Source organism: Helicobacteraceae bacterium (assembly GCA_031258155.1).
Lineage (GTDB): Bacteria > Campylobacterota > Campylobacteria > Campylobacterales > SZUA-545 > JAIRNH01.
In genome coordinates this window covers 1-44,068 of the sequence record JAIRNH010000005.1, presented here as the reverse complement: position 1 = coordinate 44,068, position 44,068 = coordinate 1, and the positions used below count along the sequence as shown (strand labels likewise).

Genomic DNA, 44,068 nt, shown 5'->3' with positions numbered 1-44,068 from the left:
TTGCAAATTTGCGGCTACGCTTTGCGGTTATCGCGCAAAAGTAGCGCATCGCTTCGCGCGTAAATAGCCGCGATCGCCGCGCCAGCCTACGCGAAACAACGCGCCAACTTCTCTTTTCGGCGTCCGCTAGAGCGGCGTTTAGGACTTTTTCAGTAATTTAAGCGCTTCTTTAACGAGGCTTAAGACGTCGGAGGACGCGCACTTCGCCAGCGCTTGCGCGATCTCGCGCGGATTAAATCCCAACGTTTCTAACGCCTGCGCCGCTTTGCCAGCCGCGCTTTCGCCGTCGCCGCACGCAACTAGCCTATCGCAAAAAATAGCATTTTATGCGACGCGAAAGCCGCTTTTTCGCGGCGGTTTATAGCAATCAGCCGTTTTCGTTTCAACGCCGAAAGTTGTTGATAAAGTAGCTTTCGATCCCAAGCGCGATCCCTTCGGCGAGCAGACGTTGATAGCTTGGATCTAAAAGCCGTTTTACCTCGTCTTTATGCGTGATATAGCCGATTTCCACAAGCGCGGCGGGCATTTGCGCCCCCGTTAGCACCCAAAACGGACCCTCCCTAATACCGCCGTCGATCGTTTTTGCGTATTTTTGTCGGGCGTAAAATAGCAATGATCGCTGAATGTCGATCGCAAGTTTATTGGAGCTTACCACCATTTCGCGGTTTAGGAAGTTCAAGAACGCCTCTTTCGAGTATTTTTCCATATTATCGACGACGACCGAGTTTTCCAAAGCCGCCACCTCTTTGGCGCGATCGCTTTTAGCGGGCGAGAGAAAATAGGTTTCTATGCCGGATAGTTTATACGGCGGCGGGCAAGCGTTGGCGTGTATTGAAACGAAAATATCGGCTTTGATCTTATTTGCCAACGAGGTGCGGCTCTGCAACGCGACATATTTGTCGTTTTCGCGCGTCATCTCCACTTCAAAGCCGCGATCGCGAAGGATCTTAGCCGTTAATACCGCTACTTTTAACGCTATATCCTTCTCTTTGGTTTTGTTGACGCCAAGCGCGCCCGTATCGCGCCCTCCGTGTCCCGCGTCGATCGCCACGATCGGTTTATATCCGTCGAGCAAAGCTATTCGCTTCGTTTCAAATTCGATTGTTAGGGTGTTTGCGAGTATTGAGATCGCGACGTCGAACTTATCCTCGCGCGATAATACGATACGCGCTATTTCAGCGTTAAACTGCGCGATCTTAACGCCCGCGTCGGCGGTTTTCGTATCGATAAGAGGTTTGTGCGGATACGAAGCCTTAACGTCTATCACGCGCCTAAAAGGCTCGTCTTGCGTAGGCTTGATGATAAAGTCGTTAATATCGTTAGGGCTAAGCGGGCTTTCAAATTCGACGATTAGGCGATTGCGTTCGAGTTGATAGCGCGTAATTTTTTGCGCGTCAAGCGAAACGGCGAAAAACGCCAGTAAGACGACGACGAATTTAGCTATCTTCTCCATAAACCAGCTTTTTTATCAGATCGCTTACGCTTATAAAACGATCGATCCGATAGCCGTTGCTTCCCGTAAAAAACAACCCCGTTTCCAAATTGCCCTCCGCCGCGTCGCTAAGCCTGTCGGCGATGCAGTATCCGACCGCTTTTGCCTCGATTCCTCTTTTGCACGGAACAACGCAGTTGCTCACGCATTGAATGGGAGGACCAAGCCGCTTATCCACTAGCTCGATAAGATTAGTGCGAATGCCGCGCGCGGGATAACCTACGGGCGAATGCAAAAGCTCTATGTCCTCTTGCTTACACCTAATAAGCAGCTCCTTAAACGCCTGCGGCGCGTCGCATTCGTAGGTTCCTATAAAGCGCGTTCCTATCTGCGCGCCGTCAGCCCCAAGTTCCATAAATTTGACTATATCGTCATGCGTCCATATCCCGCCGGCGGCGAAAACGGGAATGTTACTCGCGATAGATTTAGCCTCCGCCACAACGGGTTTTATAAGATTTTCAAGTTGATAATTCGGATCGAGGCACTGCTCGTAGGTAAAACCCTGATGCCCGCCGCTAAGCGGTCCTTCCAGCACGATCGCGTCGGGGACTCTTTTATAGCGCTGCTCCCAGCGTTTGGCGATCAGCCTCAAGGCTTTGGCGCTTGAAACTATCGGAACAAGCGCCACGTTTGGAAAGTCGGCGGCGTATTCGGGCATATTCATCGGCAATCCCGCGCCGGTGATTATTATATCCGCGCCGGCTTCGCATACGTCGCGAATTACGCGCGGGTAGTCGTTGATAGCGTGAAGCACGTTTGCGCCAAGCGGCTTGTCGCCGCATATTTTGCGCGCGTCCTCGAAAATCTGAAAGGTCGCCTTGCGGTTGTAAAACTGCTCGGTATTGGCGGGACGACCTAGCTGTTGTTTGGTTACAAACGCGCGGTTGTGGTAGTAGCCCGTGCCGATCGCGCTGATAACGCCAAGCGCGCCCGCTAAACTTACCGCGCCGGCTAATTGCGACCAACTGATTCCGACTCCCATGCCGCCTTGAATAATTGGATATTTGATCGTATGGCGACCGATTTTAATCTCTTTAAATTGCAACTTAATTTACCTTTATTTTCGCAAACTTTCTTTTGCCGACCTGCGCGATATACTCTCCCGCGCTCAATTCGATTTTGAAATCGGCGATAATCTCGGCGTTTATTTTAACCGATTTTGATTGTATCATACGGTTTAGCTCGCTAGTAGAAGCGACCAGTTTCGCATCCATAAACGCCTTGCCTATCCATATCGGCGCTTTGAAGCTAAAACTTTGCGCGTCGCTTGGGACGTCGCCTTGTTTGTGAACGCGATCAAACTCCTCTTTAGCTTTACGCGCCGCCGCTTCGCCGCAATAGCGCGAAACAAGCTCGAGCGCCAAAGCCTCCTTGATCTTTTTTGGATGCTCGCCGCCGCGCTTTAACGCTTCGATCTCCTTTACGGTTTTGAAACTCAAAAGTTCATACCACCGCCACATAAGCTCGTCGGAGACGCTCATAATTTTTGCGTGTTGCTCGTTGGCGCTTTCGTCTATGCCGATATAGTTGCCAAGACTTTTACTCATCTTTTGCGCGCCGTCTAAACCCTCTAAAAGCGGCATGGTCATCACCGCCTGTTCGCTTTTGCCGTATGCTTTTTGCAGTTGGCGACCCATAAGCAGATTGAACTTCTGATCGCTACCGCCAAGCTCCAGATCGCTGTTAAGATAGACGCTGTCGTATCCCTGTAGCAACGGATACAAAAATTCGCTGATCGCGATCGGCGTTTGCGCTCTGTAACGCTTTTCAAAATCGTCGCGCTCTAACATGCGCGCCACGCTCGACTCTCTAGCAAGCGCCACGATCCCCGCCGCGCCTAGTTCGTTAAGCCATTCGCCGTTAAAAACGATTTTGGTCTTGTTTGGATCAAGAATTTTAAAAACCTGCCTTTCGTAGGTTTTGGCGTTGTTCATAACCTCGCCGCGCGTCAAAACCTTTCGCGTTTGGTTTTTACCCGTAGGATCGCCGATCGTAGCCGTGAAATCGCCGATTAGAAATTGGACGATCGCGCCGTATTTTTGCATCGCGGCGAGTTTGCTTAACAACGCCGTATGCCCGTAATGTAGATCGGGCGCGGTTGGATCAAAGCCCGCTTTAACGCGCCAATTTTCGCCTTTTTCAAACCACGCCGTCAAACATTTGGTTATTTTTGTCTCGTCGATCAACTCCAAACAGCCGCGTTTGATCTCCGTTAGCGCCTCTTGAACCATTATTATCGCTCCGCGTTTTTATATGAATCGTTTGCCGCCTCGAAAGAAACGACCATAAACCGCTTCTCGATCGCGCCTTTTATCTTGCTTAGCGTCGCAATCGGAAACTCCGCCGTTACGCCGCACCACGTCAGCGAGCTTTCCGCACCGTTTCCCAACGAAAGCGTGGTTATATTTACCTCGCGTTTGAACAGATACTCCAAGAATGCGAGTAGTTCGCCCTTTTTGTTTTGTAAATTGACGACTAGCTTAAACAAGCCCACCTTGCCGCCCACCCAATTTGCCTTGATCGCGTCCGCGCCCTCTTTGAGACGCTTATAGGCGTATTCGCACAGCTTGTGATGAATTACGGCGCGTCCCTTTTTGCCGTAAAACATAAGTATAGAATCGCCGTATCTTGGTTGGCAGCAATGCTCGAAGTCGATCGCGCTTACCGCTTTGGGAGAGCAAATCTCTATGTTTTCTATGCGATACCGTTTAGGCGCGGCGGCGCTTAACCCAAAAAGCGATTTCTTGCGTTTGTCTTTATAGTAGCGCCCTACGATCTCGTCTAGCAGTTTATTATCGCGCGAAACCTTGCGGATCGCCTCCTCGTAACCGCGCAATTTCAGCCAGCTTTCCAACGCAAGCGCATCCTCGTCCAGACAGAAGCGGACTATAGATAGCGCGTTAAGGCGATCGATCTCGCGGCTTCTTTGGTTGCACGCGTGGCGCAGGATATTTTTCGCCCGCGAGGTTTTTAGCGCCTCGATCCAACTGCAACGCGGCATAACCTCTTCTCCGGCGTCGATCTGAACGAGATCGCCCGTTTTTAACTCGGTTAACAGCGGCTGTTTTATACGGTTGATATGCGCCGAAATTGCCCTAAGCCCCAGATCGCTATGGACGATAAAGGCAAAATCCAGCGCCGTCGCGCCGCGAGGCAGGGTGAAGGTATCGCCGCGCGGCGAATAGACGACAATCTCGTCGCTAAAGAGATCGTTTTTGGCAAGCTCGTAAAAATCGAGCGGATTTTCGCCGCTGTATTGCATAGATTCCAGCCAGCCCAGCTTTGGCGAGAGCGCGCCGGCTTTATATTTCCAGTGCGCGGCGATCCCGTATTCGGCGGTTTTGTGCATATCGTAGGTGCGAATCTGAACCTCGTATATGCCGCTAGTGTGAAAGAGCGTCGTGTGGAGCGTCTGGTATCCGTTTTCTTTAGGCAGCGCGATATACTCCTTAAAGCGGGCGATCAGCGGGCGGTATCGCGTATGCAAAAGACCAAGAACCTTGTAGCACTCTTCGGGCGTTCGCACCAGTATTCTAGCCGCCATCAGGTCTAGCACCTCGTCGATCTTAATGCCTTTGCGTTGCATTTTGGTATAGGTGGAGTAGTAGTGTTTAATTCTTGAAACGACTTCAAATCCGTCTTCGACAAAGCCGTTTTGAAGCATAAGGTTTTTAACTTCCGAAATAAACGCGTTCAAGCCAAGCCTTAGCGAATGTCCGCGAGAGAGTATAAAAGCGTCGATCTCCTTATACTCCTTTGGGAAGATGTAATAAAAGCTCCTATCTTCCAGCAGAGTTTTGACAAGCCCGATCCCTAACCTATGCGCGATTGGCGCATATACCACCAGCGTCTCTTCGGCTATGCGGCGGCGCTTGTCTTCGGTTAGCGCTTCTAGCGTGAGCATATTATGCATGCGATCGCATAGCTTAACGACAAGCACGCGCACGTCTTTAATCGACGCTAAAAGCATCTTTCTAAACGTGAGCGCCGATTCGATTAGCTTTTCGTCCTTCCGATCAGAAGGGAGTAGATTCTCTTCGCGAATACGATCGATTTTGGTCAGCCCGTCCACCAGATTCGCCGCGTCCGTTCCAAAATCGGCTTCGATCGCCTCGTAGTCGTAGTCGGTATCCTCGATCGTATCGTGCAAAACGCCCGCCGCCACCATCGCTTCATCGCCGCCAAAAAACGCGACGCTCGCCGCGACTAGCAACGGATGGACGATATACGGTTCGCCCCTCTTGCGCGTTTGCCCCTCGTGCGCTTTGGCGGCTTTTTCGCGCGCTTTTCTAATCGCGGGCGTGTCGATTAGACTAAAAAGCAGCTCTTCCGCTTCGCTCTGATCGCGGATTGTCGCGAAGCAGGAGGGCAGGTCCTCGATCATTAGGGCTTTATTTCAATTAAGCCCGCCGCAATTTCGCGAAGCGCTATATCGACGGGCTTCTCGAATTTCGCGATCTCCACTAGCGGCTTTGCTCCGCTTTGCAACTGCGCGACTCTTTTCGCCACGCCCACAGATAAAAGATAACGATTGTCGTTTGCGTATTTTAACGCTTCCGAAACGACTTTCTCTAAACGCATTTTGATTTCTCCTCGTTTTATTTAATAATGCTACAAGCGGCGTAATCGCCTTTTGCCACTTTTAAAAGAGCGCCTTTATCCATCATGTTGCATACGGCGATCGGCAACGAATTATCTTTAGCAAGCGCAATCGCGGTATCGTCCATTACCTTTATATCGTCGCCCATCGCCTCATCGTAACTAAGCTCGGCGAGCTTTTTGGCTTCCTTGAATTTTTTCGGATCGCGCATATACACGCCGTCCACCTTCGTAGCTTTGATCAACAGCGACGCGCCCACCTCGATCGCCCTAAGCGTCGCGGCGGTGTCCGTCGTGAAAAACGGGTTGCCGGTGCCGGCGGCGAAAATGGCGAGCCGCCCTTTTTCCAGATGGCGACAGGCGCGGCGAACGATATACGGCTCGCACACCTGCTCCATTTTGATCGCGCTTAGCACGCGCGCGCTATGCCCTAACGCCTCTAACGCCTCTTGCAGAGCCACCGCGTTGATCACGGTGGCAAGCATGCCCATATAATCGCCGCTGCTTCGCTTAATAAGCCCGTCGGCGGCGGCGCTAACGCCGCGTATAAAGTTGCCGCCCCCGACGACCACGCCCACTTCGACGTCGTTGTCGCGAAGCTCTTTAAGTTCGAGCGCGATAAATTTCAAAACGCTCGTGTCGATCCCAAAACCGTTTCCAGCCGCTAAAGCCTCGCCTGAAAATTTCACTAAAACGCGCTTTGACATAGTTTGCCTCTATAGTAAGGCGCGGATTTTAACCAATAATACCTTGAACGGCTTTTGTAGCGCGCGGCGGCAAAAAAAAGAAGAGTAACGGACGCTTATTAAATTCAACGCGAAACGTTCTATGGTGGAGCCAAGCGGGATCGAACCGCCGACCTCTTGCATGCCATGCAAGCGCTCTCCCAGCTGAGCTATAGCCCCAAAAAGAAAGACGCATTATAATGGGAGCGTCTTAAAAGGAGGACGCATGAAAAAGTTTTTGATATTTAGCGCGTTTTTGTGCGCGAGCGCGTTTGGCGATCTGCTAGGCTTTGGCGCGGGCGGCGGCGTTTGGCAAGCCGATCCAAGCGGCAAGGCGGAGTATAAGAAAAGCGGCTTAGGCGATCGCTTTGACGTTAAGAAAGTCGGGCTAGACAAGACGACAAACGGCTATCTGTGGGCATACGTCGAGCATGAGGTTCCGATTCTGCCCAATTTCAGAATCGACGGCGCGGCGTTTAGCGCGGACGGAACCAAAAGCGTCAATCTCGATTTCGGCGGGGCGCATTTTAGCGGCGAGACCAAAACCGAATTGACTATGAATCAGGTCGATATTATCGGATACTACATGCTGCCGATACCCGCGATCGATATTCGGCTAGGACTCGGCGCGGAGACGATCGACGGCTCGCTAAAACTTTCGGGGGGCGGGCGTAGCGCAAAAGCGGACCTCTCGTTCGCGCTTCCGATCGCCTACGGCGGCGTTCGCTTTGAACTGCCGTCGATTCCGGTTGGAATCGAAGCGGATTTGAAATATATCGCTTATGATAAATCGCGCGTTAGCGACGCGCGCGCCAAGATCGACTGGGCGTTTATCGACTCGATAGTAAGCGCGGCGATCGAGATCGGCTACCGATCGCGCTCGATCGCGATAGAGGACCTAAGCGGAACCGACGGCGAAGTTGACGTAACGATAGACGGCGTATTCGCGGGCGCGTCCGTTAGGTTTTAAAAATCGCTAAAAGCGTCTAAAGACGATCATTTCGCCGTTTCGCAAACGCACGATCGCCTTTAGCGCCTCTTTCATACGCGCCGTCTCGCGTTCGGCGCGTAGCAGACGCGCCTCTTTTTCGCAAAAGATCGCCGCCAGCCGCCTTATGGCGTTTAACGTCTCCTCTCTGTTTAGCGGTTTAATCCTATCTTCGCTTTGCAAGGGGCGAAGCGCGTTTATATCGCCGTTTATTAGCGCGTTATAGAGATCGCGATGGCTTGAAAAAAGCGCCGCGTCAAGATAGTCGATCAGGCTTGCGTGCAGTTCGCCGTCCAAAGAGAGCGTCTTTATCAGCGCCAGCTCGCCTAAATCCTGCTTGCCGCTTAACAGCGTGGGCGCGATCGCGTTTTTGGCGCGAATCTTAAAACGCCTGAAATCTATCGCCAGCTTTGCCGCCGCGTATCGCGCCGTCTCTTCCGCCGAAAATCTGGAGAGCGAATCTATAAAGCTCTGCGCCTCGTCAAACGCCGCGTCGAAATCGCGCGATCGATCGATAATTTTTTCAACCGCGTATTTTGCGAAAGGTTTCGCGTTTTCATAAGCGCGGGCAAGCGTTTCCGCGCCGCCGCCGGCGATTAGGTCGGCGGGGTCCTTACCGCCCTCGATTGTCGCCGCGCCGCCCTTGAAATTATGCGCCGCCAATAGAACCGAAGCCTTAAAAGCCGCCTCCTGCCCCGCCGCGTCGCTATCGTAGGAGAGAATGATTTTCGGATCGTCAAGCCGTTTTAGCAAAGGTAGATGGTCGTTGGTTAGCGCCGTGCCGAGCGTCGCGATCGCGTTTGAAAAACCCGCTTGGTGTAGCATAACCGCGTCCATATAGCCTTCGCACAAAATCGCGGTTTTTTGCTTTAGTATCGCCTCGCGCGCGATATTAAATCCGTATAAAAGCCGCGACTTGTTAAAAAACTCGCTCTGCGGCGAGTTGATATATTTCGCGGGGTGATTGACAAGCGTTCTGCCGCCAAAGCCCGCGATCGCGCCGTTTGGGGTGTAAATGGGAAAAATTACGCGCTTGGTAAAACGCGCGTAAAACCTGCCTCCTTCGTCCTCGACAAGCGCGCCCGCCTCTTTTGCCGCCTCGAAGGGTATCTTTTCGCGCCGCAAAAAATCCAGTTGCGCGTAACTATCGGGCGCGTAGCCAATCTCGAAACGCTCTATTGTCGCTTCGCTAAGCCCGCGCGATCTTAGATACCCCGTAGCTTCGTCGTTCTTGCTAAGCTCTTCGACAAAAAAAGTTTTCAGCGCCTCTAGCGGGCGGTAATCGCGTTTTTTCACCCGCGCGCCCGTTTCGTATTCAAGCGCGATGTTATATTGATCGGCGATTTTTTGCGCCGCCTCCTCGAAGGTTAGCCGTTCAATCTGCTGAACAAAAGTGATAACGTCGCCCTTTGCTTGGCAGCCAAAGCAGTAGTAAAAACCCTTTGGACTAACGTTAAAGCTGGCGGTGCGCTCCTCGTGAAAGGGGCAGCGCGCCTTATATGTCGCGCCCGATCGCTTCAGCTCGATGTGCGATCCAATCAGATCGACTATATCCACGCGGGATTTCAACAGTTCGATCGACTCTTTTTTTATCATCTAACGCCAAAAAAGAGAGACGGCGCGCCTGTTAATTCGCCTAATTTGATCGAGCATTGCGCGGCTTGCGATTGCGGCGGGCGGCGGCAAACTTCTATTTTTCAAGATTTTTTCATCTCGATAATCAGCGCGTGCGCCTCGCCTTGCGCTTTTATAGAGACGCCCTCGTTAGCGATCTCCGCCGCGTCGCGCTCGTTTAGCGTCGCCTTTTCGCCGCTTGTTTTGGCGGTTACTAGCGCCGCGCCCTCGATCAAAACCAGATACGCCTGCCTACCAGTTTTGATCTCAAAATCTATCGTTTTGCCCGCGCTTAGCGCCGTCGCGTAAAGATTGACGTCTTGATGAATCCTAATCGGCGCGTCGGTTTTCGCGTTATCGACGCAAGAGGCGATCGCCAGCCAGCGATCGCGGCGATCTTCGAACTCGAACTGATAATCGCCGTAATTTGGCGCGTAGCCGCTCTGATCGGGAATAATCCATATTTGCAAAAACCTAAGCGGCGTTTTACCAAGATTCATCTCGCTATGCAAAACGCCCTTGCCCGCGCTCATATACTGCGCCTCGCCGCGTTTAAGCGTCCGTCTGTTGCCCATCGTGTCGCCGTGCGTTAATTCGCCTTCGATTACGTAGGAGATAATCTCCATATTTTTGTGCGGGTGCGGTCCGAAGCCCCCGCCCGCCTTAACCGTGTCGTCGTTTAGGACGCGCAACGCGCCAAATTGCACGTTATCGGGGTTGCGGTAATCCGCGAACGAGAAGTGAAAATGGCTCTCTAGCCAATCTTTTTTGCCGCGCCCCATCAATTTGTGATCTATATATCGAAGCATACGGTTCTCCTTTGCGGATAATTTTATCCTTTGTCGATAAAAACGACGTTTTGAAAACGCGGAGTTTGGTTAGTTTCAGTCCGAATTGTTACAATCAGCGCAATGAATATAGAAATATCGGAAATCGCCAATTTGCCTACCAAGCACGGCGTCTTTAAAGCGCAGGCGTTCAGAGAGGGGGGCAAGGATCATATGGTTATTCGCACGGAGCGGCTCGACTGCCCCGCGCCGCTTGTGCGCGTGCATAGCGAATGTCTTACGGGCGACGCTCTCTTTAGCCGCAAGTGCGATTGCGGCGAACAGCTCGACATGGCGATGAAACTGATCGCCGCCGAGCGGTGCGGGGCAATCTTATATCTGCGCCAAGAGGGCAGAAATATCGGGCTTTTTAACAAAATAAACGCATACGCGTTGCAAGATCGGGGGCTGGATACCTTCGAGGCGAATCATCAATTAGGCTTTGCCGACGACGAGCGCAGTTACGAAATCGCCGAATATATATTAAAGTATTTGGGGTTAAAACGCATACGATTGTTAACTAATAACCCCAGCAAAATAGAGAGTCTTAAAGGCGTAGAGATTCTCAAGCGCGAGCCGCTGATTATTAAGCCGAACCCGCACAACGAAGTTTATCTGCGCGTCAAAAAAGAAAAAAGCGGACACCTGTTGTAATGAGAGAACTTAAAAACAGGCTGTTGGCAAATCGACTTATTATGATCGAGGAGTTCTATCAAAAAAGCGATCAGTTTTCGCGTATTTTGCTTAATTGGAACAAGGCGCACAACCTTAGCGGCGCTAGAACCGAGCGCGACGTGCAAAAACATATATTCGACAGCGTATATCCGCTGACTTTTTTAGACGATTTTAAAAGCTGTCTGGATATTGGCAGCGGCGCTGGTTTTCCAGGACTAATTTTGGCGATGGCAAAGCCGCGATCGTATTTTACGCTCGTAGAACCGCTTAATAAACGCGCCGCTTTTTTGCAATTTGCCGCAGCTATTTTGCATATCGACAACGCGGAAATTATCGATAAGCGAGCCGAGCAAGTCCCGATAAAAAACTATGATCTGATCGTCTCGCGCGCGGTAAGCGATGGCAAAACTATTTACGGGCTTGCCAAACCGTTTATGGGAGCCAATTCGATCTTGTTGCTCTACAAAGGCAAAAATACGGCGCGCGAAGCGACGGCGATCGGAGCTAAAACTGTCGCCGCGCCGCACGCGACATATCTTTTGGTTGGGAGGCGGGCGTTTGTGGCTTAGAATCGCGCTTCTCGCGCTACTGTTAGGCGCGATATATTTTTTCTTTTTTCGCAGTCGCTTAAAACCGTCTAAAAACGACGCGATTGATATGATCAAATGCGCCAAATGCGACGCTTATATAGCGGCTGACGAAGCTATAATAAAAAACGGCAAAACGTTTTGCTCAAAAAAATGCGCGGAGGCTAAACGATGATTTTAATCGGCGTTAATAAAGCGATCGACGCGGAAAAGGCGGTTGTTTTTGTCAAATCGATAGCCGATATTAACAAAACTCCGTCGGGTTCGCTGGTAGCGCTGGATTTTAAGGAGTCGGATTTGGAGTTTTACGCAAGCGTCGATATAGCGATCGCCGTTAAAGTGAATAATATACGCGATTTTATCCTCTTGGCAAGCGCCAAAGCCAAATACGCGCTCGCCGATTTGCCTCTTGCCGCAAAACTTCAAAAATTAGCCGATCGTTACCTGTTTGATATTAAAGTTTTGGCGATCGCTCCGTCCTCGAAGATAGAGAAAATAGCGAAGCTCGGCATAGACGGCATTTTTGCCTTAAGCGCGTAACGCATCGCGTTTTATCCATAATTTATCATTTGCTTACGCGATTTTTGCTATTAGGTTGATACTAATCCTCGTCGTTTAGTAGCCGTTTGATTAACTCCGGACGTTTATTAAGCTCTTTGGCGAGCCGTCCAAAACCGGACGAGCGATTTTCCGTAATCTGTCGTCGCCCGTCAAAGTGGGTAACTAGCGTTGTATAGATTTTTTTTGCGGCGCCAAGCGCAAACAGATCGGTTAGCGCGGCGAGATTGGTTTGATAGCGATCTAGGTCGGGGTTATTATGTAAAGTTTTGCCGCCGGTATCCGGAACCGCGTTTATGCAGACTATGCGATCGCCAAAACGCTCTTTGGCGTAGCGCTGAACTTCGTAGCTATCCGTGCAAAGCGCTATTTTCTCGCAAGAGGAGTTTTGAGCGACGCTCTCTAAAAACGGCTTATAATCGGTTTTGTAGTCGCTGTGGCGAATATGGACGGCGTCGTATTCGCCTAGTTGTTCCACTATCTCTTTAATATGCGATCGAACCTTCGGCGCAAGCCCAAAGAAAGAGAACGCTCCTATCGCCTCGTTGCCTATAATGTCGCCAAAATACATTAAAACTCTATCTTCGTATGATTTGTTCAGATCAAAACTGATCGCCGAGCGGTTTAACCAGCGATCAATTAACTTTTTGAGATATTTAGGATAACTATCAAATACCTCCAGCGAGGAATCTATCCTGTCGAATTTAATCTTCTCTCTCTGGGCGGCGGCGGCGAAGTAGCGTCCAAGATCGTCCAAAAATCCCTCCGCGCTTCCGTCGATATAGATAGTTCGATTATTATCTAAAGCGTAATTTATACATCTGTTTATTATGCAAAGCATATCGTTAAGTCCGCCCTTAGGACAGCATAAAAGATATTTTTGCGAGTTTTTATCTATTGTTGCGTTAAAAAACTTCAAAAGTCGGTCGGAAACCAGCAGATGCGAACGTTTAATTTTTAGGCGATCGACAATCTCTTTGCGCCGCTCTCTTTTTATTAAATAACATCGTTTAATAATGGAGCATAATATTTGTAGCCGTTGGCGCGTTAGATAAAACAGCGTCAAAGCGACGACGAATAGGATTTTTTCGCGCATATTGTAAGCATTCCGCCTAATTTAATTCTAGGCAAAATTATAGCGGCGCGCGGCTAATTTTACGCTTTACCGTCGTTTTCAATCCAAGTTTAGCTAATTAAAATCGGCTTGATCGGCTCCATAATCAAAGTCGCGATCGCGCCCCGACTGTCCGCGCGGTTTTGTATAGTTAGCGTCGCGCCCAGCGCCATCGCGGCGTTTTTCGCCAGATAGAGTCCAAGCCCCGCGCCTTTATGCGCGCCCTTTCCAGAAAACGGCGCGAAGAGATCAAAACCTTCCGCTATGCCCTCGCCCTCGTCGATCGTCTCGATCGTAAGGCGCTCGCCCTCGAAGCGGCTTTGAAAAAATATCCGCTTGCCTTCGGGGGTAAATTTCAGCGCGTTGCTAAAGAGGTTTTGAATAATGTGGCTAATAAGCGTCGGGCGCGTCTCGATTACCAGCGATTTTGGTTCTATATTGACTATCAGCTCGCATTTGCGATCGGCGGCTAACAGCGCGAAATCTTTGGCTTTGGCGGCGAGAAATCTGCATACATCTATGGTTTCGGGCGGATCAAACTGCGCGTATTCGGCGCGTCCTATCTCTAAGACGGTATGCGTCATCTTGCCCATCTCGTCAATCGAGCGGTTGGTGTCGCGCAGGGTTTCCTGATACCTTTCCGGCGTTCGGGTTCTAAGAAGCGTAACGTCGTTTCTTGTGCGGATCACCGCTAAAGGCGTTTTTAACTCGTGAGCGATCCCCACAAACAGCTCGCGTTGATAGGCGATATGCCCCTTTATGCGCTCTAGCAGCATATTAAGCGCGTTGGTTAGCGGTCGTAATTCGACGGGAACGTTTTGGGTGGCGGCGATCGGCGAAAGCGAGCGCTCGTCCATTTTGGCAAGCTCTTCCGTAAGCGTCCTGATCGGTCGCGCGAGAAAGCAAGAGTAAAGCCACGCGATAAACGGGATCAGCACAAAGGAGATGATATTCGCCGCGAGAACGACGTTGCGTATCTTTGTTAGGAGTTTGCAATCTTCCGTAATATCCCGCTCTACGTTTATCCTGTTTTCACCGTTTCTGTATTCTAGGCGATAGAATATCCGAGCCTCTCTCTCCGTCTCGCTAAAACTGATCGCCGCTTGCGTCCGCTCGTCGCCCTCAGCGATCGATTGGGCGATCATATCGCGCTCGATTTCATTATAGATACCGCGCTCGATCATCGAATAGACAAGGTAAGAAAAGCCGAAAACTAGCGCCGCGAAGATCGGCAGAAGTTTGAAGGCGAACTCCGCTCTTAGGCTTTTTTGGGATAACAAAATCTGTATCCGCGCCGCCTTACCGTCTCGATCGTGTCGATTTTAAGCGGTTTGTCGATCTTTTGGCGAATCTGGTTGATCGCCACTTCGATCACGTTGGGAGTAACTAGCTCCGGCTCCTCCCAGATCGCGTCAAGCAACTGCTCTTTGGATACGATCTGATCGCGGTGGCGCGCCAAGTGGGCTAACACTTCGAACGGCTTGCCCTTTAACTCTATCTCTTTGGCTCTGAAAGTTATCTTCTCGTCGTCGGGATCGATAATCAGATCGCCGATCTCAATCAAATTCGTGCCGCCGAAACGAAGCCTCGCCTCGATACGCGAAACAAGCACGTCGAACTCGAACGGCTTGCAGATATAGTCGTCCGCGCCGCTTTTTAGCGCCTCGATTTCGCTTTCGCGATCGTCTCTAGCGCTGATCATTACGCACGCGGCGCGCTGGTTTTTTCGTTTAACTTCTGGAATCACCTCTAACCCGTTGCCGTCTGGCAACATCCAATCGGTAAGCACAAGATCATAATTGCGAATGCCTATATAGTATTGCGCGTCTTTAAGGCTTTCCGCTTCGTCCGTTTGAAAGCCTAGCTCGCGTAGCCCTTCGGAAAGCGTTTTATTGAGCGTGCTTTCATCTTCAACAATTAAGATACGCATAAGCGCCCTTTTCTTAAAAATTGCTGATAATTATAGCATATCGCGCCTAAGCGAAACCGCCGCGCGAAAGCCGAGCGAAATATCCGGTTTTTCAAGCGTAAGTTTGACTCTCTCGATCGATTTATTTAATTGTAAAATCTCCGCAACAATCGCCTCCAGCGCATCCTCGAGCAGTCCAAAACGTCCGTCGATCAGCCGCGCCGTTATTAGATCGGCTACGGCGGCGTAATCGACAAAGTCCCCCGCGGTTTTATAGCCGTAATCTATCTTCGCGCTCGCCAAAATTCGTTGCGGCTTTTCGCGTTCGCTTGGCAAAACGCCGATAATCGCGTCGATCGTCAGGTCTTCAACCGATACTCTCACGCTACGCGCGCCTCTTCTCTCTTAAACAGCCTGATAATGTTCGGAATATGTTTATACAGGATAATAAACCCGCAGATTACGATCGGCGCGTGAGTTTTGACGACGGGCAGTTCGGGGTGAATGACGAAACTAAGCGCGACGGCGCTTAACATACCCGCAAGCGAGGCTAGCGACGATATTTTAAGCAATTTGCCCACGATATACCACGCGACCAAGCCTAGCGTCGCCTCGATCGGCAACAAAACCATCACCGCGCCGACGCCCGTCGCCACGCCTTTGCCGCCCTCGAACAGCAGATAGGGGCTAAAGCAATGCCCGATCACGGCTAACACGGCGATCGTCCATAACACGTTTTCGTCCAATCCGACTATCATAGCTACGATCATCACAAGCGGCGCTTTGAGCGCGTCGCAAGCGAAAGTGGCGACGGCTAATTTTTTCGCCAAAGAGGGATCGCGCTCTTTTACGACGCGAAGCACGTTTGTCGCGCCAATGCTCCCGCTGCCGCTTTGGCGAATATCCGCGCCGCCGAAAAACTTCGCGAGCAACACGCCGAAAGGAATCGCCCCGATCAGATAGGCGGCGAGATAAAACTGAATATTGATATTAAAGAAAATATCCACGCATACTCTCCAAAGTAAGACTGGTATAATCGGAAAGCGTAAGTATAGTAAAGGGATTATTTTGGACGTTGCGCAAACGATACGGCGGCTTAAAGCCGAGCAGAAAATTACGGTGGCGGCGCACTACTATCAGCGCGACGAGGTGATCGCCGTCGCGGATTTCGTGGGCGATAGTTTGGAGCTATCCAAAAAATCCGCCGCCGATTCCAATCCGTATTTGATCTTTTGCGGCGTGGGGTTTATGGCGCAGAGCGTCAAAACCTTAGCGCCAAACAAGCGCGTTTTTATGCCGCGGATCGCCTGTTGCTCGATGGCTAGAATGATTGACGGCGCGAGTTTTGAGCGATCAATCGCGGCTATGAACGAAGCGGGGATCGACAGCGGCGATATTATGCCCGTTACCTATATCAACTCTCAAGCGGAGATCAAAGCGCGCGTGGCGAAAATGGGCGGTATGGTATGCACCAGCGCGAACGCGGAGACTATTATCCGCAAGGCGCTCGAAAGCGGCAAGAAAATATTTTTCACGCCCGATCGCTGTTTGGGACTGAATCTGGCAAAGAGGATCAACATAAGCGCGGCGGTGTTGGGAAGGGATAAGGATTTTGCCGATAAAGAGCTGATCGCCTACGACGGTTTTTGCTCCGTTCATCAGCTTTTCGCGCCCTCCGACGTCGAGTTTTACCGCCAAAAATATCCCGATATTCTGATCGCCGTTCATCCCGAATGCGATCCTAGCGTGGTCGATCTCGCCGATTTCGTCGGCTCGACAAGCCAGATAATCAAATGGGTTCGCTCACAGCCGATCGAACAGCCGATCGCGGTCGGCACGGAGTTTAACCTCGTCAATCGCCTACGCGAAAAGAACACCTTCGTCCTTAGTTCCACCAAGCCCGAATGCCCCACGATGAACGAAACGACGTTGCGCGATCTGTTGGGCGTTATGCAAAGCGTGGAAAATAGAACTTTTATGAACGAGATCGAGGTTGAAGAGGAGGAGCGCAAATGGGCTAAGATCGCGCTCGATCGTATGCTCGCGTTATGAAGGGCAAGCTCTTTTCGTTTGCAACGCTTTGAGCTCCATTGCCGCCCAGATAGCGATTATGTCCGCGCGGCGCTTATTTGTTGGGCGCTATATGGCGCGTTTGCGGCGTAAAATGCTCGTAACTTAACCGCAAGGACAAAAATGCTTGCCGCGCCAAAAGAGCTATTTATAGAAAGCGCCTGCGAACATAACGCGACAAAAAAAAGCGCCTGCAACCGCCCTACGCCGGGCGCTACTAGCGGCGGGTGCGCTTTCGAAGGCGCGCAAATATCGCTGTTTCCGTTCGCGGAGGCGGCGCATATCGTTCATGGTCCCGCTACCTGTCTTGGCGCGTCATGGGAGACCCGCCAAACGCTTACGACGCATAGCGGGCGCGATATGACGCAAACGGGGCTTTGCACGCAGATTGGCGAAAACGAGGTGATATTCGGCGGCGAAAAGAGACTCGCGGCGGCGATCGACGAAGCGATAAAAACCTTCGCGCCAAAGGCGGTTTTCGTCTATTCCACATGCGTTACCGCGCTAATTGGCGACGATATAGACGCGGTATGCAAGGCAAAGGGCGACGAATACGACGTTCCCATAGTTCCCGTCCATGCCCCGGGCTTTGTGGGAAGCAAAAATTTCGGCTCTCGCCTAGCGGGAGAAGCGCTTTTTGGTCGCCTAATCGGCACGTTAGAGCCAACAGAAACAAAGCCGTTCGAGATTAACCTGCTGGGCGAGTACAACGTAACTGGCGATATGCTCCGCTATACGCCCATATTAAACGAGATCGGAATTAACGTTCGCGCGACGCTCAGCGGCGACGGGCGAATCGACGCGATCCGCTCCGCCCACCGCGCCAAACTCAACGCGCTGGTTTGCGCCCAATCGCTCGTAACTCTGGCGCGAAAGATGCAAGAGCGATACGGCATACCATACGTAAGCGTCAGCTTTTACGGCAAGCGCGACACATCAAACGCGATCCGCGCTATCGCGGGGGCGTTTGGCGACGAGGCGTTAATCGCAAAGGCAAACGAGGTTATCGCAAAATACGAGGCGCGATGCGAAGCCAAACTCGCGCCCTACAAAGCGAAACTAATAGGCAAAAAAGCGGTGTTAAACACGGGCGGCAACAAATCGTGGGCGTTTATCTCGGCGCTGCAAGATATAGGCGTAGAGGTTACGGCGACGGCGATCAACAAAGCTACGCTAGAAGATCAGGCGAAGGCTCGGGCGTATCTGGGCGCAAAGGGCGTATTGATGAAAAAACCCGCCGACGAACAAGCAAAAGCGATCAAAGAGAGCGGCGCGGATATTCTATTTGCCGGAGGGCGGAGTCTATATACGGCGCTGAAAAATAACGTCGCGTTCGTAGATGTAAATCAGGAGAAAAAGGTAAGCTACGGCGGTTACGACGGGCTGATCGATTTTGCCGCCGACGTTTTAGCCGCGCTGGAAAATCCCGCGTTTAAGATCGCAAACTCTAAAGCGCCTTGGGAGAAAGCGGTTTAAGTAGCGGTCATCCGCTTTTTAAAGCAATAGCGCGGACATAGTCTGGTCGGCAGCCGTTAGCGCCGCTTTCGCAACGCGGCGGCTTTGTAGCCTGAAGCGACGGACTAAAAATCCGCGCGCGTCGGTTCAATTCCGCGCCGCCGTCTCTTAAACTTTCGGCTAATCTTTTAATATAACCGGAGCGTAGATGTAACTAACGTCGCCTTCGGTCAGGGTAATCGAGCATCTGCGATCGCAATTAACGGCGGAAAATAGTATCGGCGGTTGCGCGTCGCCAAATGTTTTTGGCAAAAACGACCTTCCGTCTCCCTCTTTGCAACTCTTTGCGACGGCGTCGCCGCGCCGCTGGCTAACCTCGCGCAGATCGTCTTGATTGATTTCGGACGAGCAACCGCCCGCAAAGACGGCGGTTATAATAGCGCCAGCGCCGATAAGAACTTTTCGCGTATTTGATCCTTATTTTGATTTAGCAAGCCGCGTTTGGTATAACGCAAAAACCATTTTTGCTTTATTTTTAACCAATTTAGCGATTTTTTTGTCGGCATTTTGTCATAAAATAACGGTAATAAACCGCGAGGAGCAGGCAGTTTGAGCGCATTAACGATCAATCCTATTCGCCTTAGCGCCCCGATGGGCGCGATGTTGGCGTTTTTAGGCGTGAAGGGCTGTATGCCGCTTATGCACGGCGCGCAGGGATGCGCTTCGTTTAGCAAAGTTTTTTTTACCCGCCATTTTCACGATCCGATCCCCGTCCAAACGACCGCCGTTAGCGATATTACGGCGATTATGGACGGCGGCGACAAAATTGTGGCGGAGTCGATCGACAATATACTTAAAAAAATATCGCCCGATCTGATCGGGCTTATCAGCGTCGGGCTTACCGAAACCAAAGGCGACGATCTGCGGGCGATCGCGAGCCGCTTAAAACAAAGAACGGTTTGGGTATCCGCGCCAGACTATCACGGCGGGTTGGAGAGCGGCTTTGCTATGGCGGCGACGGCGATAATCGAGCAGATCGTTAAGCCGCTTGAAATCGACCAAAAGCTAATCGCGCTGTTGCCGCACGCCTCTATGACTCCGCTAGACGTCGAAAGCCTTAAAGAGACGATCGAGAGCTTTGGCTTCGAGTGCGTAGCGGTTCCCGATCTTAGCGATAGCTTAGACGGGCATTTAGGCGAAAAACAGGGGCAGATGACGCAAGGCGGAGCGCCTTTGGAGGCAATCGAGCGCGTAGGCGGCGCATACGCGGCGATCGCGATCGGCGCGTCGATGAAAACGCCGCTAGACGCGCTTTGTCGGATAAACCCGCGCGTAAAATCGTTTCACTTTGATTCAATCGGCGGGTTGCAAGCGAGCGATAAGCTGATCGCCGCGCTGACGGCTCTTTCGGGAAAAGAGCCTTGCGCCAAAATCAAGCGGTGGCGATCGCGCTTAGCCGATATGCTACTTGATACGCACTTTGTCTTAGGCAAGCAAAAAGTGGCGATCGCGCTGGAAGCCGATCACGCGATTAGCGTCGCGAATACGCTTAGCGAGGCGGGCGCGAAAATCCTGATCGTCGCGCCGACTCCCGAATGCGCGCTGGATCGAAGCGGCTACGAATATGAATGCGAGGGGCTGTTTTGGTTGGAGCAAAACGCCGATCGCTGGGATATGCTCGTTTGCGGAACGCACGGCGAGGCGATGTGCCGCAGATTACGCAAACCGCATTTACAGGCGGGTTTTCCGCAGTGGGAGAGGGTCGGATCACAGCTTGACGTATCGATCGGATACGAGGGAAGCGCGAGAGCGCTTATGGGGGCGAACAATGGCGCAAGCGAACATTAAGATCAGCGTTCTAAGGAACGAAACTAAACCTAAAGGAGGAGTTATGAAAGTCGCGTTTGCCACAAAAGACGGCGAAAACATCAACGATCATTTCGGCTGGGCAAAGCGGTTTGCCATCTACGACGTGAGCAAGGAGGGCTACGCGCTAAGCGCGATCGTCCAAGCCGAAGAGGACGCGAACGAGGAGGACGGCAAAATCGCCGCTAAGATCGCCGCGATCGGCGAGGCGAGCATACTCTACTGCGAGGCGATCGGTCCGACCGCCGCCGCTAAGGTAGTCAAAGCGCGCATTCACCCGATCAAAATCGCCGAGCCGACGACGATCAAAGAGGCGTGCGAGCGGCTTTCGGCTATGCTCGGCAAAAATCCGCCGCCGTGGATTAAACGCATTATCGCGCGCGAAAACGGCGAAGAGGAGATAAGATGAACGATTTTTTGCGATCCTTGATCGAGCAGATCAGGGCGCAAGATCAATTCGGCGCGTGGGACAACAAGAGCGACGACGAATTGCTGGCGAAAAAATATGTGAAGAGCAAAGAGGAGATCAGGGCTTTAGGCGTGATCGCCGATATAGACGAAGAGACGATCGATAATCTTAAAATGTTATTTAAGGCGGTAGCGACAGCTTTCGAGCGCAAAACCGCCAAGATGGTTAGCGTGGTTTTGGAGATGAATCACGAGGGCTTTGGACGCGGCGCGGCGATCGCGGGCGATATTGTCGTGATGGACAAAACTTTCCGCGACGCGCATAAGTTTGCCTTCGAGAGCGTGGAAAAACTTGCCGCCGAGGGCGAAAAATGGTTGAACAGAGCGTTTGAAATCTACGCGAAATACAACAAATGAAAACGTTAAGCGACTTTAACAGGCTATCGACGATCGACGAATATCTTGATTTTTTCGAGATCGACGCAAACAATCGGATTATAAACGGCAAACGTTTTCATATTCTTAAACTCTTTGGCGCGTCGATAGAGAAACTAAAACCGCTCGCAATCGCCGACGAAAATCGCCTGCTGGAGATTTATCGATTCGCGCTGCTGAATATCGTTAAGCGTTTTGAGGAGGGTTTTAACCCAAGCGCCGCCGAAATCTGGGGAGCGCTGGAAAAACCTTCCTCTTGCCTTGCCTGTTCGCTCCCTAGTTGTAGCGGCGACGTTTCGACCTAACGCGGTCAATCGTCCGCGATTTCGTTTAATCCCCCAATCGATCGGCGTAGATTCGCGCCGTGAAAATAAATAGCGATAAACCTAGATAATTAAACTATAATTCGCGGCTAAAAGGAATATTATGCGTTTGTTTGGCACCGACGGCGTTCGAGGCGTAGCCGGCGAAAAGCTCACTCCGTTTGTGGTTTCAAAGCTGGCGATGGCGGCGGGCGTTCATTTTCGTAAATTATCGCGCACTAATAAGATACTAGTGGGCAAAGATACCCGCAAAAGCGGCTATATGATCGAAAACGCGCTGGTGGCGGGTCTAACGGCGGCTGGTTACGACGTAGTTCAGATAGGACCGATGCCGACGCCCGCGATAGCTTTTCTAACAGCCGATATGCGTTGCGACGCGGGCATCATGATTAGCGCCTCGCATAACCCTTTTGAGGATAACGGGATCAAGTTTTTTGATCGTAACGGCGATAAGCTAAGCGTCGAGCAAGAGGAGGCGATCGAGGCGATTTACGACGATGACGAAACAATCCGCGCGGCGCAGAAAACGGGAGCGAACGTGGGATCGTCAAAACGTATCGACGACGTGATCGGGCGCTATATCGTGCATATTAAAAACTCGTTCCCGCGCAACCTGACGCTTCATGGAATGCGGATAGTAATAGACGCCGCAAACGGAGCGGCGTATAAAGTCGCGCCGATCGTATTTGCCGAGCTTGGCGCGGAGCTTGTCGTGTTGGGGGACGAACCTAACGGACTGAATATCAACGCCGAGTGCGGGGCGCTCCACCCGCAACGTCTAATTGGCGAGGTTAAACGGCTGCGCGCCGATATTGGCTTTGCGCTGGACGGGGATTCGGATCGGCTCGTCGTCGTCGATGAAAAAGGAGAACGTATCGACGGCGATAAACTGCTCGGCGCGCTTGCGGTCTCGCTCAAAGAGGACGGCGTTTTAGCCAAAAACGCCTGCGTGGCAACCTCGATGAGCAACGGCGCGCTAGAAGCCTATCTTAACGCTAACGGCATAACGCTTTATCGATCCGACGTCGGCGATAAATACGTGCTGGAGTTGATGCGTAAAAATGGGTTGAACTTTGGCGGCGAACAGAGCGGACATATTATTTTCTCCGACTACGCAAAAACGGGCGACGGACTTGTCAGCGCGTTAAGCGCCGCGGCGCTGACGCTGAAAAAGGGTAAAAAGGCGAGCGAGGTTTTTAATCCGTTTGATCTATATCCGCAAAAACAGGGCGCGATCAAGATTGCGGAAAAAAAACCGCTCGACGGCGTTAGCGGTTTAAGCGAACTGCTAAACGCGATTGAAAAAAGCGGTATTCGCCATCTAGTGCGTTATTCCGGCACGGAGATGAAACTGCGCATACTGCTGGAAGGCGCGGATAAAAACGCGCTAAATCGCTGGTATAGCGAGATTGAAACGCTGTTTAAGAGTATGCGCGCATAACCCTCCCGATCGTTAAAAAGCGCGACCCGTTACGCCTATGCCGTCAGCGTCCGACTGGGCGTTTCAGTCCGCGCGCCCGCAAGGAGCGGATTTAACATTTTTGATCTTCTTCGTTAGTTTTACGCGTTCCAATCCGCGCGCTCGTTAAGAAGCGCGACAAAACGCTCAAACGGCAAACCGAACGCCGCCAACGTTTCAATCCGCGTCGCGCCCTCTTCGTCATATTCGCGTAGGCGAACGCGTAATTTTCATTAGATCGCCGTTTGACCTTATTGTCATTCCCGCGAAAGCGGGCACCCATAACAACAATCATAAAAAGATGGATGCCCGCCTTCGCGGGAATGACGAGAGGTTCGCGTTTGTTTTTATTGAATTACCGCAATCCTGCGCGCCTTGCGCTCCTAACCGCGCGGGCGTTTCGCGGGTATTCAAAGAGGTGGCGGTATAACACGGATTTAAATTGCGATTTAGGCGCAAAAAGCCGCTTCTGTTGCGTCGTCTCGTAGATGCGCGGGGCAAAGATCGCGAGCGAGAATAGGCGACGTTTTATCCTCCTGCAAGCGCGGATTGAAAGCGGTCTAACTTACAAAAGCGTTAAGGCGAGTATCGAACGAACGTCTAAGAGGGGCAAGCGTCGTTTTCCATAGGCTCGGCGCTCAAGCCAGCCGCTTCGTTTTCGCCGCTTGCGATTGATTCGCGATCCGCGATCAGAGCGCCGTTATGACGGATTGAATAGTAGATTTTCGCTACGCCCCTAAGCGTGTTTATCGTAGTGCAATAGCTCTCAAGCGACGATAAGACCCATCGTTTAGCGTCCAAATCCGCGCCGTCGGAATCAAACGAATAGACAATATGAATTGACGTAAAACGGTGCGGCGGAGATTCGTAGCGATCAAACTCGGCGTTGATAGATAAGGCGCTCGCCGTTTTGCGTTGTTTTTGCGGAAGCAGAATAATATCGCTTGCCGTGCATGCTATCGCGCCGATCGCGAAGTATTCTAGCGGGCTTATATGCTCTTTGGGATTGATCTCAAACTTGATCCCTCTGCTTGTCGTCGCCTCGAAGGTCAACGCGCCGGTTTGCGCCAAACTTACTTTCATATTATCTCCCGCCTTTCGTTGTCGTTTTGTAATGCTATCGGCTAACCCTTTAAGAGCGCCGAAGGTTTATCGGACGAAAAAGTATAAGCTAAAAACGCGGCGCGGGCTTTGATTGCGTTTAAGCGCCGCGTCCGATTCAAGCCGTTTTAAGCGCGAGGGCGGGCATAAGGGATCGTTTGCGTCAAGCTCGTCCCATATTCCGTCGAATAGGCGCGAAATATCAACCTCTAATATATGCGCGATTTTTACTAGTTGCGCCACGTTAAATCGTTTATTTTGAATGCCAAGCTCCGGCAAGGAGAGGCTTCCGACGGCTTTATATCCCATCTCAAGAGCGAGCGCTAACTGCGAAATCCCCCGTTCTTCGCGTAATTTGCGAACGTTCCACCCGATGCGTCTGTGTATTCGCGTCGTTTCAAAGCTTCGCTTGTAATTAAGCTAATCTAAAATGGGAAAGAAGGGACACATTTTTCTCCTTATAGGTTGGCTTGTCGCCGTCGCTGTAATAGTCGTTGGCGGCGAATAAGAAGTTGCCGTTATAGGCGTTCCGCTTTAATCGCGGTATGAGCGGCGCGTTCGCATCTTTAAGAATTGATCTCCGCGCCGAGCGAGCCGTCGCGGCGGGATTTGCGCCGTTTCGCGATCTAGGCTTGGCTCGCGATAAGCGATCGCATTTCTTGCCGCGACGCGATCGCGGTGGCAAAAACAAGCGGAGCTAATAGCTATGCGGCGAACTTCCGCCCGTCGATAATGGGCGATCGCCAAAAACGCGATCGATATGGCGTTTAGCGCTATGATCGCCGTCTTTTTGGGGGCGATATGGATTTGATTTACGCTTTTTTGCTTGGAATCGTCGAAGGGCTGGCGGAGTTCTTGCCCGTCTCCTCTACGGGACATCTGATACTGACTTCGCGCCTGCTAGGAATCGAGCAGAGTGAGGCGCATAAGAGCTTCGAGATTATTATTCAGCTCGGATCAATTTGCGCCGTTATCGCGCTCTATTACAAGAAACTAATAGGCGATTTCAATATGATCGCCAAGTTAGCCGTCGCCTTTTTGCCTGTCGGGGCGATAGGGTTTTTGTTTGGCAAGCAGATCAAATCGCTGTTTGCCGTTGAAACGGTCGCTTACGCTTTGATAGTAGGCGGCGTTATTTTGATCGCGATCGAGCTGTTTTACAAGCCCAAAACCGAACGAATAGAGAGCGTTGATCGCGTTAGTTATAAGCAGGCGTTTTTGATCGGTTGCGCGCAGTGTTTTTCGATGATTCCGGGGGCAAGCCGCTCCGCCGCTACGATTATCGGCGGTCTTTTATGCGGGCTTGATAGGCAAACGGCGGCGCTTTTTTCGTTTTTGCTCGCCGTTCCGACTATGTTAATCGCGACGGGCTATACCCTTGTTACAAACTACGATTCGTTTAGCGCCGATCAGACGATCAATCTCGCGATCGGTTTCGTTACGGCGTTTTTGGTCGCGCTAATAGTAATCAAGACGTTTATGCGCTTTATTTCGCGCTTTAATTTCATACCTTTTGGCGTCTATCGTATCGCCGTCGGCGCGATCTTTCTTTTTATCGTCGCTTAATTTAAGGAAGCAAAAGATGCGTCGCCGCAGATTTTGTCGGCGCTTGTTCTTGCGGGCTGCTACGGCGGCGGCAATGGCGGATACTATGGGAGAGAGCGAAGAATGAGCTTTTGAGGTTGCCTAAAGTAAGCGGCGCAGCGCGATAAAAACCGCTTTGCCTAAGCTACATTTTTGCACAATTTGCGTTTCAATATACGCAATCGTCGTGTAAATTTGCTAAAGGTTTGATCATGACACTGTCTGATATTATTCAAGATTCCCAATATAAATTAACGCAGTTTGCGTCCGATCAGCTCCATGAGCTTGAGCGAAAAATCTTTCCCAGAACAGACAAACATGGAAAAGAAGTTCCATATATTGAATGTTCTATCCGTAAAAAAGAGATACGCCTTACGCCCGAAGAGGTCGTTAGGCAGTTATACTTGCAAAAGCTGATGACGGAGTACGGCTACGAAAGCGCCCATTTTGCGATACAAAGCGAAGTTACGATGGGATCAAGCGGCAAGCGGGCTGATATTGTCGTATCTGAGAAAGAACGCCCAAGCCAGCCATATATTATTGTGGAATTAAAAAGCCCGTCCAATCCGACAGCCAAAGAAGGCAAAAAGCAACTTGAGTCCTACTGCAAATTTTCGGGCGCGTCTATCGGCGTATGGACGGACGGGAGCGATATTGAATATTATTACAAGGAAGAGGACAGGCGGTCAAAAACAACATTTTTAAACAAGCTGTCGTATTTACCCAGAGCGGATCAAACGCTTTCGGAAGTATTGAATGTACATTACACAATAAAACAGCTATATCAAAACGACAAACTCGAAAAGAAATCGCTAAACGGCGTTATTCAGGAATTTGAAGATCGTGTAATGGCAAATTCAGGCGAAGACAGTTTTGATGAAATATTTAAGGTGCTTTTTATAAAACTCTACGATGAATACATGAGCGTAGATGACGCTAATGCAATGGCGACGCTACTGAACAACAAGACGGCGATGGACGCTATCGACGACTCAAATTTCCGCAGGCTTGAATTCCGCGACACGGGCAATGACAGCGAAACGCAAAAGCGGATCAATAAACTGTTTGAAGACGCGTGCAGTCAATGGAAAGGTATTTTTGACGATAATACAAAAATAAAACTCAAACCCTCGCATCTACGCTCATGCGTATCGTTCCTACAGGATATAAAACTGTTTAACAGTAACCTTGAAGTCGTGGACGACGCCTTTGAATACCTGTCCATCAAAGCGGCAAAAGGCGAAAAGGGGCAGTATTTCACGCCGCGCTATGTAATAGATATGTGCGTAAAGATGCTCAACCCAACGGAAGAAGAAGCAATGATCGATACGGCGGCGGGAAGTTGCGGCTTCCCTATGCACGCCGTATTGCATGTATGGGGACAGATCAATCCCAGCAAGCCCAATCTGTTTACAAACGCTTCGCGTTCAAAACGGGAAATAAACTATGTGCGCGATCATATTTTTGCGATTGATTTTGACCCGCGCTCCGTGCGTGTGGCGCGGATGCTCAATATTATCGCGGGAGACGGGCATAGTAACGTTCTGAAGCTGAATACGCTTGATTATACGCGGTGGGATGAAGATATTAAAACTTCAGAATGGCAGGAAAATTATAATGAAGGGTTTCAACGTTTTATCAAATATCGAAAAAAAGCAAACGAAAACAAGGAATTTAAGTTCGATATAGTGATGGCGAATCCGCCTTTTGCCGGAGACATTGATGACGATGTAATTATTGCCACCCACGAAATAGCGAAGAACGCCGCGGGGAAAAAGATAAGCAAGATAGGGCGGGATATTCTTTTTATCGAGCGCAACCTTGATTTTCTGAAACCGGGCGGGCGCATGGCGATAGTGCTACCGCAGGGACGGTTTAACAACTCAAGCGACAAAAACATTCGTGAATTTATCGCCGAACGTTGCCGTATTCTGGCGGTAGTCGGTTTGCACGGCAACACCTTTAAGCCTCACACCGGCACTAAAACAAGCGTTTTATTTGTGCAAAAGTGGGACGAAAAGCTCTGTCCCAAGGTTGAGGACTACCCGATATTCTTTGCGACCATGCAAGAGCCGGGCAAAGATAACTCAGGAGATAAAATTTACGAGCCTTTACAGGATAAATACGGACACCTAATCGTGAAGCACGATCTGTTTAACCACAACGGGGAAACCCGGGACGGCATAGCGGAAGCCTTTGTCGAGTTTGCCAAAAAGGAGGGCTTAAGTTTTTTTTGAGATGCCCTTTCAACGAGGCGAAATACAAGGCGCTGTTGGAAGGGCTGGAAGCGAGCGAGGTGATGTTGGGTGAATTATCAGATTATGAAGAAAATGAAAATTTTAGGATTGATTCTGATTTTTATAAAAAACAATTTATTCTTGATGAAATAATGATTAAGAATTTGGAATGGGATTGTTTGGGAAACCTGTCAAAATCTATTATCAATTTTGGCGCTTACTCATTATGTAATTTTATTGAATTTGTTGATAACGGCGTTCCATATCTCAATGTTGTAGATATAAAGGATAATATTATTAATTGGGAAAATGCGAAAAGAATAAACGCGGAATTAAGTCATAGAACATTATATAAATCCTTAGCAATAGAAAATCAAGTTCTTTTAACTATAGCAGGAACAATAGGGAATGCTTCTGTTGCCTATAAATTACCAGAAGGTACTAATTCTAATCAAGCAATAGCCAATATAACAACAAAAGAAATATTGAATCCATTTTATTTGTCAACTTACTTGAACTCTCGGTTTGGTAGAAGTCAGACTCAAAAATTAACTATCAGTAGTGTTCAGCCAAATTTATTATTGACACAAGTAAAACGTATCAAAGTCCCTATCCCATCTATTCCTTTTCAAAATCATATAGAAGCAACTATCAAGAAAGGGCATAATAAACGCGAACAATCCCAAGCCCTCTACCGCCAAGCCGAAGACCTGTTGCTGGAAACCATAGGCTTAAAGGGTTTCAAGCCTTCGCGGGAAAACAAGAGCGTCAAGTCCTTCAAAGAATCGTTTTTGACAACGGGGCGGCTGGACGCGGAGTATTACCAGCCCAAGTATGAGGAAATTGAAAACAAGATAAAAAACATGTCTCATGCTTGTTTATCCGAATTGACAATTTTTATCAACCATGGGAAACAGCCGCCATACATTGAAAACGGAACAGTTAGAGTTTTTTCTCAAAAATGGATTGGTGATAAAAGTATTGATTATTCATTTTTAGAAGCAACGGATGATCCGTTTACTTCGGCAGAATTTGCTGCCCAAAACAGTAAATACGTTGCACGAAAAAATGATATTTTGTATTATTCTGTCGGCGCGAATATAGGGTATTGCCACAACTATCTGCTTGATGAACCTATAATGCCCGGTAGTTTTATAACGCTTATTCGTGCAAATAGCAAAAAAATTGACCCAGTATATTTAGGCATAGTGTTAAATTCATTAGTTGGAAGATTACAGGCAGAAAAACACAAAAGCGCAACAGCCCAACCTTATATTTATCCAAAAGATATTTCTAAATTTGTCATTCCTCTGATCGCCCCAAAAATCCAACGCCGCATCGCCGCCTTAATCACCAAGAGTTTTACGCTGCGCTCTGAATCAGAGCGCTTGTTGGATGAGGCAAAAGAGACGGTGGAGCGGGAAATAGAAAAAGGCTAATAGCGAATCTTTTTCCCTATACGCCTCTATTTGCCCTATCCGCTCTTTGGTCTGGCGGGTATTAGCTTGCCCGCCCGTCTTAATCTTTCCCTAAGATTTGGTTTAGCGAATGCCGAATTTTCGCGGAGGGAGCAGAGCGCTTGCGCCCATAAATAGACAAAATTCTTCGCAAAGCGTCAAAACGCGCCGCGCAAGGCTTTTTGTATTAGGATAGCGAGAATCAACGTAAAGGACGCCAGTGAGCAAAACGCCTTTTTCATTATGGATCGACTATCTTGATCGAGATTTTATCGTCGGCGATCTGCCCGAATACCTGCGGCGCGGCGCGCGCGGCGTTACGACAAACCCCGCGATCTTCAAGCAGGCGATTGTCGGCAAAGACTCTTATAAAACGCAGGCGCTAAAGAACGCCTCATCATTTTAGCGCGCCAACGATATGCTTTTGCCGCTATTCGCACAAAAAATCAACATCTCTTGTCAAATTTTCTTGTTTTTTAACAGCGTTTTAAGTTAATACGGAGTATTATCACAGACTTTATCTCTACATTCAAGAAGGATTGTAATGCAATCGTTGTCCTTATTACGGATCAGTTTAGCAGGATTATCGGCTTACAACAGCTATGTAAAGCCATTGTCGCCAATTAGCGAGATCGCCCATAAACGATCTCTCTTAACTAATTCAAAAACTTCAACTTTGGTTAAGTTTAGAAATCCTCTCTCTCTCTCTCTCTCTCTACTCTCTCTCTCTACTCTCTCTCTCTGCGCTCGCTCCGAGTAGAAGTCATCCCTTCACTCTCGCGAGGTTAGCCTCGTGAGACATTTTTACGCGTCGTTTATCGTTACAATCGTTTGCGTTACGCTTGCCGCCGCTTGGGGTTGGTCAAGCGGTACGGGCATTTTAACCGCCGTCTTTCTTACGTTGATTCTTGGCGTGATGGAAACTAGTCTTTCGTTTGACAACGCGGTAGTTAACGCCTCTGTGCTTAAAGAGATGGACGCAAAATGGCAGTTTATCTTCTTAACAGTTGGGATTTTTATTGCCGTATTTGGAATGAGGCTTTTGTTTCCGGTGCTGATCGTATCGATTGCCACTGGATCAGGACTTTTTGATACCGCATTATTGGCGCTTAATAGCCCCGAAGAGTATTCGGCGCATCTGTCCAACTCGCATGCGGCGATCGCCGCGTTTGGCGGGATTTTTCTGTTGCTTGTGTTTTTGTCGTTTGTCTTAGACGACGGCAAAGAGCTACATTGGCTTGGCGCGATCGAGGAGCGCTTGAGCCGACTTGGCAAACTAGATTCGCTTGAAGTTTTAATAGCGTTAGTTACGTTGCTATGCCTCTATTTCTGGCTACCAATCGACGAGGCGACAAAAGCGGGCGTTCTTGTTTCGGGCATAGGGGGAGTTGCGTTATTTATCGCGGTTAGCTCGCTAGATAGCCTATTTGAAGATGAAGAAAAGGGCGAACAAGCGGTTAAAACGGCTAAACGAAGCGGGATTGCAGCCTTTCTATACTTAGAAGTTCTCGACGCGTCGTTTAGTTTTGACGGCGTAATCGGCGCGTTTGCGATCACGCGCGACATTGTGATTATTATGCTTGGACTTGGCATAGGCGCTATGTTTGTGCGTTCGCTTACGGTGTATTTAGTGCGTAAAGGCACGCTTGATCAGTTCGTTTTCCTTGAACACGGCGCGCACTATGCTATAGGCGCGCTTGCAATAATAATGCTCGCGGGCATAGTGGTTCATGTGCCTGAAGTAGTTACGGGGTTAATTGGAGCGGCGTTTATCGCGTTTGCTCTGTTGTCATCAGCTAAACATAACAAACTCAAATCAAAACAGGAGGATTAAATGGCGGTTTCATTGGCTAAAGGCGGCAACGTTTCGCTTTCTAAACTCGATTCGTCGCTCAGACGAATTTTGGTAGGTCTTGGCTGGGACGCGCGCTCGACTGACGGGGCGGATTTTGATCTCGACGCTTCTGCTTTCTTGCTGACGAAAAATGGTAAGGTGCGCAACGACGGCGATTTCATTTTCTATAATAAGTTGATTTCACCTTGCGGATCAGTCGAACATACGGGCGATAACCGTACGGGCGCTGGAGATGGCGACGATGAAGCAATTAAAGTTGATCTTAGCAGAGTTCCAGCCGAAATTGAGAAGATCGCGATTGCCGCGACAATTCATGAAGCGGACTCAAGGCGACAAAATTTTGGACAGGTTGGCGACGCCTTTATGCGTATCGTAAATCTTGACAATAATGAAGAGATTGCGCGTTTTGATCTGGTTGAAGATTACGGAACAGAAACGGCGATGATCTTTGGCGAGATATACAAAAAAGACGGCGAATGGAAGTTTAAAGCTATTGGACAGGGCTACTCAGGCGGTTTAGAGGCGTTGTGCAAACAATTTGGCGTGCAAGTAGCATAGAAAGGGAATTAAATGGCTAGACGGTTACCAGTGTATTTACTACTAGATACTTCAGGCTCTATGAGCGGCGAGCCGATCGAAGCGGTGAAAAATGGCGTTCAAATTTTAGTTTCAACGTTGAGGCAAGACCCTTACGCGCTTGAAACGGCGTATCTTTCCGTAATAACCTTTGACAGCTCGGCAAAGCAGCTTGTCCCTCTCACGGAACTTAGCGCGTTTCAACAGCCAAGTATAACCGCTTCCGGGGCGACCGCGCTTGGCGAGGCGCTTAGCTTACTTGCCTCAAAAATTGAGACGGAAGTTATCAAGACTACTCCCGACGTCAAGGGCGATTGGAAACCTATAGTGTTTTTGATGACGGACGGATCGCCTACCGACAACGTGCGCAAAGGTATTGACGCGCTAAAAAACGTCAAAACGGCGATTATCGTTGCCTGCGCGGCGGGATCAGGCGCGGACACCGCGACATTGAAGTTGATTACAGAGGTTGTGGTTTCGCTCGATACGGCAGACGCTGACACAATTAAAGCGTTTTTCAAGTGGGTTAGCGCCTCTATTACAACTGGCTCTCAAAAGGTTGATCAGACACAAAAAGAGATCGGCGGATTAGACGATTTGCCTCCTCCTCCGCCAGAAGTCAATATCGTAATATAAGAAAGGACACGAAATGGCAATTTCACTTAAAAAAGGACAAGGCGTTAGTCTCAAAAAAAGCGACAACGATCTTTCGCTTGTGACAATTGGACTTGGCTGGGATGTCAAGGAAGATAATAAAGGTTTGCTCGCAAGCGTTTTTGGCGGAACTAAAGAGGAAGATTACGATCTTGACGCGGTTGCTTTTCTTTGCCACAGCGACGGTAAAGTTCACAATGCGGGCAATGATCGCTTGGTTGGCGGAGATATTGTATTTTTTAATAATCTGCGTCATACAAGCGGTTCAATTTGGCTTACGGGCGATAACCGTACGGGCGCTGGAGAGGGCGACGATGAACAGATCATCGTCAAGCTAAACGATCTACCGTCGCAATTTGCAAAAATTGCCTTTGTCGTTCAAATATATCAGGGCATTCAGAAAAAACAGAGTTTCGGCAAAGTACAAAATGCTTTTATACGAGCGGTTGATGCAAAAGGCAAAGAAATGGTTCGTTTTGATCTAAGCGGCGGCGAAAGTTTTTCGCAATACAGATCACTACTATTTGCCGAGTTGGAGCGAGAAGAAAGCGGATGGAAATTTAACGCCATAGGAGCGCCTGATTCTAGCGATACTTTTGTTGATTGGCTAAAACGGTATTTGTGATGTCTGTTAGGCGATTGCCAGTTTATATTCTATTGGATACTTCTGGCTCCATGAAAGGCGAGCCTATCCATTCGGTCAATGTTGGATTACAGGCGATGCTTAGCGCGATGCGTCAAGATCCATATGCGTTAGATAGCGTATATATGTCGATTATTACGTTCGACATTGAAGCAAGAGAGATAATGCCTTTAACGGCATTAAGCGACGTTCAGCTTGGCGAGATAATTGTTCCACAATCAGGCGCGACTTTCTTGGGCGCCGCTTTAATGCTTTTAGTAGAGCGCGTAGATCGTGATGTAAGAAAAAATACGAAAGAGACAAAGGGTGATTGGCGACCATTGCTATTTGTTATGACCGATGGCAACCCAAGCGATTTACAGATGTATCGCAAAGCGATCATCGAGATCAAAAAACGCAATTTCGGTTCCATTTTAGCATGTGCTGCAGGTCCAAAAGCAAAGAGCGAGGCGCTACTGGAACTTACCGATCGCGTAGTAACGCTTGATACTATGGACAGCGCTGCTTTTCTAGGATTTTTCAAATGGGTTTCAGCTTCAGTATCGATCGGCTCGAGCAGTAATGGACTAACGGAGCAGGTAAATCTACCGCCTCCTCCGCCTGAAGTAAATGTGGTTATATAAAGGAGAATGAATGAGGCGTCTCCCAGTATTTTTCTTGCTAGATTGTTCGGAGTCGATGATTGGCGATAAGCTTGATAAGATGCAAAATGCTATGGGTGTGATTGTCGGCGCGCTTCGCTCTAATCCGTATGCGCTAGAAACAGTCTATATATCGGTAATCGCTTTTGCCGGCGTAGCCAAAACTATCGCGCCGCTAACGGAACTCTACTCGTTTTATCCGCCAAAGCTGCCGCTTGGCGCTGGAACTAGTTTGGGATTGGCGCTTGATATACTAATGGACGAGATAGATTGCCGCGTAGCAAAAACTACGACTGAGCAAAAAGGGGATTGGAAACCGTTTGTTTTTTTGATCACAGACGGACGCTCTACTGACAAAACCGATACGGCAATCTCCCGTTGGCAGGCAAAATACGCTAGGAGAGTTACATTGATCGCTATTGGTCTTGGAAAAGAGGCGGATTTTGCGACGCTAAAAAAGCTGACGGAAAATGTGATTATTTATGAAGAAGCGGACAAAAACGAATATACCGCTTTGATTAAGTGGATTTCGGACTCCACGATCGCACAAAGTAAAAGCATAGGCGAAGGAGCGGAAAATAACCCGCTACCTGATCTTGACGGAATTGAGTTGAAACTAGTCAAAGAGTTACCAGCAAATACTGACGATTCGTGCGTAGTATTGGTTGGACGTTGCCAGAAAGTAAAAAAGCCGTATCTGATCAAATACGAGCGATCGCTCGTCAAATTAGGCGGCGAAAAGCATAAAGCTGAGATCGCATATTACGACGTCGCGGGCGCGTTTATGATCGACGAGGAGTATTTCAAATGGTCGCAGGCACAAGCGTCGGCGATCAAAGTTAATACTTCGCTTTTAGATGGAGCGCCAAGTTGCCCATATTGCGGTAATCACTCGGCGTTTGCAATGTGCGATTGCGGCAAATTGACTTGCACAAGCGGTGGCGAAGCAACCTGCCCATGGTGCGGTAGCGAGCTGTTTTTCGGAGGCGAAGGCGGCGGCGATTTCGACGTCGGACGATCCTTAGGATAATAATGGCAAACGAACAACATACAATAGAGGACGTCTCCTTTAAGATATTTAGGGTGCGCGACAATCAGTCGCTATTATTTAGCGGCGAAATCAAGGACAACGATCTGAGCGAATTTGTTAAACAACCAATGGTAAAGGAAGCGGTTCAAAACTTTATCAAACAGATCGAATATGAATGGAGTAAATTCAAAACCTGTAAAGGAGAAAATATGAACGCAAACGCTAAGGGCTTACAAGCCTACAAAGAAAATCAAAATACGCTTAACGACAAAGGGGCGAAGGTAGCGGAAACACATCCTATAAAACAGATTATTAAACCAATTCGATTTTTGTTGCCAAACGCGAAAAAAGGAGAAAAATATGAAGCGATTATTAAAACGGACGGTGATGAAATTAAAAAAATAGAAAATGTTAAATTTGCTGAAAAGGAAGATATAGGTCTCTTTTTCAACGAGGAGAAACAGCTAGTTAGCGGAATACCTAATAAAAGCGGCGAGTTCAAGTTCAACGTATATTACAGAACCGAGGCAAACGTAACCCGAGGCGGAGAAGGAATGCTGATAATTAATCCAGATCCGCGCGATCTGTGGCAAAATAATGAGCCAGATCAAAATCTGCCGTATCCAAAATCTCATACCGATAGCAAGATTATTAATGAAAACAATATTTGTATAGTTGCTGCAAGCAGACGAGGGCGATCGCATGCGCACGTTGGCAGTTTTCGAGACGACGATTTTTTTGTCGGTTATAACGATGGTTGGAGCGTTTTGGTTGTAGCTGACGGCGCGGGAAGCGCAAAACTATCAAGAATTGGATCAAAAGAGGCGAGTCATGCTGTTGGCGTACTGATCAGCGAGCGGCTAAAAGGTACAAGCGGTAATGAATTATCCATTCTGATTAGTCGATGGGACGGCGAAAAGCAAAATGTTCAGCAAAAAATATATAGCTTGTTTCAAGAAGCCATAAAAAACGCGGTGGATACTATAGAAACAACTTCTACGCGATCTTATTCGGCGCAATCGCGAGATATGGCAACTACGCTACTTGCGGTTATTGCACGAAAGATTGGCGATAAAGTTTTTGTCGCCTCTTTTTGGGTTGGCGATGGTGCAATTGCCGCTTACAGTCCAAACAGCGAAGTAAAAATTAAAGTATTGGGAGTTCCGGACGAGGGCGAATATGCGGGGCAGACGCGCTTTTTAGATCGCGCTATATTGCAAGACGGCGATGGATTTAACAAGCGAATCAAAATCGGTCTACTTTCGGATGTAAAAGCTATTTTTTTAATGACCGACGGCGTTAGCGATCCAAAATTTGAGACAGATAACGGATTAAACGATCCTGTCAGATGGGACGCTTTATGGCAAGAGATTGAACCGATACTATCCGACGAAAAGCCCGACAAAAAACTGCTCGAATGGCTTGATTTTTGGTCTCCTGGAAATCATGATGACCGTACGATTGCAATTCAATGGTTTGATAAATATCATGGCAATAATTAAAGGAAAAACTGTCGATGGGCAAAACGTAGAGTGGGACGATAATATTATCGGTTCAGGCGCAATGAAAGACGTTTATTTTTCGCCCGATCGCTCCTATGTTGTAGGATTTTATAAAAACAAACAGGATTTTCAAGCAAAAGATCGTCTTAGTATGATCACCGGAAAATATAAAGAGAGCATATTCAATCAAGCTGGCGGCGATTATTGGAAAAATCTGTTTTGCTGGCCTACTGCTATGCTGGAACACAACGGAAAATTAGGCATTGTAGCGCCTACATACCCTAAACATTTCTTTTTTAAGTACGGTTCTATCAATAACGACACTCTTGGTATTAAAGGTAAGGAAAAAGAGGGTAAGTGGTTTGCCGCGCCCAAATTACGTAATCGCCACATAGATCCGAGAGAACTTGGCGACTGGCTTAATCATCTCAAAATTTGTCTAACAATTGCACGCGCTATTCGACGAATGCATGCCGCTGGACTTGCTCATTCTGATTTAAGCTACAAAAATGTGTTAGTCGATCCTTCAGGCGGATTCGCATGTGTTATTGACGTGGACGGTTTGGTTGTGCCGGGGAAATATCCGCCTGACGTTGTAGGCACTCCAGATTTTATAGCGCCAGAAGTGGTTAAAACAAGCCATCTCAAAAAAGACGATCCTTTGCGTTGTCTTCCGCGTCGTGAAACAGATTTGCATGCTTTAGCGGTTTTGATCTATATGTATCTTTTGTATCGGCATCCGCTTCGCGGCGCCAAAGTGCATAATATTAACGATGAAGCGCAAGATGAGCAGCTAAGTATGGGTGAAAAGGCGCTTTTTATTGAACACCCTGCGGATAGGTCAAATCGCATTAAAATAGATAGAGCTGAAAAATGGGAGCTTCCATGGGCAAATACTGACAAGTTGCCTTACATGCTGACAGGTCCATATCTTAAAAAACTTTTTGAACACGCTTTTATCGATGGGTTGCACAACCCCGCCGCGCGTCCAAGCGCTAATGATTGGGAGATAGCGCTGGTGAAAACCATTGATTTGATTCAGCCTTGTCAGAACCCAAACTGTGCTCAAAAATGGTTTGTATTTGATAATTCAACAAAACCTAAATGCCCTTTTTGTGGCGCTTTATATAAAGGTAAATTACCTGTTTTAAACCTTTATTCGTCTCGCTCTAAAGGTTCTTTTAGGTCAGACGATCATCGCATTATGGTTTGGTCTGGACAATCACTTTTTTGGTGGCATGCGAATCGCCTGATTGCGCCAAATGAAAAGTTGGACAATGCGAGTAAAAAACGTATTGGTTATTTTTTGCAACATAACGGCGAATGGTGGCTGGTTAATGAAGGGTTACCAAACTTAACTGATGTGACTGAAGGCGAATCCGTTCAGATTGCGATAGGCGACAAAGTCGAATTGCTTGAAGGCAAACGATTGTTGCTTGATAGTAAGGAAGGCGGTCGCCTTATCATCGTACAGATGGTAGAAGCGTGAAACAAATCATAAAAGAAGGAGGTAGTTAATTATGCCAGTAGCGTAATCTACCAATCACAGCAAATGGTTACCGAATTTTACAAACGATAAAGGAGGTCGTATGGATAACCAAGTTAATAGCGAAGACATTGAACAGGTCAATCCTGAAAGGGGAAAATTTAGCGGCAAAAATTTTGCCATTGCCGCCGGTAGTATGATCGGAATATACATCCTGACTAGTATAGCGGCAGATTTTCTCGGGCTTGCTGAAGACGATATGCTTAAATTCGGCTTCGCGATTATTTCTGCCAGTGCAATAGCTCTTGCCGTTTTTTCAAAGTCTATAGAATTAAAACGCTATAAAGGCTTTTTTACCGCAGGACCCTTACTGGTGTTTTTTGCGACGATCCTTGTTTGGATAATCGCCTTTCCCGGTTACCTTTATTCGATTCTTCAAGTAAGGGATGGCAATCTTCCTCTCAAGCAAGGCGGCGACCAGATCGAGAAAGACGGCGTTCAGAAAAATATTCCAGCAGGCATTGGCTTTCTGATAATAATATTGGTATTATTAGGGCTAATAGCGCGTTCTTATGTGGTCGGATAGTTTGTTTTGCAATCTTGCGACCGCAGGAGTTTTGTCGTTACACAACAAAGTTTCCGCGGTCGCTTATACTTAAGCGCAAATGCGCGTAGAAGCTTAAAATGTAGGGAGGAAAATATGAAGAAAGCATTTATAATGCTCTTATTGTCGGCAAGCGCGCTTGCTCAATGTCAGATCGATTATTCAGTAAACCTGAAAGCTTTTAGCGGCAATGAACTGGTTGAATTGCGATCGGGCTTTCCAGGTCAGTCGTCGGTCGTTAGTCGAAAACGCGCTGTTAGCGGTATTGTTGGTTTTTATAACATCTGTCCGGGTTTTTACTTTCTGGCGATTGGCGAAGGAGAAAGCGTAAACGTAACAAACGCAAGCTACTTTGAAGATTATCATAGCTATACAAGCCAAATCGTTCGTCAACACGGAAGCGGCAATGTATCAAGGCAGTCAAGAAGCAAATTATAAATACGCTATCGCAAAATGAAACGAATAATAGAATCAATAGTATGTTTTCATTTTTGGACAATTTTGCTTATATGCGTATCGATATGTATCCTCCTCTTTCCCGTGTTATTAGCGCTATATAGGCTAGAAACTAATATTACCATAGAAGCCTATAAAGCTCTCCGAGCTAGGAATTATAAAAACGCCTTTATTTTTTTGATCGAAGCTACTAAAAAATCAATAGAGAAAATACGAATCGCTTACGTAAAAACGCGCGTGGGCAAAACCAAACAAATACCAGTATTATATTTATATTCGCAAACGCATAGCGGCGATTATAAATACGATAATGAAAAAGTGATAGGCGGATTTGGACAGATTTTGCGTTTATCGCACATAGATCGAGAAATTATTTGTAACAGTAATCAAGATACATGTGTTGGGCGTTTTGAAAATCAATCTAATATATGGTATTTGGTCAACGACGGAATTAACGATTTAGCTTTATTGTCAAAGCGCGCTGAAACAAAAATTGCGGTTGGAAATAAAATAAAACTAATGGACGAGCAAAAATTAGTCCTTAGTAGGCGACGCTATAGTAAAATTGCGATAGTTAAATTTATTTAACCCCATAAAATTAAACCGTCGCAAAGTCGATGTTCGTCGCAAGCGTTCAATTTATACTTTAGAGACGCAAAGAACGCGGTTTTCTTATGGCGCTATACTGACGCGCAGAAAAAAGCCGTATTCTATCCGTATTTTAAACGATCTGTTTGCCGTAAATTACGCGGTTTTTAGAAAATTTGCCTCTTAAAACAAAAAAATATGCGAATATGTTTGAGGTTCCGCTAGCAAGGGCATATTATGAGCGTCTGCGAAGTTAAAAATGAAAAAATAACGAATAAACCGTTTTGCTTAGCCTAGCTATGATCGCAAAAAAAGCGAACGCCGCTATACTGTAGAAAAGCGTCGCTTTATTCGCCGTTATGTAGCCGCATATTTCAGTTTTGCGGTTTAGTTTGCCGTAAATTATTCCTTTGCGCTTCGTATGCGTATAGCGTTGCTCCAACGGTTTCAATCGCTCGGCTAATAGCGCCGAAACGGCTTTGGACAAACAGCCATCAAAAAAACTAACATATGCTAATGCGGACGCCTATTTGGCGGACTATAACACGGATAATAGCGCCGCGCAAGGCTTTTTGTATTAGGATAGCAAGAATCAACGCAAAGGACGCCAGTGAGCAAAACGCCTTTTTCATTATGGATCGACTATCTTGATCGAGATTTTATCGTCGGCGATCTGCCCGAATACCTGCGGCGCGGCGCGCGCGGCGTTACTACCAACCCCGCGATCTTCAAGCAGGCGATTGTCGGCAAAGACTCTTATAAAACGCAGATAGAGAGGTTAAAGGGCGCGGGCGTTTTGGGCAAACGGCTGTATGAAGCGCTTGCGATCGCCGACGCGCAAAACGCCGCCGACGCGCTAAAACCCTATTTCGACGGGCAAGACGGCTTTGTCAGCATAGAGGTCGATCCGGCGTTTGCTTACGACGCGCCAAGCGCGATCGAAGAGGCGCGCAGGCTCCACAAAGCGATCGGACGCGAAAACGTTATGATAAAAATCCCCGCCACAAACGAGGGCGTAATAGCGATAAAAGAGCTATTAAAGCTCGGCATTCCAACTAACGCGACGCTTGTTTTTTCGACGGATCAGACGCGCAAGCTGTTAAGCGCGGCGAAGGGAAGCCAAACGCCGCTTGTGATTAGCGTTTTTGTTAGCCGTTTTGATCGCGAGATCGACGAGCGGCTCCCAAAAGAGCTTAGAGCCAAAACGGGGATTATAAACGCCGCCAACCACTACAATATGATCGCGAATGCGGACGGCAAAAACGTTCGCGCCCTATTTGCCAGCACGGGCGTTAAGGGCGGCGGGCTAAGCGCCGATTACTATATCCGCGAGCTGTTGGGCGATAATCTTATCAATACCGCGCCGCTAACGGCTATCGACGCTTTTTTAGCGAGCGGCGATCGCGAAAACCGACTGCCGATCGCGCCTGAGAAAATCGCCGCGTTCTTTGGCGAGCTTGACGCTAAAGGCATAGATTTTGAGCGCTTATGCGATAAACTTTTAGCCGAAGGATTAGCCTTATTTGAACGGGCTTTTTCAGATATAATTTTGACTTTGGCTTGACTAGCCGTTAGTAAGGAGGAAGCGTGCCTGTCGAAGTAAATGTGGCGGAATTAAGTTTTGAGGTAACGGAGCGCGTAAAAGGCTATCTTAAAACGCTCATTCAGAAAAACGGTAGCGACCTGCATATAAAAGCGGGGCAGAAAATTATGGGGCGCATAAGAGGCGATATTACGCCTTTAAGCGAAGACGTAATGAGCCGCGCCGACGCGCTGACGATGGCGAAGGAGATGTTGCGCGGGCGCTTTGGCGAGCTGGTAGCCAACAAGGAGATCGATTTTACCTTTCAACTAGACGAAAAATTTCGTTTTCGCGCCAACGCCTTTTTCCAAAAAGACGGACTTTCTGCGGTGTTTAGAACGATCCCGACCGATATTCAGACAATTTCCGATCTCGGACTGCCTAAATCGTTATACGCGCTCACGACGAAAAAGCGCGGGCTGATCTTGGTTACGGGCGTAACGGGAAGCGGCAAATCGACCACGTTGGCGGCTATTATCGACGAGATCAACGAAAAACGACGCGAGCATATCATTACCATCGAAGATCCGATCGAGTTTGTCCATCGCGACAAAAGATGTATTATCAACCAACGCACTATCGGCGAGGATACGTTGAGCTTTGCGAACGCCTTGCGCGGCGCGCTTCGCGAGGACCCCGATATTATTCTCGTGGGCGAAATGCGCGATCTGGAAACTATTGAAATCGCGTTGCGCGCCGCCGAAACGGGACATTTGGTGCTATCCACGCTGCACACGCTCGATAGCAAAGAGACGATCAACCGCGTGATCGGAATGTTCGCCAAAGAGGAGCAAAACCGCGTCCGTCTTATGCTCGCCAGCACGCTTGTGGGCATCGTTTCTCAGCGGCTTGTCAAAACCACGAACAACAAGCGCGCGCCGGCGATTGAGATGTTGCTCGATACGCCGCGCGTAATCGATATGATCGCCAATTACCGCGACGACGAGGTGCAAGACGCGCTCGCGGAAGGCAGGGAGATCTACGGCACGCAGACTTTCGATCAGTCGCTTTTCGATCTCTATAAGGCGGGATCGATCAGCGAAGAGGAGGCGTTGGCTAACGCCAATAGCCCCGACGATTTAAAAATTCGCATTCGCGGAGCGGTTGCGGAAAAGATCAATCTGCCAAAAGAGGCTGGTATTATCAAGATTAAACAAAATTTTGGCTAAGTTTTAGTATAATCCGCGCCCTTGTTTGCCGCCAAAGATTTTTGGCGGCGGCAAATTTACGCAAGGATTTCTAACATGCTAGAAGGCATAATCAGAGAGAGTACGGCTAAGAGCGCGACTAAAGCGCTCCGCAAAGATGGTTATCTGATCGCCAATATCTACGGCGGCGGCGAACCGAACGTTAACGCGGCGTTTAAGAAAAACGACTTTATTCGCTTCGTAAAAAATAAGACTAAGCTCGCGTTTGACGTAAAAGTCGGCGACAAAAAACGCCATGTCGTAATCGAAGAGTATCAAGCCGATCCCGTCGGCGACGATCTGCTCCACGTCGATCTGCGCGAAGTGGTCAAAGACAAGCTCGCCCGTTATCTTGTCCCCGTTAAAACCGTTGGAACTCCCAAAGGCGTTAAGAACAAAGGCGTGTTTATCACGATGAAAAAACGTATTCCCGTCCAGTGTCTTGGCAAAGACCTGCCCGATTCTTTCACTTTTGACGTAAGCGCGTTAGACGTGAACGACACGATTTTGGCGCGCGACGCTAAAGCCCCCAAGGGCGTTAAAATCCTACTTGACGGTCGCATAGCCGTCGCCGGAGTTATCAAAGCTAAATGACGCTGATCGTAGGGCTTGGCAATCCAACCAAGCGATACGAGCGCACAAGGCACAACGCGGGTTTTTTGCTTGCCGATAACCTAATCGAGCGGCTAAAGCCCGCCAACGTCTCAAAAGCCGCTTTCAAGGGCGAGTTATATAAAAGCGGCGATCTGCTGATCCTAAAACCGACAACCTTTATGAATCTCAGCGGCGAAAGCGTTTTGGCGGTCAAAAACTTCTATAAACCAGAAAAAATTATCGCGGCGCACGACGATCTCGATCTGCCCTTTGGCGCGCTTCGTTTCAAGTTCGGCGGCTCGAGCGGCGGGCATAACGGGCTGAAATCGATCGACGCGCTCTGCGGCGCGGACTACTTTCGCGCGAGAATGGGGGTTGGTCGCCCAAATAGAGAGCAAAACGCCGCCGATTATGTGCTGGACAATTGGAGCGCGGACGAAACGGCGGCGCTTGGCGAATGGATAGAACAGGCGGCAAACGCGGCGCTGGCGCTTATAAACGAGCCGCTAGAACTTGTTCAATCGACGCGATCAAAAAGCGGCGTGCAACGCGTCGATAGTTAAGTTTCTAATCTTTCGACGTTTGCAATAGGCGCCAGATCGCTAATCAGAGAGCGTCCAAAACGCCGCGCCAATCGCTCAAAAATCCGCCGCGAACATACCGAAACGGACGCGATCAACGCAAAAACTAACCGCGCCAATCGTTCAAAAACCTTCGTAAATATAAACATATCAAACGCGTCGTCGTTTTTGCGTTTATATAAAGCGACGCTGTCGCTATCCGCGAGCCGCCGCCATTTTGCTTTTAATCTCTCTTTGCCAACCGCGGCGATCTTAGCCCGCGCCCCCGCAAAAGCGCGGTTATAATAAACTCGTCCGTCTAACAATCGCGTTTCGGCTCGCGCGATCGCGCCCGCCGCTATGCATAATCGGTATATTTTTAAGTTTCAATGCGGTTTTGGCGGCGCGCAATTAGACGCGATCGGCGCGCGTCGTCGCCAACGCGTTAGATTTTTTCAGCGCGTCGATCTTGGATAAAAAGGTTTCGATCGTATCGTCGTAATCGATCGCGGATTTGAACGGCTCAAGCGCTTTCGAGCTGTGATACGTCGGGGGGGGGGGGGGGGGGGGGCCGGGCGGGGGGGGGGGGTGGGGGGGGGGGGGGGGTGGGGGGGTGGGTGGGGGGGG

General features: G+C 48.9%; 48 protein-coding genes, 2 tRNA genes and 1 pseudogene. 32 read left to right on the top strand and 19 right to left on the bottom strand.

Going from position 1 to position 44,068, the window contains the following annotated elements; genetic code table 11:
- Positions 1-138: 138 nt before the first annotated feature.
- The 8 genes from LBF86_01060 to LBF86_01025 all read right to left on the bottom strand — a co-directional run bounded on the left by LBF86_01060 (position 139) and on the right by LBF86_01025 (position 6,996).
- Complete coding sequence (locus tag LBF86_01060; protein ID MDR0664099.1) at positions 139-318, bottom strand: hypothetical protein; 180 nt, start codon at positions 316-318, stop codon at positions 139-141.
- A gap of 64 nt (positions 319-382) precedes the next feature.
- On the bottom strand, positions 383-1,453 hold the full coding sequence (locus LBF86_01055; protein MDR0664098.1) for an N-acetylmuramoyl-L-alanine amidase: 1,071 nt from the start codon (positions 1,451-1,453) through the stop codon (positions 383-385).
- Positions 1,437-2,537, bottom strand: a complete 1,101-nt coding sequence (locus tag LBF86_01050) for a nitronate monooxygenase (protein ID MDR0664097.1) — start codon at positions 2,535-2,537, stop codon at positions 1,437-1,439. Before LBF86_01050 ends, LBF86_01055 begins: the two co-directional genes overlap by 17 nt.
- 1 nt (position 2,538) lies before the next feature.
- Positions 2,539-3,726 carry a tyrosine--tRNA ligase gene (tyrS, locus tag LBF86_01045; protein ID MDR0664096.1) on the bottom strand — a complete coding sequence of 396 codons (1,188 nt, stop codon included), beginning with the start codon at positions 3,724-3,726 and terminating at the stop codon, positions 2,539-2,541.
- Positions 3,726-5,876, bottom strand: coding sequence for a RelA/SpoT family protein (locus tag LBF86_01040; GenBank protein MDR0664095.1), 2,151 nt, complete (start codon positions 5,874-5,876; stop codon positions 3,726-3,728). The genes tyrS and LBF86_01040 overlap by 1 nt, the downstream gene beginning before the upstream one ends.
- The gene (locus tag LBF86_01035) at positions 5,876-6,073 is read right to left on the bottom strand and encodes a DNA-directed RNA polymerase subunit omega (GenBank protein ID MDR0664094.1); all 198 of its coding nucleotides are present in this window, start codon (positions 6,071-6,073) and stop codon (positions 5,876-5,878) included. The genes LBF86_01040 and LBF86_01035 overlap by 1 nt, the downstream gene beginning before the upstream one ends.
- A gap of 17 nt (positions 6,074-6,090) precedes the next feature.
- Entirely contained in the window at positions 6,091-6,798 is a 708-nt protein-coding gene (pyrH, locus tag LBF86_01030; GenBank protein ID MDR0664093.1) for a UMP kinase, read from the bottom strand.
- A gap of 122 nt (positions 6,799-6,920) precedes the next feature.
- Positions 6,921-6,996: transfer RNA gene (locus LBF86_01025), tRNA-Ala, on the bottom strand.
- Positions 6,997-7,042: 46 nt separating this feature from the next.
- Here LBF86_01025 and LBF86_01020 point away from each other — a divergent pair.
- The gene (locus LBF86_01020) at positions 7,043-7,786 is read left to right on the top strand and encodes a TIGR04219 family outer membrane beta-barrel protein (protein ID MDR0664092.1); all 744 of its coding nucleotides are present in this window, start codon (positions 7,043-7,045) and stop codon (positions 7,784-7,786) included.
- A gap of 6 nt (positions 7,787-7,792) precedes the next feature.
- Here the strand turns inward: LBF86_01020 and dnaG are convergent, their stop codons facing one another.
- Positions 7,793-9,400 (bottom strand): DNA primase, encoded by a 1,608-nt coding sequence (gene dnaG / locus LBF86_01015; protein MDR0664091.1) that lies wholly within the window; start codon positions 9,398-9,400, stop codon positions 7,793-7,795.
- Between the two features lie 101 nt (positions 9,401-9,501).
- Positions 9,502-10,227: a pirin family protein gene (locus LBF86_01010; GenBank protein MDR0664090.1), complete on the bottom strand. Its 726-nt coding sequence runs from the start codon at positions 10,225-10,227 to the stop codon at positions 9,502-9,504.
- Between the two features lie 102 nt (positions 10,228-10,329).
- On the opposite strand from LBF86_01010, the gene ribA reads away from it, so the two are divergent.
- The 4 genes from ribA to LBF86_00990 are packed head-to-tail and all read left to right on the top strand — an operon-like array spanning position 10,330 to position 12,047.
- Positions 10,330-10,899 carry a GTP cyclohydrolase II gene (gene ribA, locus LBF86_01005; protein ID MDR0664089.1) on the top strand — a complete coding sequence of 190 codons (570 nt, stop codon included), beginning with the start codon at positions 10,330-10,332 and terminating at the stop codon, positions 10,897-10,899.
- Positions 10,899-11,489, top strand: a complete 591-nt coding sequence (rsmG, locus tag LBF86_01000) for a 16S rRNA (guanine(527)-N(7))-methyltransferase RsmG (protein MDR0664088.1) — start codon at positions 10,899-10,901, stop codon at positions 11,487-11,489. Before ribA ends, rsmG begins: the two co-directional genes overlap by 1 nt.
- Positions 11,479-11,682, top strand: coding sequence for a hypothetical protein (locus LBF86_00995; GenBank protein ID MDR0664087.1), 204 nt, complete (start codon positions 11,479-11,481; stop codon positions 11,680-11,682). The genes rsmG and LBF86_00995 overlap by 11 nt, the downstream gene beginning before the upstream one ends.
- Positions 11,679-12,047, top strand: a complete 369-nt coding sequence (locus LBF86_00990) for a hypothetical protein (protein ID MDR0664086.1) — start codon at positions 11,679-11,681, stop codon at positions 12,045-12,047. Before LBF86_00995 ends, LBF86_00990 begins: the two co-directional genes overlap by 4 nt.
- Positions 12,048-12,108: 61 nt before the next feature.
- On the opposite strand, the gene LBF86_00985 is transcribed toward LBF86_00990, so the two are convergent.
- The 5 genes from LBF86_00985 to plsY all read right to left on the bottom strand — a co-directional run bounded on the left by LBF86_00985 (position 12,109) and on the right by plsY (position 16,095).
- Positions 12,109-13,161 carry a hypothetical protein gene (locus LBF86_00985; protein ID MDR0664085.1) on the bottom strand — a complete coding sequence of 351 codons (1,053 nt, stop codon included), beginning with the start codon at positions 13,159-13,161 and terminating at the stop codon, positions 12,109-12,111.
- Positions 13,162-13,250: 89 nt separating this feature from the next.
- Positions 13,251-14,459, bottom strand: coding sequence for a HAMP domain-containing histidine kinase (locus LBF86_00980; GenBank protein ID MDR0664084.1), 1,209 nt, complete (start codon positions 14,457-14,459; stop codon positions 13,251-13,253).
- On the bottom strand, positions 14,438-15,109 hold the full coding sequence (hsrA, locus tag LBF86_00975) for a homeostatic response regulator transcription factor HsrA (protein ID MDR0664083.1): 672 nt from the start codon (positions 15,107-15,109) through the stop codon (positions 14,438-14,440). Before hsrA ends, LBF86_00980 begins: the two co-directional genes overlap by 22 nt.
- A gap of 30 nt (positions 15,110-15,139) precedes the next feature.
- Complete coding sequence (locus LBF86_00970) at positions 15,140-15,472, bottom strand: dihydroneopterin aldolase (protein ID MDR0664082.1); 333 nt, start codon at positions 15,470-15,472, stop codon at positions 15,140-15,142.
- On the bottom strand, positions 15,469-16,095 hold the full coding sequence (gene plsY / locus LBF86_00965) for a glycerol-3-phosphate 1-O-acyltransferase PlsY (GenBank protein ID MDR0664081.1): 627 nt from the start codon (positions 16,093-16,095) through the stop codon (positions 15,469-15,471). Before plsY ends, LBF86_00970 begins: the two co-directional genes overlap by 4 nt.
- A 61-nt stretch (positions 16,096-16,156) precedes the next feature.
- Between plsY and nadA the strand changes: the two genes are divergently transcribed.
- From nadA to glmM, 8 genes are all read left to right on the top strand, one after another.
- The gene (nadA, locus tag LBF86_00960) at positions 16,157-17,140 is read left to right on the top strand and encodes a quinolinate synthase NadA (protein ID MDR0664080.1); all 984 of its coding nucleotides are present in this window, start codon (positions 16,157-16,159) and stop codon (positions 17,138-17,140) included.
- A 141-nt stretch (positions 17,141-17,281) separates the two neighbouring features.
- Positions 17,282-18,634 carry a nitrogenase molybdenum-cofactor biosynthesis protein NifE gene (locus LBF86_00955; protein MDR0664079.1) on the top strand — a complete coding sequence of 451 codons (1,353 nt, stop codon included), beginning with the start codon at positions 17,282-17,284 and terminating at the stop codon, positions 18,632-18,634.
- A gap of 75 nt (positions 18,635-18,709) precedes the next feature.
- Positions 18,710-18,779: transfer RNA gene (locus LBF86_00950), tRNA-Phe, on the top strand.
- Positions 18,780-19,222: 443 nt separating this feature from the next.
- Positions 19,223-20,461 (top strand): nitrogenase iron-molybdenum cofactor biosynthesis protein NifN, encoded by a 1,239-nt coding sequence (gene nifN / locus LBF86_00945; protein MDR0664078.1) that lies wholly within the window; start codon positions 19,223-19,225, stop codon positions 20,459-20,461.
- 43 nt (positions 20,462-20,504) lie between these two features.
- Positions 20,505-20,888 (top strand): nitrogen fixation protein NifX, encoded by a 384-nt coding sequence (gene nifX / locus LBF86_00940; GenBank protein ID MDR0664077.1) that lies wholly within the window; start codon positions 20,505-20,507, stop codon positions 20,886-20,888.
- Positions 20,885-21,304, top strand: a complete 420-nt coding sequence (locus tag LBF86_00935) for a NifX-associated nitrogen fixation protein (protein MDR0664076.1) — start codon at positions 20,885-20,887, stop codon at positions 21,302-21,304. The genes nifX and LBF86_00935 overlap by 4 nt, the downstream gene beginning before the upstream one ends.
- Complete coding sequence (locus tag LBF86_00930; GenBank protein MDR0664075.1) at positions 21,301-21,627, top strand: nitrogenase-stabilizing/protective protein NifW; 327 nt, start codon at positions 21,301-21,303, stop codon at positions 21,625-21,627. The genes LBF86_00935 and LBF86_00930 overlap by 4 nt, the downstream gene beginning before the upstream one ends.
- A 121-nt stretch (positions 21,628-21,748) precedes the next feature.
- Complete coding sequence (glmM, locus tag LBF86_00925; protein MDR0664074.1) at positions 21,749-23,086, top strand: phosphoglucosamine mutase; 1,338 nt, start codon at positions 21,749-21,751, stop codon at positions 23,084-23,086.
- Positions 23,087-23,704: 618 nt separating this feature from the next.
- Here glmM and LBF86_00920 read toward each other — a convergent pair.
- A complete protein-coding gene (locus LBF86_00920) occupies positions 23,705-24,187 on the bottom strand; it encodes an OsmC family protein (GenBank protein MDR0664073.1) in 483 nt (160 codons plus the stop codon).
- A gap of 66 nt (positions 24,188-24,253) precedes the next feature.
- Positions 24,254-24,514 (bottom strand): hypothetical protein, encoded by a 261-nt coding sequence (locus LBF86_00915; GenBank protein MDR0664072.1) that lies wholly within the window; start codon positions 24,512-24,514, stop codon positions 24,254-24,256.
- A gap of 492 nt (positions 24,515-25,006) precedes the next feature.
- On the opposite strand from LBF86_00915, the gene LBF86_00910 reads away from it, so the two are divergent.
- The 19 genes and pseudogenes from LBF86_00910 (at position 25,007) to pth (ending at position 43,363) form a co-directional block, all read left to right on the top strand.
- Positions 25,007-25,771 carry an undecaprenyl-diphosphate phosphatase gene (locus tag LBF86_00910; protein ID MDR0664071.1) on the top strand — a complete coding sequence of 255 codons (765 nt, stop codon included), beginning with the start codon at positions 25,007-25,009 and terminating at the stop codon, positions 25,769-25,771.
- A 230-nt stretch (positions 25,772-26,001) separates the two neighbouring features.
- Entirely contained in the window at positions 26,002-28,026 is a 2,025-nt protein-coding gene (locus LBF86_00905) for an N-6 DNA methylase (GenBank protein MDR0664070.1), read from the top strand.
- 35 nt (positions 28,027-28,061) lie between these two features.
- Positions 28,062-29,465: a restriction endonuclease subunit S gene (locus LBF86_00900; GenBank protein MDR0664069.1), complete on the top strand. Its 1,404-nt coding sequence runs from the start codon at positions 28,062-28,064 to the stop codon at positions 29,463-29,465.
- 238 nt (positions 29,466-29,703) lie between these two features.
- Positions 29,704-29,889 carry a hypothetical protein gene (locus LBF86_00895; GenBank protein ID MDR0664068.1) on the top strand — a complete coding sequence of 62 codons (186 nt, stop codon included), beginning with the start codon at positions 29,704-29,706 and terminating at the stop codon, positions 29,887-29,889.
- A gap of 387 nt (positions 29,890-30,276) precedes the next feature.
- Complete coding sequence (locus LBF86_00890) at positions 30,277-31,317, top strand: DUF475 domain-containing protein (GenBank protein ID MDR0664067.1); 1,041 nt, start codon at positions 30,277-30,279, stop codon at positions 31,315-31,317.
- Entirely contained in the window at positions 31,318-31,896 is a 579-nt protein-coding gene (locus LBF86_00885; protein ID MDR0664066.1) for a TerD family protein, read from the top strand.
- Positions 31,897-31,908: 12 nt separating this feature from the next.
- Positions 31,909-32,550, top strand: coding sequence for a VWA domain-containing protein (locus LBF86_00880; GenBank protein ID MDR0664065.1), 642 nt, complete (start codon positions 31,909-31,911; stop codon positions 32,548-32,550).
- Positions 32,551-32,563: 13 nt separating this feature from the next.
- Positions 32,564-33,193 carry a TerD family protein gene (locus LBF86_00875; GenBank protein ID MDR0664064.1) on the top strand — a complete coding sequence of 210 codons (630 nt, stop codon included), beginning with the start codon at positions 32,564-32,566 and terminating at the stop codon, positions 33,191-33,193.
- Complete coding sequence (locus LBF86_00870; GenBank protein ID MDR0664063.1) at positions 33,172-33,834, top strand: VWA domain-containing protein; 663 nt, start codon at positions 33,172-33,174, stop codon at positions 33,832-33,834. The genes LBF86_00875 and LBF86_00870 overlap by 22 nt, the downstream gene beginning before the upstream one ends.
- Before the next feature lie 10 nt (positions 33,835-33,844).
- Entirely contained in the window at positions 33,845-34,882 is a 1,038-nt protein-coding gene (locus tag LBF86_00865) for a VWA domain-containing protein (protein ID MDR0664062.1), read from the top strand.
- A gap of 2 nt (positions 34,883-34,884) precedes the next feature.
- Positions 34,885-36,384: a protein phosphatase 2C domain-containing protein gene (locus LBF86_00860; protein MDR0664061.1), complete on the top strand. Its 1,500-nt coding sequence runs from the start codon at positions 34,885-34,887 to the stop codon at positions 36,382-36,384.
- Complete coding sequence (locus LBF86_00855; GenBank protein ID MDR0664060.1) at positions 36,371-37,873, top strand: hypothetical protein; 1,503 nt, start codon at positions 36,371-36,373, stop codon at positions 37,871-37,873. The genes LBF86_00860 and LBF86_00855 overlap by 14 nt, the downstream gene beginning before the upstream one ends.
- Positions 37,874-37,973: 100 nt before the next feature.
- Positions 37,974-38,456 carry a hypothetical protein gene (locus LBF86_00850; protein ID MDR0664059.1) on the top strand — a complete coding sequence of 161 codons (483 nt, stop codon included), beginning with the start codon at positions 37,974-37,976 and terminating at the stop codon, positions 38,454-38,456.
- Between the two features lie 114 nt (positions 38,457-38,570).
- Positions 38,571-38,912, top strand: a complete 342-nt coding sequence (locus LBF86_00845; GenBank protein MDR0664058.1) for a hypothetical protein — start codon at positions 38,571-38,573, stop codon at positions 38,910-38,912.
- A 195-nt stretch (positions 38,913-39,107) separates the two neighbouring features.
- Entirely contained in the window at positions 39,108-39,518 is a 411-nt protein-coding gene (locus LBF86_00840; GenBank protein MDR0664057.1) for a hypothetical protein, read from the top strand.
- Between the two features lie 610 nt (positions 39,519-40,128).
- Positions 40,129-41,082, top strand: coding sequence for a transaldolase (locus LBF86_00835; protein MDR0664056.1), 954 nt, complete (start codon positions 40,129-40,131; stop codon positions 41,080-41,082).
- A 23-nt stretch (positions 41,083-41,105) separates the two neighbouring features.
- Positions 41,106-42,269 (top strand): PilT/PilU family type 4a pilus ATPase, encoded by a 1,164-nt coding sequence (locus LBF86_00830; GenBank protein ID MDR0664055.1) that lies wholly within the window; start codon positions 41,106-41,108, stop codon positions 42,267-42,269.
- 75 nt (positions 42,270-42,344) lie between these two features.
- On the top strand, positions 42,345-42,881 hold the full coding sequence (locus LBF86_00825) for a 50S ribosomal protein L25/general stress protein Ctc (protein MDR0664054.1): 537 nt from the start codon (positions 42,345-42,347) through the stop codon (positions 42,879-42,881).
- Positions 42,878-43,363, top strand: a pseudogene (gene pth / locus LBF86_00820) (aminoacyl-tRNA hydrolase). The gene LBF86_00825 and the pseudogene pth overlap by 4 nt, the downstream one beginning before the upstream one ends.
- Positions 43,364-43,440: 77 nt before the next feature.
- On the opposite strand, the gene LBF86_00815 reads toward pth, so the two are convergent.
- Together LBF86_00815 and LBF86_00810 are read right to left on the bottom strand one after the other, a co-directional pair.
- On the bottom strand, positions 43,441-43,767 hold the full coding sequence (locus tag LBF86_00815; GenBank protein ID MDR0664053.1) for a hypothetical protein: 327 nt from the start codon (positions 43,765-43,767) through the stop codon (positions 43,441-43,443).
- Positions 43,768-43,852: 85 nt separating this feature from the next.
- A partial coding sequence (locus LBF86_00810) for a hypothetical protein (GenBank protein MDR0664052.1) occupies positions 43,853-44,068 on the bottom strand: 216 nt, incomplete at its 5' end.

Coding starts and splice junctions, on each gene's coding strand:
- LBF86_01040 (MDR0664095.1), bottom strand. CDS start 5,876: ATGATCGAGGACCTGCCCTCCTGCTTCGCGACAATCCGCGATCAGAGC.
- LBF86_00885 (MDR0664066.1), top strand. CDS start 31,318: ATGGCGGTTTCATTGGCTAAAGGCGGCAACGTTTCGCTTTCTAAACTC.
- hsrA (MDR0664083.1), bottom strand. CDS start 15,109: ATGCGTATCTTAATTGTTGAAGATGAAAGCACGCTCAATAAAACGCTT.
- LBF86_01010 (MDR0664090.1), bottom strand. CDS start 10,227: ATGCTTCGATATATAGATCACAAATTGATGGGGCGCGGCAAAAAAGAT.
- LBF86_00915 (MDR0664072.1), bottom strand. CDS start 24,514: ATGGGATATAAAGCCGTCGGAAGCCTCTCCTTGCCGGAGCTTGGCATT.
- LBF86_01055 (MDR0664098.1), bottom strand. CDS start 1,453: ATGGAGAAGATAGCTAAATTCGTCGTCGTCTTACTGGCGTTTTTCGCC.
- glmM (MDR0664074.1), top strand. CDS start 21,749: ATGCGTTTGTTTGGCACCGACGGCGTTCGAGGCGTAGCCGGCGAAAAG.
- LBF86_00935 (MDR0664076.1), top strand. CDS start 20,885: ATGAACGATTTTTTGCGATCCTTGATCGAGCAGATCAGGGCGCAAGAT.
- LBF86_00905 (MDR0664070.1), top strand. CDS start 26,002: ATGACACTGTCTGATATTATTCAAGATTCCCAATATAAATTAACGCAG.
- LBF86_00985 (MDR0664085.1), bottom strand. CDS start 13,161: ATGCGCGAAAAAATCCTATTCGTCGTCGCTTTGACGCTGTTTTATCTA.
- rsmG (MDR0664088.1), top strand. CDS start 10,899: ATGAGAGAACTTAAAAACAGGCTGTTGGCAAATCGACTTATTATGATC.
- LBF86_00825 (MDR0664054.1), top strand. CDS start 42,345: ATGCTAGAAGGCATAATCAGAGAGAGTACGGCTAAGAGCGCGACTAAA.
- pyrH (MDR0664093.1), bottom strand. CDS start 6,798: ATGTCAAAGCGCGTTTTAGTGAAATTTTCAGGCGAGGCTTTAGCGGCT.
- LBF86_00920 (MDR0664073.1), bottom strand. CDS start 24,187: ATGAAAGTAAGTTTGGCGCAAACCGGCGCGTTGACCTTCGAGGCGACG.
- LBF86_00865 (MDR0664062.1), top strand. CDS start 33,845: ATGAGGCGTCTCCCAGTATTTTTCTTGCTAGATTGTTCGGAGTCGATG.
- LBF86_00875 (MDR0664064.1), top strand. CDS start 32,564: ATGGCAATTTCACTTAAAAAAGGACAAGGCGTTAGTCTCAAAAAAAGC.
- LBF86_00880 (MDR0664065.1), top strand. CDS start 31,909: ATGGCTAGACGGTTACCAGTGTATTTACTACTAGATACTTCAGGCTCT.
- LBF86_00990 (MDR0664086.1), top strand. CDS start 11,679: ATGATTTTAATCGGCGTTAATAAAGCGATCGACGCGGAAAAGGCGGTT.
- LBF86_00860 (MDR0664061.1), top strand. CDS start 34,885: ATGGCAAACGAACAACATACAATAGAGGACGTCTCCTTTAAGATATTT.
- LBF86_01020 (MDR0664092.1), top strand. CDS start 7,043: ATGAAAAAGTTTTTGATATTTAGCGCGTTTTTGTGCGCGAGCGCGTTT.
- LBF86_00955 (MDR0664079.1), top strand. CDS start 17,282: ATGCTTGCCGCGCCAAAAGAGCTATTTATAGAAAGCGCCTGCGAACAT.
- LBF86_00850 (MDR0664059.1), top strand. CDS start 37,974: ATGGATAACCAAGTTAATAGCGAAGACATTGAACAGGTCAATCCTGAA.
- LBF86_00930 (MDR0664075.1), top strand. CDS start 21,301: ATGAAAACGTTAAGCGACTTTAACAGGCTATCGACGATCGACGAATAT.
- LBF86_01035 (MDR0664094.1), bottom strand. CDS start 6,073: ATGCGTTTAGAGAAAGTCGTTTCGGAAGCGTTAAAATACGCAAACGAC.
- LBF86_00855 (MDR0664060.1), top strand. CDS start 36,371: ATGGCAATAATTAAAGGAAAAACTGTCGATGGGCAAAACGTAGAGTGG.
- dnaG (MDR0664091.1), bottom strand. CDS start 9,400: ATGATAAAAAAAGAGTCGATCGAACTGTTGAAATCCCGCGTGGATATA.
- nifX (MDR0664077.1), top strand. CDS start 20,505: ATGAAAGTCGCGTTTGCCACAAAAGACGGCGAAAACATCAACGATCAT.
- ribA (MDR0664089.1), top strand. CDS start 10,330: ATGAATATAGAAATATCGGAAATCGCCAATTTGCCTACCAAGCACGGC.
- LBF86_00910 (MDR0664071.1), top strand. CDS start 25,007: ATGGATTTGATTTACGCTTTTTTGCTTGGAATCGTCGAAGGGCTGGCG.
- LBF86_00845 (MDR0664058.1), top strand. CDS start 38,571: ATGAAGAAAGCATTTATAATGCTCTTATTGTCGGCAAGCGCGCTTGCT.